The following is a 54568-nucleotide window of genomic DNA, read 5'->3' on the forward strand; positions in this document are numbered from 1 at the left end:
CCCGTGTATCGCTTGTCGGTGCTCCTGTCATAGTGCTACGTTAGCGTATGTAGCAGAGTAATACTGTTGCATACCAACGATATGGAGGGCTGTCATGGCCGATCACACGCTCAACGGCAAGAACGTCCTGATCGCGGGCGGCGCGAAGAACCTCGGCGGGCTGGTCGCTCGTCAAGCAGCCGAGGCCGGCGCGAACGTCGCGATCCACTACAACTCCGACTCCAGTCGCGCGGACGCGGAGCAGACGCTGGCCGCCGTCGAAGCGGCTGGAGGCAAGGGCGCGGTGTTTCAGGGGGACCTCACGGTTCCGGCGAACGTGGCCGAACTGTTCGCCGACGCTGAGGCGGCTCTGGGGACGATCGATGTCGCGGTGAACACGGCGGGCAAGGTGCTGCGCAAGCCGATCGTGGAGACCACCGAGGACGAGTACGACTCGATGTTCGACATCAACTCCAAGGCCGCTTACTTCTTCATCCAGGAGGCCGGCAAGAACCTCGCCGACGGCGGCAAGATCATCACCATCGTCACCGCGCTGCTGGCCGCGTTCACCGACGGCTACTCCACCTACGCCGGAGGCAAGTCGCCGGTGGAGCACTTCACTCGCGCCGCGGCCAAGGAGTTCGCCGACCGAGGCATCTCCGTCACCGCGATCGCGCCCGGTCCGATGGACACGCCGTTCTTCTACGGCCAGGAGACCCCGGAGCGGGTCGAGTTCCACAAGTCGCAGGGTATGGGCGGTCAGCTCACGAAGATCGAGGACATCGCCCCGATCGTCCGCTTCCTCGCCTCCGAGGGCTGGTGGATCACCGGCCAGACGATCTTCGCCAACGGCGGCTACACCACCCGCTGAGCTCGACCCTACGAAATAAGGAGCGCCCCATGGCAGCACCCACCATCCCCGAACCCGTGGCCTCGTTCATCACCGCGGTCAACGACCACGACGAACAAGCCTTCCTCGACGCCTTCGCTCCTGACGGGACCGTCGACGACTGGGGCCGCGACTTCACTGGGCGCGAGCAGATCAAAACCTGGAGCGACAAGGAGTTCATCGGTTCGCGCGGCACGCTTGCCGTCGAGGAGGTAGACGCTGCAGGCGAGACGGTCACCGTCGTCGGCGACTGGCGCTCCAACCACGCGAACGGCCGCTCGAAGTTCGTCTTCGACGTCGACGGCGACAAGCTCGCGAAGATGACGATCCGCGAAGGCTGAGAGCCGGCACGAGCGTCTCGAGTGGGCGTCCAGCCAGTTGGACGCCCGCTCGTCGCTGTCGTCTTCGAGGCCCCCGCACCACACATACGAGGTTCACCAACCATGACTACCGTCCCGCTCGCCCGCATCGGGCACCGTCGATCCGAGGTCGGCCCTGTCGAGCTCTTCTTCGACCTGGTCTACGTCTTCGCCATAATCCAGCTCTCGCACCTGCTCATCGAGCATCTCTCTTGGGAGGGTGCAGCCCAGACCATCGTGGTGTTCGCCGCGGTGTGGTGGGGTTGGAACTACACCGCTTGGGCGATGAACTGGCTGGATCCGAGCCGCACCGCGGTGCAGCTGCTCTCCGGGGTGCTCATGCTTGCCGCGCTGGGCATGTCGATCGCCATTCCTAGTGCCTTCGGCGACGGAGCCTGGTTGTTCGTCGGGTGCTATCTATTCATGGGCATCCTTCGTCCGGTCTTCATGATGATCGCCTACCGTGGAAACCAGCTCGCAGCCAACTACCGCATGCTGCTGCTGTGGACCCTCCTGGCCGGCATCTTCTGGGTCCTCGGTGCGGCACTGCCCCTCGAGTGGCGGCTGGGTCTCTGGTTGATCGCGGTGCTCATCGACTACGCGGCCCCGCTGGCCCACTACCGGATCCCCGGTATCGGTGCGGCACCCATGCACCAGTGGGACACCGACGCCGAGCACCTGGCCGAGCGCAACCGTCTCGTCTTCATCATCGCCCTGGGCGAGTCCATCCTGCTCATGGGCGGCAGCATCGTCTCCCACGGGCAGCTCACCCCCGGCCTCGCTCTGAGCTTGATCGTCGGCTTCGCGTCCCTGTTCGTGCTCTGGTGGAACTACTTCGCCCTCGCTGGGCCTGATACCCACGGCGGGGACTCGTCAACTGGGGCTCTCCGATCGGCCTACGCCTATGCGCATGCTTTTATGGTCTTGGGCGCGATCCTCGTCGCCGTCTCCATCGAGCTGCGGCTCTCCCACGACCACCTCACGCCCGCAATCGTTCTCGTGACGGCCGCAGGTCCGCTCGTATACCTGGCAGGGAACCTGCTGTTCCTCCGGTCCCGATTCGGACGCCTCGCACGGTCACGATTCATCGCAGCAGCCGTGCTGGTGGGGATCATGATCGCCGCGATGCTGCTGATCGATCACCTGCCGGTGATTGCGTTGAGCGTCGCTGTACTCTCCGTGACGGCTATTCTCGCCGCCCACACCGCGTACACGACATCGAAACAGTCGGCGCTCGATAACCGGCGATGACCTGGCAACCTCTATCTGAGATCCTTCTGCGCCCGATCGCGGTGCTCAGGAGCGAGCGACGCGCTTTGCTTTTCAACTGCGATCCTCGGTCATAGCTGGCCGACCGCATCGCGGTGAGAATGCTCCTTTGCGTCGCCGGTGGCTATGCGCACCTGGTCTCGGCCGTGCACTGTACGAACGGATCAGAGCAATGCTCTGACCCGCGGGATGATTAGCGCTGGCAACTTGACTACTCATCGTCAGAGGTTGGTTTGTAGCGGAACTCGGTTGAGCTCCGATTTAATGTGAGTCCGAAGCTCCAGAATGTTCGCCGAGGTAGAACGCTGCCGCGTTGTCCCAGAACACGGCCGAGATCTGCTCAGGTGTCAATGCCAATCTGACGTATTCGAAGTCCTCGTCCTGGAACGGGCGACGAGCGCGTGTGGAGGGTAAGTCGGTGCCGACCATGAGCGCAGTCGGGTCAACGTCCATGATCGCTTTTATCGCAGTCGCCGGGTCGAGTTCGATACGGCCGAAGCCAGTGACTTTGACCTTCACACCAGGCTCAACGAGGTGCAGCAAATTCGGCAGGCCGTTCTCGTGCATTCCGAGATGGTCGATGCTTACCTCCGGCAGAGTGGCGATCCGGCGGGAAAGGCTCTCATCGATAGTGCTGGCATCGATGTAGAGCTCGGCGTGCCACCCTGCCAGGGCGTGGACGCGGCGGGCGAGGCGCTCCAGGTCGTCAAGGTCCGCCGAGCCGCCACGCGCGACGTTGAACCGCACAGCGCGGACTCCGGCCTCGTGCAATTCGCGGATATGTTCATCGCTGGCCTCACTGGGGATCTGAGTGACGCCGACATAGGTTGGTCCGAGAGCCTTCAGCGCGTCGATGAGGTAGCCCTGATCGAATGCCTGGAAAGACCCAGATACGACTGCGCCCCCGATGACGCAGAGTCCTTGGATTCGTTCCTGGTAGTCGGCGACGGTGAAGGGTTCTGGCATGAACCCGTTGTTTTCCGCCAGAGGATGGGCGGGGTCGATGATGTGCAGGTGCGAGTCGAAGATTGGTTGGGCCACGTGCGGGCTCCTTCGGTCAGAGGGTTATGCAGTTGTGAAAGTCGTCGTGGTCGACGATGCCGAGTCCGCCGGATTCCGTGATCAGCTTACAGATTCAATTCTTGCCTACGTTCGCAAACTGCGGTGCTGCCATCGTTGTGGGGACAGTATTGCTTTACATGAGTTCTCATCGACGCTGTTGCACAGTACGAATCCCCAACCCCGAGTAGAGCGTTCCTCGATTCGGTAACTTGGAAGTTCATGCATAGCGCGTCGGTGGTGAGCTGAATGCGCGGGTGAAAGCCGCGGTGAACGCTGCTGGGGACGAGTATCCGAGCTGGACGGCCACTTCGGTGACCGTGGAGGACGAAAGCAGTCGCAAGCTGGCAAGCAAACGTGCTCGAGACCGCCAAGCTGCCGGGCTCGTTCCGGTCTGGGCGCGGAACTGTCGATCGAACGTGCGTGCGCTCCTGTTCGTGGCTTTCGCCCATTCCTCGTTCGACACTGCCACCTCAGGTGCGGCGAGATACTGACGGCAGAGGGAGCGAAACGGTTCGTCGTGCGGCAGTGTGATCATTAAGGGCATGGGGGTCAGTTCTCGCAGTTCGCAGAGGGTGAGGTTGATGACCGCGGCGTTGCGATCTGACGTGTTGTAATCCGCGGCGAAGCCGTTCGCCGTGCGGAGGAGCTCTCGAAGCAGGGGGCTGATCTCCGCCACAATGCATCGGGTCGGCCACCATGGCACTGCGTCCGGCTCGATGTACAGGCTCCAAGTCGTGACTTCGTCCATGAGAACCTCATGTGTGGTGCCCGGTGGGATCAGCACGGCTCGGTGTGCGGGCACGGTCCACGATCCGTCGTCGGTATCGACCTGCATGACTCCGCGCGCACCGTACAGCAGTTGAGCGCGGCGGTGAGAGTGTTGGGGGAGAACCTGGCCGGGTGGGTAATCGGTGCCGATCGGCAGCACATCGATCGGTAAGTGATCGACCTCGGACAGATGAACGTTATGCACTTGATCATCATATTGGCTGAAACGCGAAGGAACATGAGCAATAATCGATAGCGTGCCACAGCTGGATTGCGATCAGATGGAGGCATGACGTTCCTGATTCTGTTCATCGTGGGTCTTGCCGTCGGCGTGACCACCGTGCTCTTCGGCTTCGGCGGCGGCTTCGTCACCGTCCCGATCATCCTGCTCGTCGACGCGTCCCGAGGCGATGATGCCGTGCGGATCGCGGTCGCGACATCAGCTCTTGTCATGGTGGTCAATGCTGTCATCGCGACGATCTCCACGAGACAAAAGATTCTGAACCGCCTCCGCGGTCGACGTGCCTTGTTCATACTTCTCGCAATCGGCGGGGTGGCGGGCGCGGGTGCGGCTTTGTTCGTCCCGGACGCGGTGGCCCGTTGGGGATTCGTTGCCTATATCGGGGTCACCATCGTAGACCTTCTGCTCCGACCGGGATTCCTCTCGCGGCGGGCGACCGACGAGCGGTCTGACGGAATCGTTGCTCGCGCACTGCCGGACGCATTTGGGATTCCGGTTGGGGCGATCGCGTCGTTCCTTGGCGTCGGGGGAAGCGTGATGACTGTACCCATGATGCGCCGGTCCGGCATGGAGATGAGCACAGCCACGTCCCTGGCCAACCCTCTGACAATTGCGATTGCTGTGCCAGCGATGGTGGTGGCGTGCGCGTTCGGCGGGGGAGTGGCCTCGGGTGCCGGGCTGGTCGGGACGGTCGACGTGGCATCGGCCCTCGCTCTGTTGGTGGGAGCGGTGCCGGTCATCGTGGTCTTGCGCAGACAGCCCCCGCGGATCCCGGAGGCCGTGCACAGCTGGGCTTACCTGGTGTTGCTCGTCGTCGCCGCGGCCGCTGTCGGGCTGACGGGGTGAACAGCCCCAGCCGGAGAGCGAAGGGGACGATCTGCCGCGGGGTGGTCTGTTTCAACAGCGACTGATGCTTCCGGCGTAGAGGGGTTGCAGTTCGCGCGAGGTCTCGTCGTCATTCGCCCGGAGCGCGTCGGTGTCCTCGTCGAGCGAAATAGATTCCGGGGCAGGTCAGGCCGCGTCGTGCGAGAGCGTGAGGACCTCCGCACCTTCGTCGGTCACAGCTATTGTGTGCTCGCTGTGTGCGCTCCTGCCGCCTGTCGCGCTGCGCAAGGTCCAGCCGTCGGGGTCGGTAATGAGTTGCGCGGTGTCAGCCATGACCCACGGTTCGACCGCGAGCATCAGGCCGGGGCGCAACTTGTAGCCGCGTCCCGGCCGACCGGCGTTGGCGACGTGTGGGTCTTGGTGCATCGTCGTGCCAATCCCGTGGCCGCCGAACTCGAGGTTGATCGAGTAGCCGGCGTCGGCTAACACGGTGCCGATGGCATGGGAGAGGTCACCGATCCGGGCACCCGGCCGGGCGGCCGCGATGCCCGCGGCCAGCGCGCGCTCGGTAGCCTCAATCATCAGCTGGTCCTCGGGCGAGCGGGTCTGCCCGACGACGAAGCTGATGGCGGCGTCCGCGGCGATGCCTCGGAGCTTGACGGCGAGGTCCAGGGTGAGGAGGTCGCCGTCGGACAGCCGGTAGTCGTTGGGCATCCCATGGAGGACGGCGTCGTTGACGGCCGTGCAGATATGGTGTCCGAACGGGCCGCGGCCGAACGAAGGCGCGTAGTCGACGTAGCAGGATTCGGCACCGGCGTCGAGGATCATCTCCTTGGCCCACTGGTCGATGTCAAGCAGGTTGGTGCCGACCTGGGTGCGGGCCTTCACGGCGTTGAGGATGTCACCGACCAAGCGGCCGGTATCACGTGCGCGGTCCAACTGGGTGTGGCTGAGGATCTCGATCATGCCAATAACTATACCGGTCAAATCATCCCGGTATTAGAATCGTAATCATGGTCAGACTTCCGCTCACTCCCGAGGAGATCGAACGCGGGCAGCGCCTCGGTACGCTGCTGCGGCGCGCCCGCGGGGAGCGTTCGATGCTCGATGTCGCCCTCGCCGCCGGCGTATCACCGGAGACGCTGCGCAAGATCGAGACTGGCCGCGTGGCCACTCCGGCGTTCTCCACCATCGCCGCGCTAGCGCAGGTGCTGGATCTCTCCCTCGACGACGTGTGGGCGCAGGTCGCTGTGCCTGCAGAAGGCCTCTCGATCGTCACATAGGCGACCCGTACAGAGAAGAAACGTCGACGCACCTGCGCAGTCGGCTTCGGATCCGCTCGGTCCAACGACTGCGGCCAAGAACGTGGCTGGAGTGGTGGATTCGGTCGAAGGGCGAGGGCTAGATCACGAGGTGCACGGGCTGTCGATGGAGACATTCGAGTCGCGCCGCTCGCGAGCGGTCCGTATCTCAGACTGCCATACGTGTGGAGACGTGGTCGAGTTCAGGTTTATTTTGTCGTGGACGGCCAATGTCACCGGATATCCAGATCCTTGAGTTGATCGGTGATGCTGCGGGGTTTGCGCCCCAGTAGGCGTGAGAGCGTGGAGTCCGAACCTGAGAAATGTCCGCTCCTTGTAGCCTGGAACATCGACAGAGTGAAGCGCGCGGCTGCCTCCGGAACACCGCTGGCCGTCGCATCGGACACCCATGTCTCGTCGTCGACGACGACGCGATCGATCTGACGACCGGTGAGCTCGGACGCGGAGGCGGCAAAGTCCGCGAGGGTGACTGGTTCGAGCAGCGTCAGATCGACCGGGCCTTCGTATGGTTCATCGGCTGTGATGATCGCCGCGGCCGCCTCTGCAGCATCGCGTCGGTCGACCCAGGAGAAAGGGCCGTCGGCGGGCATGGCGATCACACCCGTTTCCTGCCACGCGCCGAGCAGTTGGGCGGGGTCCCCGTAGAAGCCGTTGCGCAACGAGGTCCAGGCGACTCCGGATGCTGATAGGTGCTGTTCAGTGGCGGCGTGGATCGCGAGCGGTGGGTAAGGCGTGTCGAAGGCTGTCCCGTGGGCGCTCGTGTACAAGATCCGTTGAGCCCCCGCGGCGACGGCAGCGTCAATCGCCCTGTGGTGCTGTGCGACGACGTCAGCAGTGAGGTCGCTGGAGGAGACCAGGAGCACTTGTTCAGCGTCAGTGAACGAATGACGCAGAGCCGTCGGGTCGTCGTAGCTCCCTTGCCGTACGCGGACTCCTCGATCGGCCAGGTGCGTCGCATGAGTGGGGTCACGGACGCTGACGCCGACGTGGTGTGGTGGTACCCGCTTGAGGAGGTGGTCGACCGTGGCTCCGTTGAGAATGCCTGTAGCTCCGGTGACGATGATCATCTGAAAGTCCTTTCGAAGGAGACGGCGGCCCGGCGGATGTCTTACGTGGCGGCCGGGCGTGTCACAAATTGACCAGGGTAGTCAGTTTGTCACTGGTCCCACCTTGCATTAACTTGACTGATAGAGTCAAGTAAATCGTCGATTTGGAAGGGTCTGCACCGTGTCCGACTCTCGTGGTGTCCCCACCCTGCGCTCGGATGCCCGCCGAAACGTCGATCGGATACGGCAGGCGGCAATTCAGGTGTTCCGGGAGCAGGGGTTCTCTGCGCCGCTCGAGGAGGTCGCCGCGGTTGCCAATGTGAGCAAGGCGACAATCTTCAATCGGCTCGGCGGAAGGGTCGGACTGATCGATGCCGTCATTGATGACGTGGTCGCGGCGGAGCTGCGGGCTGTCATCGAGCATGCACGATCCGTTGTCGATGTCCGAGAGCGGATCTGCTCCTACATCGGTGCACTCCGGGACCTGCAATATCGACTTCCAGCAGTCAATGACGTCCTTCTGCAGGAGTACCGCGCCTCCGAGCCTCTGCTCGCCCTGTGCCATGCCGGGGCAACTTTTCACGACAGCCTTGTCGCACAAGGGCATGCCGCAGGCGTTCTGGTTCACGAATTTACGGCTGCCGATTTCCAAGCACTCGCCCGAGACAACGCCCTGGCGCTCAAGCACGGTGGCCGGCCGCCCCGCGCTGACTACGATCGCCGAACTGCGTTCGTTGTCGACGGCATTTGTGTATCGATGTGTGCGTTGGCCTGACCTCGTGGGTACACGTAGATGGTCCTACGTGGGGGCGCGTGGTGGAGTTGAGATCTAACGTCTGATCCCGAACCTTCGACCAATCGTCAACTAAGGGTTGACGAACTGGTGTGGTCAACCTTTGGTGGACGCATTGTTCACATCAAGAAGGGCTCACGTAGCTTCACCTGGGGCATCGCGCTACTGTTTGTACCGAGTGCCCTCGGGCTCGCTTCATTGTTTGACCTCGTCCCCCATGTCTGGTGGGTTCAGCTAATCTTCGTGCTCGCCATCATCGGGTGTGTCGGGGTCGGATCGTACCTCGCCTGGTGGGGGAGGCTGCCTCGAGCGGCTCGGAATGAATGGCGTCCCTCGTCGACGCTTCCGGTGAGCGACGAGAAATGAGCCGCCTGTCTGAAGGTCTGCAGCACGTCATGGCGGACCTTGCGCCCGTCGCGGAGCCGACGACGCCGCAGGAGTTTGTGCAGATCGCGGAGGTCGCGAATGACATCGAGCACAGTGCGCGCGAAATGCTACGGGCGAGCGTGCTGGCCGCTCGCGACGCTGGAGCGACATGGGGCGAAATCGGGGCCTCTCTTGGAATCTCGAAGCAGGCTGCGCAGAAGCGGTTTACGGCGGCCAAGGAGCTTCCTGCTGTCGAGCTCGATGCGAACGAGCGTCTTCTCGGCCCCGTCGGGATGGCGGATGAGATCAATGAGCTTAATCTCGCTGGGCGATACGGTTGGCATAGCGTCGGGTTCGGGGTCGCGCACCATCACGTCGTGCACTCAGACACGCAAAGGGAGCAAGCGATCCATGAGCTGACGTGAAACGTCAGCGCGAAGGTTGGTCCTTTCACTTGGGTCGCTTCAATCTATAGAAAGCGCCCATCTTCCGATCGATCGCGTGCGGGGAACTAGATGTCTGCGCTCTTTGCGGGTGCCCCAAGAGATTCTTCAAGTCGGTGCGCGTGGACACCGAGCCGCTGTGCTTCGTGAAGCGTGTCGCGGAGAACGGCGCGGGCCTCTGCAGCATCCGGATCTGTATGTGCAGACAGGCTGACCTGGGCAATGGGGAGATGGGCAGTTGCCCAGGCCATCGCGGCGGCGGTCGGCACGGGGAACCGGAAGGGGAGTAGCGCCCGCCGGTGATGACTGAGGTCGATACCGCGAGCTCGGAGAATCGGCAGTAGTTCACGGGTAGTCAGCAGTGCTTCACGGAGTCCCCGCCGATTTCCGATCAGGCCGGCCAACCCACGATGGTGAACACCTTGTGCGTGCATGCCTGCGTCAGCGACGAAGTGCAGCAAGAGCCAACCACGCATATCCCGTTGACGTCGAATGGTGAAGCCTGCCTGTCGGAAGGCATTCTGGACGGCAGCATGGCGTTGCTTCGATTTCCCGTTGTCGGCCTCGATGATCACCGTGCGAAAGACTGCTCCGTGCAAGATTCCATCGGTTCCGAATCCGCCGCCGGCTTGCGGAAACCCGAACACGACCTGAGCGGGCGGAAGCGGTGCGACCGCTGCGAGGGGTTCCTCCCACATATTGCCCAAAATGAGCACTGTCGCGTTCCCGACGCGCGGGGCCAAGTATGCTGCCGCGGACGCGAGTTGGTGATGGGCAACACTGAGGATGACGAGGTCGAAGCCGTCTTCCTGCTCCACGGACTCACGGATCTTTACGGGGACTGTTCGGCTTATCCGTCGCCCGAGAGGCGAATGACGCGCGTCGATGAGGTCTAGCCGTACCGTTTTTCCGTACTCAGCCGCACGGCCAGGGCGGACATAGAACTCGACATCATGTCCCGCAGATTCCAGGGCCTGCCCGTAGATCGTCGCGATCACGCCGCGGCCGAACATCAATACACGCATGCTTCACCTCGATGCATTAAGTGGAGATTGTCTCCGTTTGATACGATATGGAGATCATCTCCAATTGTCAATGTGAGGGTGCGTGAAACCGAGCGGGGCGATGCGAGCGGATGCTCGTCGTAACAGGGAAGCAATTGTGGCGGCGGCTCGTGCTGCGTTCGATCGTGATGAGCAGTTACGGTTCGATGACTTTGCGGACCGCGCGGGTGTGGGTGTGGGCACTCTTTATCGGCACTTCCCGACGCGTGAGGCCCTAGCCGCCGCCGTCTATCAGGGTGAGGTGATTGCACTCTGCGAGCGGGCGCGCGCCTCAACACGGTCAGCGGGAGAGGCCCTCGAGTCATTTTTGCGAGGTTTCGTGGACTATGTTTTGGCACACGCGGCGCTGGCGCGTGTGCTCGCGGATCTCGTAACTCCCGATGTGCAGGTTACTGGGGGTAGCGAGCTGGAGCGCACGATCGCCGAATTGATGGCTCGAGCTGCCGCTGAGGGTGTGATTCGCGACGATGCGCTCCCCGGTGCGGTGATGATCGTCCTCCACGGGATCGGTTCCAGCATTGATCGTCCCCATTGGCCTAGAGAGTCGCGGGCGGCCATTGAGCTTCTCCTCGACGGGCTCGGCCCGGACCATAGAGATGGCGAGGTCGACAGCTCCAGGACGTCCGGCACGTGATCGCGAAGCCCACGCGTCCGTCGTCCACATCGCTGGCGTGCGCGGGAAGAGTCAGGGTGCGAGATTCGTTTCGATTCCCCCGAGCCATAGTGTCCCTGAGAGTGTCCCTGAGCCATCGCGATGGACGCCGGCGGTGCCCACGTGCTTGGTGCTGACCTCAGGGTCTTCTGGATTAGGTGGTCCGCGGCCATGCCAAGGCCGCGGACGGTGAAATCGGCGTCACCTCCCGCGAATACACGGCGAATGCTCGCGCCGAGACGACCGAATCCTGCCTCTGCCAGGATCCCGAGTAAATCCTGGCGCTCGGCTCACGCCCATCGTCTCGCTCACATCGTCCGGTGAATGACCAGCGCATTGACCAAACGGTCAATGACGGCGTCAAGGTCTCCCGGCCATGGGAATCCCGGCAGACTGCGCCGCAACGTGATTGTTCCGTGGAGAGCAGCCCAGAGGTCGGCCGCGACCGGGCCGGCTGCCGTGCCATCGGGCACGCACTCCGCAATGGTGCTGATCCACAGTGTGCTGGTCTGCTCGCCGGGGAGTCGGCCGTCCCACTCGGGGTGCTTCGCCCCGCGTCCGCTGAAGAGCAGCGCGTACGAACCGGGCTGAGTCTCCGCGTAGGTCACGTATGCGCTGCAGAGCGCGCGGAGTCGATTCCGGGGGCTCTCGGTGGGAGTGCCCGCGCTCTCGAGCGCATCGCGAAGGGCGGAGAATCCTCGCTCGTAGAGGGCCCAGAGAAGATCCTCGCGAGTGGCGAAATGCAGATAGCAGCTTTGCGGCGCGATACCGGCCTGTCGGGCAACACCGCGAAGGGTGACGGCGTTCTCATCACCGTGGTCGCTCAGGACGGCGTGTGCAGCGTCGAGGATTTCCTCGCGCAGTCGGTTGCCCTCTCCGCGCCTGTTTCGGGGACGTTTGCTGGTCATGCAAGCATCCTACCTAGTATAGTGACAAGCGTCACCTTACAGATGTCTAGATAATGGAGAATGTGATGCCCATCACCGTTGAGATCACGAGGATCGCCCACAGTTGTCTGCTCATCACCCTCGGTGACAATGTCTTCCTGACCGATCCGTGGTTCACCGATCGACCGCCGATCTACCAAGCAGGTGAACCGCGAGCCCTGGAGGCCGCGGATTTGCCGAATCTGGATGCTGTGCTCGTGAGCCATGCGCACGGGGATCACTGTGACCTCACGTCGCTCGCGGGAGCAGGTCGACGTGATGCGATGGTAATCGGAGATCCAACCGTGTCGAGCGCGGCAGCGGCAGCGGGGATGGCGTCATTCCACAGCCCCCGGTGGTGGGAGTCCATAGCGGTTGGAGAGACGCGAATCACGGCTGTTCCCGGTCGTCACGGCGTGCCAGAGACGACGTTTGTCCTCAGTCGCGCAGGCACGCACGTCTTCTTCGCGGGCGACAGCATGTACATTCCTGAGCTCGATCGAATCCCGGGGCGAATCGGTCGGATTTCAATTGCGTTGCTGCCCACAAACGGTCTTCGGATCCGGCCGCTTCTCGATCGCAAGGTGGTGATGGATGCTGACGATGCTGCGCGCCTGACCGCGGTGCTGGACCCTGACGTGGTCGTGCCACACCACTACGCTTTTACCAGTGGCCCTCTCGGTGATCGTCTGCTCACGCGCAAAGACCGCGACCCAGAGAACTTCCGGCGCGCGGCGGCGAAGCTCGCGCCGCGTACCGACGTGCGCATACTTCCAACAGGGGCGACTACTCGCGTGATTCCTGCGGAACTCGGATGAGAGGCAGATAGCATGACGGATGCGTACAGCGGCGATCGCGAACGTCGAGCGGGCGTTGCCTTGCGCTCGCTAGGCGTCGTTCCCCTTCCTGACCTCGAGCGAGTTACCGCTGTTGCGGTCGTACCCGTCGACACAGGCTCTGGGGGCATCGTGGGAGTGCAGCTGGAGGACCGTGGGCTCGACATTCCTGGAGGTCACCGGCAGCACGAAGATGCTGACCTTGAAGCGACGGCCCGTCGCGAGTGTTGGGAAGAAGCCAAAATCGAGATCGACGACCTTCGGCTCATTGACGTCATTGAGTCCGATTACTACGGATCAGCTCCTCAACAACTCACGTATATGGTGATCTATGGCGCGGTGATCTCACGGTTGGAGGTATTCTCGCCATCCTCCGAATCACTGGGGCGTGAATTGGCCGATCCGCTGGACTTCCTTGAGCGATACGTGGCTGGTGATCGGGAGATGATGGGGCGCTGGATCGCGACCGCAATCGAGGAATTGTTCGAGTAAACCAGTGACAAGATCCCGGTCACGATGCGCACGTATTGTTCGAGCGGAACCCAGGCGGGGCGCGACAGATTGTCGGCTAGACTGCGCGGACGTCATCGTGCGATTGCGTCGTCGGACCTGCTCCTCATTTTTCTGGTGAGGAGCGTGGCCACCTGGTGGAGTGATTGATTGTCTGAGTCAGGCGAAAACCCCGGCACGGGGAGACAGAGCGGGTCCAAAGCGCCGAGGCCTCGCTCGGGGACCAAAGTTCGGAAGGAGCGCCATTTGCGCGGCTCTCCAGCTCGGCCCACCCCAGCTGCTCGGGAAAGCAATCTGCCGACCGCCGAACCGACTCGACGACCAGCCGGAACAATCACCGTCGACAGTGAACACGCCGGCCGTCGACTGGACAAGTTTCTGCGCTCTCGTCTCAAAGGCGTGCCCGCTGGACTGCTGTTCCGACTTCTGCGACAAGGGCGATTGCGTGTCAACGGACGCAAGGCGCAACAGAGCTATCGCCTGTGCGAGGGCGACATCATTGACGTCCCTGAACTGCAGATTGATTCCGCCGACGTTCCAGCCCCTAAACTCCCGTCGAGGCTGCTCGAGCAAGTGCAGAGTGTCTCACTATACGAAGACCAGAACCTCCTGATCGTCGACAAACCTGCCGGTGTGGCCGTCCATAAAGGAACAGACGTCCCCGCCGGTGTGATTGAAGCATTCCGCCAGCTGAGACCTGATCTGCCGGACCTGGAGCTCAGCCACCGTCTCGACCGCGATACCTCCGGTGTGCTCGCCCTCGTCAAGACTCCGTCCATGCTGAGGTACCTCCACGAATTGCTGCGTGACCGTGAAGACGAGATCGAGCGGCACTACCTGGCCATCGTCGCCGGCAAATGGCCCGCGGCCTCTCGGGTGCTCGAGGCCCCACTGCTGCGCAGGGAAGACCGGGTAGCCGTTGATGCTGGTGGCCAACGGGCCGAGACCCACGTCTCTGTGAAGCAGCGCCTGGGAGAGCGCGCCACCGTCCTCGGAATCCGACTGCTGACCGGACGAAAGCATCAGATCCGCGTCCATCTGCAACATGCGGGACATCCGATTGCCGGCGATGACCGATACGGGGACCAGGCCTTCAACCGCCGCGTTGAGAGTCTTGGCGGCACAGGGCTGTATCTTCACGCCGTCAAGCTGGTCATTCCAACGCCTGACGGCAAGAAGCTTACGGTTACGGCGCCCATGCCCCAGCGATGGAAGCACCTGCTGAACGCGGACCTGTAACCGGCAGCATCCCCATCACCGATGACATGAGTCGAAAAGGGGGAAACCTGTGGGCGTAGTCTGAGCTGTGAGTCCGCCACAACGAGGGAGGCATTGACATGTCTGTCCAGAATGAGCGCTCACCCCGGGAGCCGGTGCCAGCTCCCGATGGGCCTACGGTCCCCGAACTTGAAGAGGACGAGACGATCGCGCCGCGTCCAGAAGAAGAGATCGCCGATGCGCTTCGGGCGGAGCCCGACACCTCCGATCACACCCACGGGCACGGCTGAGACCGAATCCTGAGGCAGGCGCTCGGCTTTCCCGCGACCAGAAGTTTTCGTGCGCGAGCGGTGCGCTGTGCCTATACGGACGCGACGGAGGGGGTTCGCAGACCGCTCAAGGTGTATTCGAAGCGACGTTGGTAGCCGTCTCTGGGCTGCTGATCACAGGCGCGAGCGATGATTCCACGTTCCCAGATGAGCAAGTAGAGATCATCGGGGGTGAGATCGTCCCGGATGCGGCCGGTCGCCTGTGCTTCGCCCAAAAGGCGTCCCGCGAACTCGCTGGCATGCTCGCACAGCGTGGTGAGTGGCTCAGAACCGGGGAGTGCTCGTAGCAGGACATCGTTGGATGCCGGCTCGTCGTATTGCAGGAGCCAGATTTTCCGGAGGTAGCTTTCGAACCTCTCAACCGGGTCAGTGATGGCCTCCACCGATGTCATGATTCCCGAGATGTACTCGGCCACGAGATCTGTGACCACCGCGTCAATCAATCCCTGTCTACCGCCGAATCGGTGGTAGATCGTGCCCTTGCTGACTCCAGCAGCGCGAGCGACTTCGTCCAGTGGTGTGTTGAGGCCGCCCAGACGGAACACATCGAGGGCAGCCTGCCGGATGCCCTCGACGTTGCGTTGCGCATCTGCTCGCAGACGCGAGCGCGTTTCGGTCATCGGGCTGCTCCGGCAGGAACCCCGACGGTCTCGTTCCAGCTCTGTTCCAGTGCTTGGAGGAAGGCCTCGGGGGACTGCGCGCCCGAGACCGCATACTTCCCAGCGAACACGAAGAATGGCACCCCATTGATTCCGAAATCGCGAGCTTGCTTCAGATCCGCTTCAACGGCGTCGGCGAACTCTCCGCTCGCGAGCGCGGCCAGAGCAGCGTCGCGATCAAGCCCGACTTCGGCAGCCAGGTTGCCCAATGTGCCCCGGTCCGCGATGTTGAGGCCCTCCGAGAAGTATGCCTTGAACAGGCGCTGAATCATCTCATGCTGTTTGCCGTGTGCGGCAGCGAAGTGGCTGAGCTGATGTGAGATGCGCGTGTCGACGGTGAGCGCGCGGTCGAAGTGGTACTCCAACCCCACCTCACGCCCACGGGCTGCGAACTGTTCGTTCATCGCAGAGGCCTGATCGACTGTGATGCCGCGCTTGGCGGCGAGCGTTTCATTGAGATTGATCGGCTTCTCGTCGGTCAGCTCTGGCATCAGCAGGAAGCTGTGGTAGCGCAGCTCGACGTGGGCCCGGTGGGGGAACTTCTCTAATGCCTGCGCGAACAGCGCGTCTCCCAGATAGCAGAACGGGCACATCATGTCGCTCCACACGTCGACGACGAGGCGGTCCTCGGTTCGTTCTGCAGTTTCATCGCTCATCAGGAGCACTCTCCGTTTACATCGCATACGCCGTACGCGTCATCCAGTGGGATGAACTCAAACGACGAGGGGGTTGGGTTTGTCTTGTGCTGCGGCGCCTCAGGGGGTGGCTCAGCAGCATCCTTGTTATGGATCACTTCTTTACTTGACTCCATAGTCAAGAAATATACGCTAACTTGAACCATGCGTCAAGATCGCATAGTGGGATCGCCAGCAGAACCCCGGGGCGAGGTGATTTGAGGGCAGGTGACCACACTGAGCATCTCGCAGTAAGGCCATTTACAGCCGGAAGCCGTTGCCAGCTATTGTGTGTTGAAGGCTCTGTCCGAAGGAGACACTCGACGATGACTACTCATCCGGTGACCATACGCCCGGCGGTGGTGGATGACAGCGATTTTCTCCGTCAACATGACTCGCACGTGCATCGCGATGTCCTCATCAAGCTCATCGATGAGGGGCAGATTCTTGTCGCAGTCGACGCAGAATCCGTTTGCGGCTGGCTGCGCTGGAATCTGTTCTGGGACGAAATCCCGTTTATGAACATGCTCTTCGTCGTCGAGCGCTTGAGGGGAGAGGGGCTCGGGACAGCTTTGGTCGCAAAATGGGAAAACTCGCTCAGGTCGCAGGGGTTCACTACTGCGATGACGTCGACCCAGAGCGATGAGCGAGCGCAGACCTTCTATCGCGCGCGTGGGTATCGCGATTGCGGAGTTCTGCTTCAACCGGGTGAGCCCTCGGAGATCTTCATGCGTAAGGACCTCGGATAGGCCCAGCGTCTGGGGAACGTCACTCGGAGAGCGGTGGTCTCCGGTTGCGTTTGGTCTCAGAACGCTGCCGCTTCGCGTCAAGGCGGCGTCGGCGAGAGCCGCGGGTTGGTCGTGTTGCGCGTCTCGGGATCTCAGGAGCAACCGCATCGCGGAGGAGTGCTACGAGGCGTTGCCGTGCCGCCGTGCGATTACGTCGTTGAGAACGATGCTCGGCGGCGCTGATCGTCAGCATGGTGCCGGAGAGCCTCCCGGCGAGGCGCTCGAGAACGCGAGCCCGTTGAACGTCAGAGAGCGCTGTCGTCGAACCGAGATCGAGGCTGAGCTGCACCCGTGAGTCAGCGGTGTTGACGCCCTGTCCGCCCGGGCCGGACGCGTGAGAGAACTGTTCAGTCAGCTCTCCCGCAGGAATCGTGAGTCCGCGGGGCGCACCGGGGCCGGCGGGCACGTGCAGATCGTCCATGCTCCGAGTCTGCCGCATATTGGCGAAGTTGCCGCGAACTCCGTATCTGTGCGGCCAGCTATCGCGTGGACCGAGGAGACTCGACCTGTCCGAATTTTTGTATCGACGGGGATGCTGGCGGCGCCCAGCTCGGAGTCGACGGGACTACTCGCGCAGATTTGTGCTCATCTCATGGGCGTGTGGGCGCGACGCGAGGGGGAAGCGACAAGCGAGCGAGCCAGCTCGGATCAAGGATCGAGACGATGTCGACGAGCCTGCCATCGGCAACGGTGCACGACATCAAGGCGATGGGCTTGCCGCTGGGGCCCCACGCGAGGACACCGGGTTCGCCGTTCACGCTGACGCGACGAACCTCGACCCTGCCGGGGTCGCCACGGCGCACTGCCGCGAGTACTTCATTCGCGCCGATCTTCACGGAGTGGCCGTGCGCCGTGTGACGATGCCACGTCACATCGGGATCGAGCACGCTGAGGAGAGCATCGAAATCGCCCTCGCGTGCTGCCGCGAGAAAGGCCTCAACCACCTCGCGTCTCTGCTGCCGTTCGCCCGTTGGCCGTGGTACCTCCTGCACCTTGCGCCTCGCGCGGCTGGCGAGCATCTTCGCGGCATCCGTCGATCGACCGACGATCGTCCCGACCTCGGCGAATGGCACGGCAAACATGTCGTGAAGGATGAAGGCCAAACGTTCCTCTGGCCGTAGCGATTCAAGAACGACGACCAGGGCGAGGCCAAGTGAATCTGCGGTGACTGCAGCATTCTCGGGGTCCTCAACATCCTCGGCGACGATGGGGTCGCTCTCCCATGTGCCGAGTGCGGACTCGGCGCGGGCAGTGCGGCTGCGCAGCATGTCGATGCATATCCGGCCCACGACTCGTGTGAGCCACCCGCCGAGGTTGTCTATGCCGTCGTTCTCCTGTCTGTCCAACCGGAGCCACGCCTCCTGGACAGCATCTTCAGCGTCAGCTCGTGAGCCGAGTGCCCGCGTAGCCACCGAGAGCAAGCGGGGTCGGTGCATCTCAAATGCTGCGGAAAGACTCTTTTCCTCCATTGCCGTTACCTTTCTACGAAACGATCCGTCACCACTATGACGAGCCCAAACGTGGTTTCGTAACGAAGAGAGGACGTCATTGTGGATATCGCACTGTGGATCATCGCCGGCGCGCTTGCGCTTGCCTTCGGCGCTGGCGGAGTCAGTCAGATTCTGCTCTCCAAGGAACGCTATCGTGCGTTGGCGAGCAGTCAACGTTGGGTTGACGACTTCGGTGAGGGGCATATCAAGGTGATCGGAACGATCAAACTGGTCGGTGTGGTCGGGCTGATTCTGCCCCCAGTCGTCGGGGTTGCTCCGATCCTGTCGCCGCTTGCTGCATGCGGCCTCATGCTCGTCATGGCAGGAGCAGCGACGACACGGTTTCGTCGAAGCGAGTGGGCGCTCATGGCCGGCGACACCGCCTATCTTGCGGCCTTTGCTTTCGTCGCTTGGGGCAGGTTCGCCCTCGTTCCGTTCGTAGCGTGAGGGCAGGCCGCCCCACTGTCCCCGGGCATTTCGCGAACGATAGGCTCGAGGACACGTGGAGCCAACAAGGCCACGAACACAGGTCGCACGTGCCGAGGCATCCCGTGCGGTGACGGTTCCGAGACGACCCGTGAGCCACGCGCTCGGGGCGACGTCACGACAGGAGGGGCAATGGCAGAACGACGGTGCGTCTCACGGTTGACGCGGGCGTCTCTTCTGGCCAGCGGCATCTGCACTCTGATTCTCAGCGCAGCCGAGGTAGTTAATCGTGCTCTGGCGTCTCGGGCTCTGGGTCTCGATCGTGGTGGGCGCACCGTCGTCATTGTTCTCGGGTTCGCAAACCGAAGTGACGTGATCAATCCCGTCAATCAGTGGCGCGTCCGGTCGGGGATTGCGACTGCTGAACGTTATCGGGCAGATGTGGTCGTGTTCTCGGGTGGTGACCCGGCCGGATTCTGCGAGTCCGAGGTGATGGCGGCATACGCTCAGGAGCTCGGCTATCGCGGCCGCGTCGAGATCGAAGGCGAATCACGCACGACTGAAGAGAATCTTCGAAACTCCATGCCGTTCCTGGACGACGCGGACCGGATCGCTATCGTCTCCAATCCGTTCCATGCGTACCGGGCGCGAAAACTGCTCAGGGTGCTCCGTCCTGACCGAGCCTCGATTCTTGTCAGATCCTTCGACGTTCGGTCAGGTCGATGGAGCATCCTGATTCCACTGGGCACGTTGGTTGAGTCCGCTGTGCTGCTGAAAAAGCGACTGGGCGGCCCGCGGTGAGCCTGTCGACTCGCTCGCACTCCAGGTAGGTTGTAGACCACGGTCCTGTCCGAGTTTCCGATCGGGACCGTGCGCATCAGCATCCTACGCGATTCAGCCTGATGGGCATCAGACCACGCTATCCACATCACCGTTCGCCGTCAGAGTTGGAGGTTCCTGGTGAGTGAGAATCCTGCGACGATCGTCTATCCGACCGATTGCGGCAATTCACCGCGTTTGATCATCGTCAGTGAGTTTTCTGCGGCTTGGGCCATGACAAACTCGGATGCTGTTGCAGAGCGACTTGCCGAGGGAGCGTACTGGACGCTGGTCGGCGACGACAAAGGAGGTAGAGGCAACGAGACGGCGATCCCGTGGCTGAACACTGAGCCTGAGTACGTCGAAATTCTTTCGACGGTGACGCACGGAAAGTTCGCCGCGTGCGACGGATACGTCACGCACGGTGCGTCTCGTGTCGACTTCTGTCACGTGCTTCGATTCACCGGTGCCGCGAAGACAGCGAAGATTGCTGAAATCCGGACGTATCTGGTCGAGTCGCGAACCTCGTAGCGCGCAGGCAGGGCAGTCGCGTTCGACGCGAGGTGCCGAATGCGGTCGGCTCGCCCACCAGCATCCGCTGTTCTCAGTGCACGGGAGAAGAACTGTGCTTTTCTCGTTCGGCGGAGTGACGGGACTTTTACGCAGGAGGATCCTCTTCGCGCAATCGAGGTTCGACTCGTCGCGCCGGGCGCAGGCCGGACTTATCGGCGTAGAAGGCGCGGATGCGATCCATGTCCTGAGCGACATCGCCGGTCAGCTCGAACGTGGGACCCAGCCCGGTCGTCATCGTTGTGCGATCGACGAACCCAAGCGTCACGGGCATCCCCGTCTCACGTGCGATTCGGTAGAAGCCTGACTTCCACGTGTCGTGTGCACCCCGCGTACCGTCCGGCGTGACGACAAGGCCAAAGACGTCGCCCGAGCGAACCTGCCTCACAACGTCGGACACGACACGTGCTGGATCAGCGCGGTCCACAGGGATGCCGCCGAGGCGGCGCATGATCGGACCGCGCCAGCCGCTGAAGAGGCTCTTCTTTCCCAACCAGCGCACGTCGATTCCGAGACGCCATGCGATCGCGAGCATCAGAACAAAATCCCAGTTCGACGTATGCGGAGCCCCGACAAGAACCGTGGGCCGCTCAGGCGCAGGTTCGCTCGACAACGTCCACCGGCTCAGACGCCAGAAGGCGCGCGAGAAGAGACGTCGAAGCATGGCTCAACGTTAAAGGACCGAGTATGCGTCTGGCCGCATGCTCGTCTCCTGCGGGTCTGACTCAACCTCGGTAAGGAAGTCTTCGCCGCGAGAGCCACGCATGATGGCAGCCACGCGTCCGTGATGCGTGACCACGACGTTTCCGTTCGCTCGAACCCGAAGTTCGAACGCGTGCGCGTCTCCGATATGCCTAAGCGATTGTTCCGCATTGCACTGCGCAAGAGCGTGCCTGACTCCGCTCACCTCTGAGGGGCTGTGGGAACGGGCCGGCTGTACATCGAGTGCGCACGGTTGAGAAGATCCGTCACTTCACCCTGCGACAGACCCTCGACTCCCGGGACATAGATGTACCGATGAGCCTTGTTCCAGATCGGCCCCGAAGCCGGGCACAATCGGCCCCGCAGATTCGGAGGCAGCCTCTGATTCACATTGGCAAATCCCGACGGAGACAGCGGCATCACGGCACGTAACACGTACCCGCTGTCGTGTTCCGCGGGAACCAGCGTGCTCTGTGCGGGGTTGAAATCGCGCCAGGGGATTGGGCCGACCCCGCGAAGAGTCAGCCCTTGCGGCTCCAATCGCACCACACTGTGCTCAATCTGCTTGTATCTGCCCTGGCGCCGGTACAAGGTGAACAGCAGCGCCAGCACTCCGGCGAGCATCGCGTAACAGGCGATGATGCCGAAAATCGTGGCTGGAGTGACTGAGACATCGGAAACCAGTGCGGCGATGATGCCGATCGGCCCGACGACGACAAGGACGATCAACACCAGGACGATGAGCGCGAGGAACAGCCATCGCATCGCGCCGGACCAGAGCGCAGGCTTTCCCGGCATCCTGACGCTGCCGGTGGATTGCAACATCGATACGGCCTGGGCATATGTCAACACGGGTTCCATCACCGTCACACTATGACAGTGCGCGTTCGGCGGACAGGGGGAGTGCTGCCCACCCGAAGCTCATGCTTCGGAAGGGGCCACGTGGTGTTCCGCCGAGCCGCTTGCCGTGACGATTGAGCGCTCCGCCCCCTCAGAGGTGCTCGGCAGAGGTGCTCGGCACCGTCGCCTCGAGTGAGCGGATCAGCGATGCGGCGTCGAACGGGCCGACGTGCCGAACGCCGTTGACAAAGAACGTCGGTACAGCCGAGATCTCCATGGCTTCTGCATCGAGAGCGTCATCACGAACCCGTGCGGCCACCTCGGCTGAGCTCAAATCGGCCTCGAACTGATCCAGGTCGAGGCCCAGCTCGTCTGCGCGCCGGAGTATATCGGCGGGCTGCTGGTGCTCCTGATCCGCGAAGAGGCTGCGCATGAACTCGCCGAATTGCCCTTGTCGGTGGGCGGCTTCTGACGCTTCCGCTGCGGCAATCGCGTTCGGGTGATAGCTCGCGAGGGGAGCATGGCGCCACACATAGCGCACATCATCGCCGAGCTCGCGTCGAACTTCGCCCACCGCTCCGGTTGCCTTGAGGCAGAACTCGCACTGGAAATCACCGTACTCGACGAGTGTGTATCGGGCGTTCTCCGGGCCATAGACGTGATCGCGGGTCGGATCGATGGGGCGGGCAAGCCGGTGCCCCGTCTCCGACGTCGGGGACCGCTGTTCGGAGAGCCGGAAGAACAGAGCGGAGAGAGCAAAAGCGATGAGGGATGCTGTCAGCACACCGACGCGTGCGATGTTCTGCAGTTGTGGGTCGGCGATGGCCAGGTCGACGATGAAGAGCGAGATTGTGAAGCCGATGCCCGAGAGCAGGCTGCCCCCGGCGATGCGCCGTCGGGTGAGGCCCGGACCGAGACTTCCGATGTGCAGGCGCGTCATAAGCCAGATCGACCCGAAGATTCCGATGAACTTCCCTGCCACGAGACCGACGACGATACCCCACATGACCGGTGAGCGCACCGCATCGGCGAGAATCTCTCCATTGATCCTCACTCCAGCATTCGCGAGTGCGAAGAGCGGAACGATTGCGTACGCAACGATCGGTGCGTATGCCGCTTGCAGACGCTCATTGATGGAAATTGACTCGCGCAGACTATTCGCCGCGGCGCGTGCGTACTGAGAGTTGGGCGATTGTCTGAACGTCTGCGTCAGGCTGAGCGCATGTTCCACGTCGCGCCGGCTGGGCCGGTAGACGGGAACAAGCAGGGCAATGGCGACCCCGGCGAGTGTGGGATGGACGCCGGAGGCGAGAAAGGCGAGCCAGACGATGACTGCAAGGATGCCGTATGACGCCCCTCTGCCGACGCGCAGGTACCGCGTGAAGAAGATACCGACAAGGCCCACCGCGGCGATTGCCAGAGGGAAGAGCTGGAGGTCCGCTGTATAGACGAGGGCGATGATTGCAAGAGCACCGATGTCATCGACGATGGCCATCGTGAGCAGGAAGACTCGAAGTCGGCCCGGGGCTCTGGGGCCCACAAGTGCGAGCGCTCCCACGAGGAACGCCGTGTCTGTTGAGATAACGACGCCCCAGGCGTCCCCGGCACCTGTCCCGGAAGCGACAGCGATGTAGAGGAGTGCTGGTACGGCGAGTCCGGCAAGCGCCGCCAGCACCGGAACCATGGCTCGAGACCACGTCGTCAGCTCGCCGATCGCGAATTCTCGGCGAACTTCGAGCCCGACCGTGAAGAAGAAGATCGCCATGATCGCATCGTTGACAAATGCGTGGAGTGTGAAGCTCAGCTGAAGATCCTCGACGCCGATGACCAGATGCGTGCCCCACACCTGCTCGTACGAGGCGAACGAGATGTTCGCCCAGACAATCGCGATGACTGTCGCGATCAGCAGGAGAAGCGCGCCGAGTCGGCTTTGCCCCATGGCTTGAATGCGTTCGGCGAGCGGAGCGCGTTTGGGCGGCTGGTTACCGCTCGTCCTGGGGTCGGGAGACCGCGTGATGACGGTCAAGCCGAAGTCAGGATGCTGGGTGACGGGGGAGGACGGTGGGGAAGCATTCATCGGCGGGAGCCTTCCGCTCGTTCGATTAGCGCGAGGAGTGAGTTCCGTGAGTGGTGCACCGGCTGCCGGCGGCGCAGCCGATGCCCATGAGCGCACAGAAGTGTAAAAAGATAGCGCTCGCTGTGGGCGAGTTATTCCCGATTCATCGCAGTGAGTCGTCTTCGATCGTCGACTACTGTCGAGTAATGGGCGCGGAAGAATGGCTGACGGTCTCGCCGCACGAGCGTGCTGAGGCAGCGCGCTTGGAAATTGGCGCACATGTGCTTGTGCGCTGGTGCGGCGATGTTCTGGCCGGACGTATTCACCTCGAGACGTCATCGGTCGAGGAAGACCCCGATCCACGATGGCTCGCCGGCAGGCAATGGGAGAGCTGGGGACCGCCACGAACCTGGCCCGAGCGCGGCCTGGACTACTGGCCGCGCGTGTGGGCGGCACGCACCCTGCTCTATGTCGGCGATGAGGGTGGGCAGCGGGAGATCATTCGCGGACTGTCCGATACCCAGTGGCGAGTCAGAGAAATGTGCGCCACGGTTGTGGCCCGTCACGAAATTGGAGAGGCCGGAGACGACTGTGCACGCATCGTCGAGACGGATGCACACTCGCGTGTGCGCATCGCCGCGCTGCGAGCGCTCGCCGTTGTCGGCGAATCCGAGCACGCACCAGCGGTGATCGAGACGCTCGATGATGTTGAGGTTGGTGCCCGTGCACGCGACACGCTTCGGGCCATGGAGCGACGCCTGGATCGCCCTCTGAACGCGTGACGGTGTTCTACTCCGACGCCGGATTCAGCAATTCTGCTGCGGTGCTTCGATGCTGTTCGTCACCGGTCATCAGCGCGAAAAGTCCGTAGCCGATCGGGCTGGCTGCGAATCTCTCGGAGCAATGATCAGCGAGGCGGGGCCAGACGCGACCGCCGTTTTCGACGTAGGTCCGCACGGTCAGATCAAATGCTTCTGGCGACGCGAACGCCTGCTGGAACGCGAAGTCTTTCGACGGGTCGCCGATTTCGGCAGTCGTCCAATCGAGTACAGCCGTGATGCGTTCGCCGTCGAGGAGCGTGTGCGCGGGGTAGATCTCGCCGTGGGTGAGTACCGACCAGTCCGGCCAGAACGTGTCATCGGCGAGCCAGGCGTGCCATCGTGAGTTCGTCTGCGGCGCAACCTCGAATTCTGCACTCACTGTGTCGATATCGGCGCGCCATTTCTCGCGAACATCGGAGGGGCTGAGGACGTCTATGCCGGTACCGCGCACCTCGGACGGTTCGATGGCATGCAACTCGGCGAGCAGTTCGCCGAGCGACGTTGCGTACACGCTCGATGTGGGATCGTACGACCAGACCGGAGCTCCCGAGTCGTCGAGTGTTAGCCCTGGCATACCGGGAAGAAGAGGATAGGCGATCAGCCGGTCCGAGACGATCTGCCAATCCGGAACACGCACAGACAGGAGTGGTGCGACCGCTCGGAGCAGGCGTCCTTCTACGGTGGCGCGTTCGACAACGTCCGCCCGGCGCGGCATTCGAAGCACCCACCTCGTGCCGTCGGCTGCCTGAGCGATCGCCACGCGGAAGTCCAGTCCGGCTTCGATGATGCTGATCGTCGATGCGTCGATGTCGAGCCCGTGTTCAGCCGCTCGGTCACTGATATCCGCGGCATCCGCGGGCGTCCTCGAAGACATGCGACCAGGCTCTCATACGAGCAGATCTGTTGGGGCACTTTGCGGATCGACAGCGAAACAGAGCGAGTGCGCCGGCGTGAAACTCCGCAGCACGGAAATTTCGATCCAACGACATGGGCGACACGGTGAGACCTGCCACACGCGACGACCCGCGAGTGTGTCCATTGTCAGTGGCTATCTGGGCGTGGAACGCTGTGGAAATCATCACAAGCAATGGGCCACAGCGTAGAAAGGCGCTCGGTCGAGGCGAGAATTGATGAATGGCAGGAACCTTCTTTCGAACGACCGCCGTCGTCCTGGGCATGGGGCTCATCGCTGCGCTGACCGCATGCGGTACCCCATCGGGCGATGAAGGCATTGTCGGCTCAAGCGCATCGCCGTCCGCTCCCGCGTCGACTCCTACGACAACTGAGAATGTGGAAGTCGCTGCACTCGAAACTCGCTACGACGCTCGTATCGGTGTGGTCGCCCGCAACCTCGAAACAGGGGCGCAGATCGCTCATCGTGCCGATGAGCGTTTCGCGTTCGCATCGACGAACAAGACGATGATCGTCCTCGCGATGCTTGATGCGACAGACGACGAGGATCTCGACGCGATCATCCATTACGACGAGGGTGATCTCCTTGAGTACGCTCCGGTGACATCGCAGCATGTCGACACGGGCATGTCGATTCGCGATCTGTGCAAGGCAGCCATCGACATGAGCGACAACACAGCAGCAAATCTGGTGATGGACCAGGTAGGCGGGCCCGCGGCCGTCGAAAGCTACCTGCGCTCGTTGGGAGACGAGACGATATCTGTCGACCGGACTGAGCCCACTCTGAATGACGTACGCCCCGGCGAGACCCACGACACGACGACCCCGGCAGCGATGTCTCTCAACCTCGAACGTGTTGTGCGTCATGACGGCATCGACGTTGATGATTCAGCGCAGCTCAGGGAGTGGATGCAGGGCAATACAACCGGTGACGACAAGATCAGAGCCGGAGTGCCCGACGGGTGGACCGTAGCCGATAAGACCGGGTCCTCGAGTGTCTATGACATCTCAAACGACGTCGCCATCGTAGAGAGCCCCTCCGGTGAACTGTATGTGATCACCGTCTACACCCGTCAGCTCACGGAAGACGGCGTCTCTCCCGACAATCTCATCGCCGAGGTGGCACGAGTCGTGTTCGATGAGCTGGGCTGAGGGGGCATGCCTCATGGACACTCATCGATGAGCACACGTCTCGTACGCAGCGGTCGACCCGTCGCCCCAGGTCACTAGGCTGTTTGCATGGTGGACAAGCGTCACCGGGCAGTCTCGGCGGTTGGCCTCAGCGTGCTCGGCTCGCGGTACCAGCAGAACGACCCCGCCGGAAGACGACTGGGATGAAAGACTGATGCTGCCACGCGGACGCTTCGCGCCTCCAAGCAGCACAGACAACAGGCGCCAGCTGGCGCAGAAGGAGGTTCTCATGGCCGACAAAAAAGTGGTCATCGTCGGCGGACACGGAAAAATCGCCCTGCTCGCGGTGCCAAAGCTGGTCGCAGCGGGATATCGCGTCGAATCGCTCATTAGGAACCCCGATCACGCAGCCGATATCAGGGACGCCGGTGCCGAGCCCGTCGTGCTCGATATCGAAACCGCCGACGTCGGGGCTCTCTCCGGAGCCTTCGCTGACGCAGAAGCTATCGTGTTTTCCGCCGGAGCCGGTGGAGGCAACCCGGACCGCACGCGGGCCGTCGACTTCGAGGCCGCCGTGCGGACGATCACCGCAGCCCAGGGCGTCGGTGTTTCCCGCTACGTGATGGTGTCGTATTCGCGCGCAGCCGTCGACATCGACACGCTCGACCCTGAGAACTCGTTCTACGCGTACGCCAAGGCGAAGCACGATGCTGATGTCGCGGTGCGAGAGTCTGAGCTTGATTACACGATCCTCGGGCCGGGGAGGCTCACTCTCGAGACTGCATCGGGATTGCTCACCGTTGCTGATGAGGCGGGCGAGGGCATTGACCGTGACCTGACTCCGGAACAGAAGGTCACGTCACGTGAGAACGTGGCGGAGGTTATCACGTACGTCATTGCGCAGCATGCCGCTGTGCGTGACACGGTCAACTTCTTCGACGGAGACACCCCGATCACCGACGCGCTCGCCTGAGTCGCGGCGCGGGGCGGCCACGTGCTGACCCCGCGCCCGAGGAATAAATAGCCGCACGATGTGTGTTGGCTATAGGTGGATGCACGGGGAGGACTATGTCGGAGAGAAGTACGATCGAGTCACGGGGCGGCGCAGGCGGAGAGCAGCCTGACCCCGCACGGTGGCGCATTCTTTCGGTGCTTCTCGTCGCGATCTTCATGTCGCTCATCAGCGTCAGCATTGTCAACGTGGCGCTGCCTTCGATTCAGAATGGTCTTGACGCCTCACAATCCGACATTCAGTGGGTGCTGTCTGGGTATGCACTCACCTTCGGAATCGTCCTCGTCGCCGCCGGCCGAGCAGGAGACCTCATGGGCCGCGGCGGGATCTTCATTCTCGGTGTGGCCGTCTTCACGCTGTCGTCGATCGCCGCAGGACTCGCGCCCAACGCGGAGTGGCTGAATATTGCCCGCTTTGTACAGGGCGTCGGTTCGGGGCTGCTGAACCCGCAGGGTGTCGGCATGATTCAGCACTACTTCCGTGGGGCCGAGCGTGGCAAGGCCTTCGGTTATTTCGGAAGCACCGTGGGAGTCTCGGTCGCCATCGGCCCCGTCCTGGGCGGGCTCATCATCAACCTCGGCGGCGCCGATCTTGGGTGGCGGCTCACGTTTCTCGTGAACGTCCCGGTCGGCGTCGTCGCGATCATTCTTGCCCTGATGTGGTTTCCACGACCGCTGATCAGCAGGGGAGCACGACAACCAGTCGATGGCCCGGCACCGGCTCGTCGCAGCCGTTCGATGGACCTGGTGGGGGCATTGCTGCTCGGCTTCGCCGTCCTGTCGCTGCTGTTCCCGTTCGTCGAGACCGAGGTCTCCCCATTCATCTGGCTGCTTCTTCCCGTCGGACTTCTTCTGATCGCCGCCTGGGTAGCGTGGGAGCGTCGATACGCGCGCCTGGGGAACAGCCCGATGGTTGACCTCAAGATCTTTGCGACGCGAAGCTTCGCGAACGGCACGGTCATCGTCACCCTGTACTTTCTCGGCATGACGAGCGTCTGGGTGCTCGTGGCCCTGTACATGCAGCGCGGGCTCGGTCACTCGGCCTTCGAGGCCGGCCTCGTGGGGATTCCATCGGCCATTCTCTCGGCCTTCTCCGCCCACTGGGCAGGCAGCCGGGTGATGCTCTATGGCCGCAAGATGGTCATCAGCGGCCTGCTGATTGCGCTCTTCGGCCTGGCATCAACGATCGCCGTCGTCCTCTTGACTCAGGAGGGCGTGGTCAGCGAGTGGTGGCTTCTGCTGTCACTGGCGTTCATCGGGATTGCCCAGGGCGTCGTGATCAGCCCGAACCAGACGCTCACACTCGCCGATGTTCCGTTGAACTATGCGGGAAGCTCGGGAGCAATCATGCAGACGGGCCAGCGCATTGGAACATCTGTGGGAATCGCTGTTGTCACGGCGGCAGTCTTCGCTTCCCTGTCGTTCACCGAATGGCCCGGTGCGATGGCTATCGGCTTCACGCTCATCGGACTCGTGGTGATCGTCTCACTCGTCTTCGCGCTTGCCGATCAGCGCTATCGCAGGCGGACCGCTTAACGCAACGAGGCGATCGGTGGAGGCAGAGACACACGCCGACGTTGTGGGGCGTCGCCCCATCGTCGGCGCCTGTCGGGTGCCTCCCGCGCCCTGACAACGAGAAACGCCCAGTCACGGGAAACACGGTCGGGCGCGGGGACCGTGATTGCCCTGTGCCGGCGTTGTCGCTTCCGTCTCGAGGGACACCGTGCACACGGATCATTACTCCAATCTGTGCGGATTCACGAACGCTCCGGTGACACGAGGGCGGGGCGCTCGACGGCGGCACTCACAGCTCGCAATGCGAGGGCGTGCGACGGATCGATGACGGGGATGCTGGTGGTCAGCCGCGAGACCAGCACCGAAATCTCTGTGCACGCGGCGATCACTGATGTGACGCCCTGACGCGCAAGGGCATCGAGGATCGACGCGGTGACGTCACGCACGACTCGTCCCGTGTCGCCAGCTTTCACCTGGTAGATCACCTGCATCAGCCGCGCCTGAATCTGCGGCGTTGGCACGACGGCCTCCAGCCCGCGCTCTGATAGAGCCTCTTGATAGAGCCCTGCATCGATCAACGCCTCTGTGGCGAGGAGCCCAACTTTTCCCGTTGACGACGCCTGCTGGGCCTGATCGGCTGCGACATCGATAATGCTGATGAACTGGATGTCGGTGTCGGCGACAGCATCCGGCATGTAGGCATGGACGGTGTTGCACGGCACGACGAGAATCTCGGCTCCGCTTTGCACAAGCTGTTGCACGCCGCGACGCAACCAGGGGAGCGGACTCTCACCTCGTGACGCCAGGGCCCGCGTGCGGTCAGGAGCCGTCGGGTCGGCCCAGATCACGACGCGCAGATGGTCCTGATCGCGCGAGGCCGGCGTTGCTGCGATGAGCTTCGCGTAGAAGTCGGCTGTCGCGGCGGGGCCCATCCCTCCGAGCACACCGACCATGCGCGACGTCGTGTTCGTCTCGCGTGTCATTCGGCGAGGGCCTCGGTCTGGTAGGCGTAGAGGGCGGGGGAGCCGCCCGTGTGCACGAAGAGCACATTCGCGTCTTTCGGGAACGCTCCTTCGCGCACGAGACCGATGAGCCCAGCCGCTGTCTTTCCCGTGTAGACCGGGTCGAGAAGGATGCCCTCCAAGCGAGCGAAGAGCTGAATTGCCTCGGACATCTCTGGCGTGGGGAGCGAGTATCCGGGGCCCACGAAGTCATCGCGGACCGTGACAGCATCAGGCCGGATCTCGTGGATGCCTCCTGCGAGCTTCGATGCGGCGTTTGCGAGCCCATTCAGCTTGGCCTCTTGTGGCTCCTTCGGCGCGCGGACGCTGATGCCGGTGATCGGGATGCCACTCTGAGCACCTTCGAAGCCGGCGACCAAGCCCGCATGTGTTCCCCCGGAGCCGCTCGCGCACACGACGTGGTCGAGTCGGAGTTCCTGTTCAAATGACTGCGCGAGGATCTCATCGGCGCACGCGACATACCCGAGCGCACCGAGAGGGTTCGAGCCACCGCCGGGGACGATGTATGGAGCACCGCCCTCGGCTGTGACAGCATCCGCAGCCTTCTGCATTTCGGCGGCAAGGTCTGTGCCCCCGGGAACGACGGTGATCTGCTCGGCGCCCAGGAGTCGGAAGAGGAAATTATTGCCGCTCGCGCCCGGATCGTATGACCCTTCGACGCGCTCTTCGAGCACGAGGCGGCACGCCAGCCCCTCTTTCACCGCGGCCGCAAGGGTTAGGCGGCAATGGTTCGATTGGACGGCGCCGGTCGTGATGATCGTGTCTGCACCGTGGGAGAGTGCGTCAGCCATGAGGAACTCAAGTTTGCGCGTCTTGTTTCCGCCCGATGTGAGCCCGAGAAGGTCGTCGCGTTTGACGTAAATGTTGGGACCGTCGAGATGCTCGCTGAGACGTGGCAGGTGCTCAATCGGCGTGGGCCCATCAGTGTATCGGCGGCGGGGAAATGTCGCGAGGTGCATGGTGTGTTCCTTCGTGTCGTTGGACGAGGTCAGTGGACGAATATCAGTGAGTGTGGCCAGTGGGTGAGGCGTTCGCGCTCGCTCAGGGCCCGTGCGGGGCAGACGGGGTATCAGCTGAATACCTGCGGTTCCAGCCGGTGAGGATGGAGACGAGGAGCACGACGAGCAGGCTCCACGCGTAGGGGTTGAGGAAGGCTGCGGCGATGCTGGGTGCTGGCAAATCGTGCGCGTTCGCCGCCGCGAGGACAGTGACGAACCAGACGATTACGGCGTTGTGCCACGGCAGCATGTAGAAGACGGTGTTCGCGCTGCAATCCAACAGGTTGGCGGTCCGTGACGGGGTCAGTCTGTGGCCCAGGCCGAGTGGCCGGGCGATCGTTGGACCGACGAGGAGAATGGCGGGGGCGTTCGAACCGAGCGGGATGGTGAAAAGGACGGTGACGGCGACGATCGTGAGCTCTGCACTTCGCACCCCCTTGGCCGCCCGCTTGCGCAGGCCCGCGAGCACCTTCTCCATCAGGCCGCTGTCGCTTAGCAGCTGCGCGAGCGCCAGTATGAACAAGACGAGAATGACCGCGCCCGTCACTCCCGCGATTCCGTCCTCGATGAGTCCGGTGCTCTCGCCGCGTTCGCCCGGGATCGCGAAGACGGCGGCCGGTTGCAGGAGCCCCGTCGGAAGCCCGATCACCATGGCAGCGACGGTTCCCCAGGTCAAGGACGCAATGATGTGGTGACCGCGCACGGCGAGGAAAATCACGAGAGCGAATGGGATGAGCATGAGCAGGCCCAGTGGGCTGGAATTCGCACCCAGTGGATTCTGGGTGACTTCTCCACCACCGCCGAAGATGGCAAAGGCGACGATCGAAATTCCGGCTGCTGTCAACGCCAGCGGGAGGCGCGATTTCACGACGTCACCCATCGCGGCATTTTGGGTGAAGGCCGAGCTGATTGTGGAGTCGGAGACAGGGGCGATGTTGTCGCCGAAAGCGCCGCCGGCGATGATGGCGACGGCAAGCATCGTGGGATCCGCGCCGAGAAACACGCCAGCAGGGTAGAGCACAGGAACCATGGCGACGACCGTGCCGACGCTCGTTCCGGTTCCCGCGGCGAAGATGCACGCGAGAACAAATGCGAGAACGGTGAAGGCTGCTCCGTGCAGTCCGGTGGAGAGGCCCAACCAAAGTAGGCCATCAACGAGGCCCGCGCCCGAGAGCACGGAGCCGAAGATTCCTGCGAAGACAAACGCGGCAATGATCACAGCACCTGTCTTGTCGCTGAGGCCGCGAATGATTGACTCGGCGCATCGCGCGCGCGTGGTCGAGAGAGCCAGCGCCGTTACGATCGCAGCCCAACCGCCAACCCAGAAGCCTGAGATGGTAGCTCGCTCGGTGATGGACAGAACAGCAAGAACGGTGACGAAGACGAGAGCTGGGACGAGGGCCGTCACCGGTCCACCCAGCATGGTCACGCGTTCGTGGGCGGGCGGCCCGACAGCACCCATCGTGTGTCTTGTTTCTGCAGTCATCAGCACTCCTTTATGCTTTAGATCTGATATTTGATTAAATCTAATCAGAGATTAGGCTGCAAAATAAGCTTTGTCAATGAGGGAGAGGCTCCGCCTGTCCGGAGCTGATGGCCTGTGTCAGGCGTGGCACAACGTGGGCATACTGTCGAGACCCAAGAGGGCGGATCTCGGAGAATTGTGGACGCGGGTAGGCTGCGGAACACCGGAGGTGCGAGCGCAGGGCCTGCGAGCACAGGGGGGTCTGGGCGCCTGAGTCTGTGTCAGCGTGCGGAGTTCTGCTCGGTCAGATAGTCAGCCAAAGCATGAGCAGCTTCACGTACGTGACGACGCGTCGCGGACTCGGCGTCCTCGGCCGAGCCGCGCGCAAGGGCGGCAATGATGCTGGCGTGTTCTTCGATGGCGATCTGCACACGGCCGGGGACGCGTGATGAGACGTTGTTGCCGATGCGGACCTGACCGAGCAGATTATCTGCGAGGGAGAGCAAGCGGTGGTTACCGGAGTTCTCCCAGATCGTTCGGTGGAATGTGACGTCGAGATCTCGGTACGTCGCGATGTCTCCCGCCGCGACAGCTTTTCGCTGCTGCTGCAGAAGGCTTTCGAGGCGAGCAATAATGTCGGTGCGCTCATCGAGCTGGGCGACGCGGCGCGAAGCGACGCTGTCGATCACCTCGCGAATCTCATAGATCTCGAGGATGTCCTTGCGTCCGAGTTTGGGGACGAAGTATCCGCGATGCTCGTGGATCTCGAGCAGCCCCTGTCGCTCGAGCGCGGCGAGGGCTGTTCGGATCGGCGTCGGCGAAAGCTTGAGGATCTCGGTGAGGGGCTGCACGGTCACGCGATTGCCGGGCGCGAGCTCACCCGTGAGAATCAGGTCACGGAGGTGCTCGTAGGCGATCTCGACATAGCTGTTACGCCGATCCGTCTGCGTGCTCGCGGTCATGCTGATGAGTCTCCCTCGAATGCGGTACGGGATCGTTCCTTCTGTGATTGTATGAAAAATACAATCACGCCGTCGATCATCGGCGTGTGTCGATCATGCTGCCTCGCTCTCGACGAGCGTCGCGCGCAGGCTATCGGTATCAGCGCCAGCCGCGACAAGTGCTTCGTACCCTGCACCCTCAGTGCGCAGAAGTCCCAGAAGGATGTGGCGGGATTCGATGGTCCTCTCGCCCAGGCGAATCGCTTCGCGCAGCGCGAGCTCGAGAGTCTTCTTTGCATCGTTGCGAAAAGGGATGTGCCGTTTCGATGTGCCCGCATTTCGGAATGCTCCCGCACCGAAGACGGCATCGGCCCGGGCAACAACGTCGTCGACGTCGATCCCGAGTGACAGCAACGCTTCGGAATCGAGTCCAGCCGTTCCCGCGTCGCCGCGTAAGCGGGCGAGTGATGCCTCAGCATCCGGAATTGTCGTGCGAAGGGCCCGAGCCGCCGTATCGCTGCCATCGGCAAGGGCGAGCAGCAGATGCGTCGAATCAATCTGCGGTGCTCGCACCTCTCGAGCGATCGACTGTGCTCGAATGACAACATCACGTGCACTCTGTGTGAACTTTTCAAACATGTTTGCTCTTTCCGTGTTTCTTATGGACCGCCTGCCGTGACACGTCGAGTGCGTCCGCGATCTCCTGCCAGGACATGCCGAGCTCGCGGGCCCGGGTCACGTGGAGCACCTCGAGTCGCTCGGCCAGCTCGCGGAGAGATCGCACCGCGCGTAGTCCGACGCGCGGATCGTTGTCGACGGCCGCATCCAGTGGATCTTCTGTCATGATGTCAACCATAGTTGACGGGCGATCGAACGTCAACTCCAGTTGACAACGTGTGATCCGAACAAGGTTCTGCGCTTACCCAGCTCGGCTCGATCGGCGTGCGATGTGGCACGAAGAATAAAACGGGCGCTACCCTGACAAAGTCCGAAGCGGCCAACAACGCAGTACGGAAGACAACGGGGCGTGGTCGACAGCGTCGAGCACACCGATGACTATGAGCAACGCCGATTCAACTGAAGATCTCATTCAACAACTGAAGAAGAGCGCCAGGCGGCGCAAGCTCGAGAAGGTCCGCGGAACGGACTGGGTGGTGTTCAGCATTGCTGGCGTACTTGCCGTCGCCTTCGTCGTGTGGGGATTCGTCACCCCTGACGGCCTCGGCACGGTGGCAGACGCGGCACTCAACGGGACGATCAAGAACTTCGGCTGGCTGTTCGTGATCGCCGCAACGGTTTTCACCGTGTTCGTGATCGTCGTCGCGGCTAGCCGCTTCGGTGCCATCCCCTTGGGCAAGGACGGTGAGACTCCGCAGTTCAGGACTTCATCATGGATCGCCATGATGTTCGCCACGGGTATGGGCATTGGACTCATCTTTTACGGCGTCGGCGAGCCGCTGTTCTTCTACATGTCGCCGCCTCCCGGCACTGTCGACGGGCAGATTCCCGCTGCGGTGAGCACGGCCATGGGAACGACGATGTTCCACTGGACGCTGTATCCCTGGGGCATGTACGCGATCGTCGGTCTCGGAATGGCCTACGGCACGTACCGGCTGGGGCGGAGTCAGCTGTTCTCGTCAATGTTCACCTCACTCTTCGGCCACAAGGCCGTCAACAGCTGGGGCGGCAAGATCATCAACATCCTCGCGATCATTGCCACGCTCTTCGGCTCGGCATGCTCCCTCGGTCTCGGTGCTCTGCAGATCGGAGGAGGGCTTCAGTCCACCGGCATCATGGAGAACGTGGGCACGGGGCTTCTCGTTCTCATCATCGCGATTCTGACCGCGATGTTTGTCGCCTCAGCCGTGTCCGGTATCGAGCGCGGCATCCAGTGGCTGTCCAACATCAACATGGTGCTTGCGATCCTGCTTGCTGTGATCATCTTCATCGGGGGCCCGACGCTGTTCATTCTCAATGTGATCCCCGACGCGATCGGCGCGTTCATCGGTGATCTTCCGCAGATGGCATCTCGAACGCCGTCCAATGATTCGCCGGCACTGGCTGAGTGGATGTCAACCTGGACCATCTTCTATTGGGCCTGGTGGGTGTCGTGGACGCCCTTCGTGGGCTTGTTCATCGCGCGTATTTCTCGTGGACGCACCGTCCGACAGTTCGTCACGGGTGTGCTGCTCGTTCCGTCTGCGATCTCCGTGATCTGGTTCGCGATCTTCGGCGGCGGTGCGATTGGTCTGCAAGAGCGCGCTGAAGCAGCGGGCGATACCTCGGGCATGCTCGCGAAAATCGTCGATGGAACGCCGAACATCGACTTCGATACGATTCTGTTCGATCTGCTCGCCAAGATGCCTGTGCCCGGCTGGGTCACAGTCATCCTGATGGTGATCGCGGTGATCCTCGTGGCGATTTTCTTCGTGACCGGGGCTGACTCAGCGTCCATCGTGATGGCCGGGCTCTCTGAAAACGGGGCGGAAGAACCGACGAAGAAGCTCACGCTGTTCTGGGGTGTGGCCACGGGTGCTGTTGCCGCCGTCATGCTGTTGGCCGGCGGTGATGACCCGGCCGAAGCGCTCAACGGGCTCAAGAACATCACCATTGTGTCTGCCGTGCCTTTCGTGATCGTCATGCTGTTGCTGTGCGTGGCGCTGTGGAAGGACCTGTCACGAGATCCCCTCGTCTTGCGCGGGCAGCTGGCCAGGCGTGTGCTTGTCGAGAGCGTCGCGAGCGGTGTCGAGAAGCACGAGGGTGTTTTCGGGCTCGCGACCGAGCAGCCAGAGAATGAGGGCAAGCCGAAGCGTCGGTTGTTCGGGCGGAAGCCGTCGGGGCAGGACACACAGGAACAGGATGCTGCCACGAGCACGCCCGCGGAGGCGGACGTGACTCGTGAGGAGCCGACAGATACCAGCAGCCAGGAATGATGCCCGGATATGACAGCCAGGGATGGCGGTCAGGGATAATGGCCAGAGAGGCACCGGGCGGCGCTCATAGGCAATAACGAGGGGCAGCAATGACAGCATCCGTGGTGGGAGTTCACCGCAGCGGCACCCACTCATTCAGCAAGCCGACCGTCGATGAGATCACTCTCGTCGAGGGAATCGGCGTGCAGGGTGATGCGCATGCGGGCACGACAGTGCAGCACCGCTCTCGCGTGAAGAAGAACGCGTCGACTCCGAATATGCGGCAGGTGCACCTGATCCACCGAGAGCTGTTCGATCGGCTCAAGGGTGCCGGATACACGGTGGTGCCCGGGGAGCTGGGAGAGAACATTACGACGAGCGGAGTTGATGTGTTGGCGCTCCCTGTCGGTGCGAGGCTGACGATCGGCGAGGCGGTGATCACGGTGACGGGCCTGCGCAACCCTTGCCACCAGATCAACGACGATCAGCCCGGATTGATGAAGCAGGTTCTCTATACAGGCGAGTCGGGGGACGTGGTGCGGCTGACCGGCGTCATGGGGATCGTGTCACGTGGCGGTGTCGTGCGAGCCGGTGACGAGATTGACGTGACTCTGCCGCCTGAGCCGTACTATCCGCTCACTCCCGTATAGCGGCGGGCTGCGTCGACGCTCATCCCGACCGAAGGGACGCGACGCCTGCTCATTGCCCGGCACGGTGCCTCCGCGCCACGATCACGCTGGTGCGTCTGCCGCGCGCTCTTATGGACTCCGCTTTCGCGTCCAGCATGGGGACTAGCACCCATCCCCATGGATTTGGTCTGTCCACCCGCGCTACCGTCTCAATACAGCAACCAGAGAAGGACGGTGAAAGCAATGCGTACACGCATGGCGGTCACATCAGCGATCGGAATTCTGGCACTCGTACTCACGGGATGCTCGGCGGGCCCAGAAGAGCCAGCGGATGACTCGCAGCAGACCGAAGAGACGTCAGAAGCTCCCGCAGACGAGGCGGAGACAGAAACAGACAACTCGGACGAACAGGCCGGGGACGCGACAGCACCGGGTACGGAGTTGTCGTTGGGGGACACAGCGACTGTTCTCTACCCCGACACCGATGATGGAGAGCAGATGCTTGAGATCACCGTGACCGAGGTCTCTGAGGCTCCCTTGAGCGACTTCGAAGCCGCCGGGGATGACTTCCTCAAGCAGCTGGAAGGCTACACACCGTACTACGTGAGCGTTGAGGCGACGAAGATCGAGCCGTTCGAGGTTGAACTCGACGGGAAAGATCCGATCGACGGCATGTTCGCCTTCGACAGTGACGATAACCGGGCAGCGCCGGTCAACATGATCGGAAACTTTGAGCCCTGCGACAACCAGTACATGGAAGAGGCGAACGATAAGGGTGAGCCGCTGGAGACCTGCATGATCTTCGCGGTTCCCGAGGGATCAGAGCTCGGGTCGGTGGCGTGGGCACCGAACGATACTGAATTCAGCTACCTCGACGGTGACCCGGTCACCTGGAAGCCCTAAGCTCAGATCGCACCAGGTTCTGAACCACAGCGAACTCCCCGAAAGAGCGGCCGCGCGGCCCTTTTTCGGGGAGTTCGTCGTGTCTGGGATGCCGACGAGTCCGCCCGTGGGTGCTGCCGCGTTAACGGAGCAATGGGCCTGGGCCGCTCCCGTCGGTGCAGCCGGCTCGGCCAGATGGGTCAGTAACGGTCAGTCCAACGAGACGGGTCAATAACGGTCACTCCAAACGGTCTCGGAGCGCCCGTGCGGCCCGACCCACGTTGTCAGCGTCGGTGACCGCCCGCACGACGACAATGCGGGATGCTCCAGCGCCGACGACGCGGTCCAGACGTGTTCCGCCCGTAATGCCTCCGATCGCGAACCAGGGTTTGCCGGCGAACTCGGCGGCACGCCGCACTGGGTCCAGCCCGACAGCATCCCGCCCGGGCTTAGTCGGCGTTTCCCAGACCGGTCCGACGCAGAAATAGTCGATCTCGTCGTCGTTCGCCGCCTCCGCCTGACCGATGGAGTGAGTCGATCGGCCGAGAATTACGTCTGGCCCGAGGATCGACCTCGCCTGCTCACTCGACAAGTCGCCCTGCCCCACGTGAAAGACGTCGGCTCCGACGAGTGCCGCGACATCGGCACGGTCATTCACAGCGAACAGCTTTCCGTGCCGTCGGGCAGCGGCCGCCAGCACTTCAAGTGCCTCGATTTCAGCACGCGCCTCAAGAGACTTGTCGCGCAGCTGAATGATATCGACACCATTCGCATACGCGGAGTCGAGAAACTGCGCGAGATCGCCGCGGTCACGCCGCGCATCGGTGCAGACGTAGAGGCGCGCCCGGTCGAGAGCCTCCCGCCGGGCCGTGCGGACGGCATCATCGGTCAACGTCACGGGTCGAAGTTGTGTGGGCATGTGCCTAGAGTAGAGGAAGTTCGCGGGAGCCTTTCGCAAGGCTGAGAGGGCCATGTGCCGACCGCCAGACCTGATGCGGATCATGCCGCCGGAGGGAGAATCAATGCACGCTGTCGTTGTGGGGGCCGGAATCATCGGCCTCACTACAGCATGGCGCCTGTCACAGCGGGGATGGTCGGTGACGATCGTCGACCCGCAGCCGGGCGAGGGAGCAAGCCACGCTGCGGCGGGCATGCTCGCGCCCGCCTCGGAAGTGATCTGGGGGCAGACGCTCCTGTCGCCGCTGATGACGGCGTCGGCTGAGCTGTACCCCGCTTTCGCGGAAGAGCTGGCCACAGCATCCGGATCTGATCTGGGCGTGACAGACGCCGAGACTTTCGTCTGCGCCGCGGATGCTGCCGACATGACGAGTCTGCGTGAGCTCTGCGCGCTGCAGAACGCGCTTGGGCTGCCGGTAGAACTCATTGCCGGCTCGCGGGCGCGCAGCCTCGAGCCGGCGATTGGCCCCGGCGTCAGCGCTGCCGTGCGGATTCCGGGAGACCACGCGATCGATCCTCGCCGTGTCGTTGCTGCGCTCATCAGCGTGCTCGGGGACAACATCGTGCGGTGCCGCGTCGACGCGGTGATTTCAGACGGCACTCAGACGCGCGGGATCGCGCTGGCGAACGGGCAGAACATTCAGGCCGACCAGGTCGTCGTGTGCGCGGGTGTCGGAGCATCCACCATCGAGGGACTACCGGCGCTCGGTGTGCGACCCGTGTGGGGCGACATCATGCGTCTCTCCGCCCCTGAGAGTCTTCGGCCCCTCGTCACCCGAACCATCAGGGCGCTGGTGAACGGGCGCCCGGTGTACCTGGTGCCCCGGCCGGATGGAAGCCTTGTGCTCGGCGCCACCTCGCGGGAGGACGGGCGGGGAGGCCTCAGCGCCGGGGGAGTGCACCGGCTGCTGCACGACATCGAGCGCGTCGTCCCTGGCGCCTTGGAATGCGAGATCACGGATGTGACGGCGCGCGCCCGGCCCGGATCGCCAGACGATATCCCGATCATCGGACGTATCGACGACGGCTGCGTCGTTTCGACCGGGTATTTTCGCCATGGCATCCTGTTGGCCCCTCTCGGCGCGCAGCTGACCGCAGACATCACAACGGGAGACGCGAGTGACGCCGACCTGCCGCGCACCGTCGACCCGCACCGGTTCACCACGGCGACACACGATCCTGCGCCCACGACAGCGCCTGAGTCAGCGCATGAAGGAGTACGACAATGACGCAGAAGATGACAGAGAACACGATCGACATCACCGTGAACGGTGCACACCGCCCCGTCACGGTCGAGAGCACGCTTCTCGAGCTGGTTGCCGATCTCACGGGGAAGAATCTCGTCGCAAGCGGCGACCCGGCCGACGGATCGCGGCTCGGTGTCGCTGCTGCGGTCGATGGAACGGTGATCCCTCGCGGAGGGTGGGCCGCACACGAGCTGTTGCCCGGGCAGACCGTCGATATCGTCACCGCGGTTCAGGGAGGCTGACATGACGTTCAACACCGCAGACACTGCTGCGCCCGCAGCATCCGATTCTCTCGTCATCGACGGGGATGCTCTCACCTCACGGCTCATCATGGGAACGGGCGGCGCGACGTCCCTCACCTCACTCGAAGAGGCACTGATCGCCTCGGGAACGGAGCTCACAACCGTTGCGATCCGGCGGTACGACGCCCAATCGCGCGACTCGGTCTTCGCGATGCTCGACCGCCTCGGCATCCGCGCGCTGCCCAACACCGCGGGGTGCTACACCGCACGCGACGCGGTGCTGACGGCACAGCTGGCGCGGGAGGCGCTCGGTACCTCCTGGATCAAGCTCGAGGTCATCGCCGATGAAGACACGCTTCTTCCCGATCCCGTCGAGCTGTTCACCGCGGCCGAGCAGCTCGTCCTCGACGGCTTCACCGTCTTCGCCTACACGAACGACGACCCTGCGTTGGCCAAGCGCCTCGAAGATGCAGGCGTCGCCGTCGTGATGCCCGCCGGCTCCCCGATCGGAAGCGGTCTGGGGATCCTCAACCCGCACAACATCGCGACGATCATCGAACGTGCGGGCGTGCCCATCGTTCTCGACGCGGGGATCGGCACGGCATCGGATGCTGCGCTCGCCATGGAACTCGGCTGCGATGCCGTCCTTCTGGCCAGCGCCGTCACGCGTGCGCATGACGCGGGAGCGATGGCACGCGCCATGCGCCTCGCCGTTGACGCGGGACGGATGGCACGGGCTGCAGGGCGGATCCCGAAGCGCTCACTCGCGCAGGCGTCCTCGTCATTCGACGGTATGGTGACGCGCCGCCCGTCGGAGGCCGACCTGTGATCGCGCATACGGTGAACGAGCGTTCTGTGAACGACAGCCCTGTGTTCGCGCCGTCGGCAACGCCCGCGGCTGCGGGGGCGCTGCCTCCGCTTGTCGAACCCGGGCCCTCGCTGTCACGTCGCGAGATTGATCGTTATGCACGGCACCTCGCGCTGCCCGATGTCGGCAGCCTCGGTCAGCGGAGACTGCGCCACGCCTCGGTGCTTGTGATCGGAGCGGGCGGGCTCGGAGCACCGATTCTGCACTACCTGGCGGCGGCGGGAATCGGTCACCTCACGGTGATCGATGACGACGTCGTCGAAGCGTCAAATCTGCAGCGTCAGGTGTTGCATCGCGACGAGGACATCGGCCGGCCGAAGGCGGAGTCCGCACACGACGCGCTCGTGCGACTCGACCCAACGATGAGCGTGTCCGCGCTGTGCGAGCGATTGACGCCCGAGAACGCGATTGACCTCTTCACCCGTCACGACCTCGTGCTCGACGGAACCGACAACTTCGCCACGCGCTACCTGTCGAACGATGCCGCCGAGCTGACCGGCACCCCGCTTGTGTGGGGAACGATCTTCCGCTTCGCCGGACAGGTGAGCACCTTCTGGCCCGGACGCGGACCCATGCTGCGCGATCTGTTTCCCGACATCCCCGACGCCGACTCCGTTCCGGACTGCGCTGCCGGCGGTGTGCTTGGGGTGCTGTGCGGCACGGTCGGCTCGGCGATGGCGACGGAAGCTGTCAAGCTCATCTGTGGAATCGGGTCGCCCCTGATCGGCCGGCTTCTGCGTTATGACGCTCTCACATCCGAGTCGTCGACCCTGCGCTTCGCCGAAGACCCGGGGCGGGAGCCCGTCACCAGTCTCGCCGAGGTCGCCGCGGTGTGCTCCGCGGCGAGCACGCGAGCGGATGCTGCTGACGCGCAGCCCGGAGAGATCACCGTTACCGCCCTGGCCGCGTTGTTGACGCGCGCCACCCACATCGAGGAACTGGCTGTTGTGGACGTTCGCGAGAGCTGGGAGCGCGAACTCGCAGCGATTCCCGGGTCTGTGCATGTTCCGCTGGAGCGCGTGCAGTCCGACGGCTGGTCTGCTGTGGCGCGTGCGTGCGGTCCCGTTGAGAAGGTGGTGTTGTACTGCGCGAGCGGCGTGCGGTCGGCGCGGGCGTGTGAGAGGCTCGCGGACGACGTGCCGGCCGCGGTGGCCTTGCACTCGTTGGCCGGAGGAATCGACGCCTGGAATCGAGAGGTGTAGATGCCCCGCTGCGAGAGAGCGCAGCGTCGCCGTCGCCGTGGGGGGAGAGCGCATCCCACGATGCGGCTGGCACCGAGGCTCTGAGGCTCTGAGGCTCTGAGGCACCGAGGCACCGAGGCACCGAGGCACCGAGGGGCGGGTTGCCCGGGGAAACGTGGGTCTCGACAGCATCCGGGCCGTGGCCTAGCGTGGAACACACGCGACGAGGCGCACGGGAATCGCATCGCCGAGCCGACTCGCGACAACGTGAATTGGATGTAGCCATGCCAGAAATCGCACTGTTTCACCATGTTCTCGGGCGTACGGCGGCCCTCGATCAGATCGCGGACCGTCTGCGCGCCTCGGGACACACGGTGCACCAGCCCGACCTCTTCGACGGGCGAACATTCGACTCGATCGACGAGGGAATCGCCTTTGCCCAGACGCTTGACCACGACGAGATCCTTGGGCGGGCGGAAGCCGAGGTCGAGCACCTCCCGGAAGCCATCGTCTATCTCGGGTTCTCGATGGGGTCGGCCATGGCGCAGAACCTGGTGCAGAATCGCCCGGGCGCCCTGGGCGGCATCTTCATGTATGGCTGCGCCGACCCCGCATTGTTCGGCACCTGGCCGGATGATGTGCCCGTGCACATACACGCAATGGACGCTGATCCCTTCTTCGTCGGTGACGATGCCAATGCAGCCCAGGCGTTGGACGCCGCTCACGAGAAGGTAAACCTCTTTCTCTACCGTGGCGATGGCCACCTCTTTCTAGAGGCAGGCAACCCGGACTACGACCAGGATGCTGCCGAGCTGGCTCTCAGCCGGATCGACTCGTTCCTGACTTCTCTGGACATGCACACACGCCTGGACTAGTTCCCGATGGGGGCCGGCTGGGTGATCGCGGGGGCGCGCGCTGAGGGGCGGCGAAGCCTGCACGATCTGCCGCCGCGACACCGATATCGTGGGAGGATGCACGACGCGGAGGCCGAGAGCGCGGTGGCAGCGCTGCGCACACAGGTCGCCGCGATTGCACAGCAACTCACGGATGCCGGGCCCGGCACCGAGCCGCTCGCTGACTACGTAGCACCTCATCGGGTGGCGCTTGTCTTTCGCAAGGACTCGCGGCTCATCGAAACGGCGCGTGTGTGGCGACTCGGTGTTCTGCTCGTCGACACGACCGGCACGCTCTACGCGGCCGGAGAAACAACGCGCGCGGTGGATCCCGGATGGCCCCAACACCAGGCCCAGTCGATGGAAGTCCGCCGAGAATACCGGGCGGCCGCCATGCGCAGTGGCTTCCCGAAAGGAACCACCATCAACATCAACGCGACGCCTATCGACCTGACCGTCGAAGCGCTCACGGGAGCCACCGGGCCGGTATTCCTCGATGACCGCGGTATATTCGTGCGTTGGTCGGCACATGTTGACGATGCGGCAGCGATCGCCATCGATACGTACCTCGCCGAACGCACGGAATTGCTCCTGCATCCACCGGAGGGTGCGTGACATGATGGTCGGCATGCGCGACATAACCGATGTCATAGTCCGGCCTCTTGCAATCAGCGACGAGGCAGAGGCCCACGCGGCTCACCACTCGCTCGCCGCCGATTCCTTCGAATTTCTGCAGGATCGAGTCGATGGCGAAGCGTGGGCCGACTACGTGGCGCGGGTTGCCGCGATCGAACGCGGCGAGCAGCTTGCGCCAGGGCGCGTTCCCGCAGCGTTCCGTGTTGCTGAGATCGACGGTCGCATTGCGGGGCGGGTGTCCGTGCGCTTTGAGCTGACTGACTACCTCGCCGATGTCGGCGGCCATATTGGCTACGGGGTGGTGCCGCGATTTCGTCGCCGGGGTGTCGCCTGCGCGCTCCTGCGTCACGGGCTTGACGCTCTGGCTCACCGGGGTGTGGACCATGCGCTTGTGACGTGTGATGACGACAACATCGCATCACGCGGGGTCATCGAGAAGCTCGGCGGCCACCCGGATCACGGGCGCCCGCGTGCGGTGCGGGACGGCGAAGCCAAACTGCGGTTCTGGGTTCCGACGTCTCACGAGGCCAGCGCCGCGTCATGACCGTGCGCGAAGCGGCGCGCGTCATCCTGCGCGACGAGCAGGGGCGCGTTCTGCTGCTACACGGCAGCGACCCCGAGCATCCCGAACAACCGTCGTGGTGGTTCACTCCCGGTGGCGGGCTCAAACCGCGCGAGACGCCCGAGCAGGCGGCGCGGCGTGAACTCCGTGAGGAGACGGGACTCGACCTCGAGCACGTCGATGGCCCCGTGTACGAGCACGTGCAGTCGTTCTCCTTCGCCGGCCGCGATTACGTGCAGCACGAGCAGTTCTTCACGGCCTCGGCGCACGCGTTCGACATTCAGACGAATGGGTGGACGTCGATCGAGAGACGCAGCCTCAGCGGAGCACGATGGTGGAGCGTCCAGGAGCTCCGCGACTCGCCTGAGACGGTCTACCCGGTGAATCTCGTTGACCTTATCGCGTGACCTTCGGTGAGCGGAAAATCGATCAGACCGGCTTGACGGATCCGCTCTGGACGACAAGCATAGAGCGCATGTCCCACAGCGTCGTCCAGGTCAATTTCATCGTCTCGGACCTCGCGCGCACCCGTGAGTTCTACGCGCATCTCGGCTGGGAGCTGCTCGCGATGGGAGACCGCGCAGCCCGGTTCTCAGGCGATGATCTCGTTGTCGCCTTTCATCTTCCCGAGTTCGCACAGGCGTGGGACAGCGCGTATTGCGGGGCGCGGGGCGGCAGCACCGTCATCGATGTTGACTGCGACGATGCGAGCGAAGTGGACGCGACGTTCGCGTCACTCGTCGATGCCGGGGCGCGAGCACGGCAGCATCCGAACGACACGTTCTTCGGGGCTCGCTACGCCGTTGTCGAAGACCCGGACGGCAACCTTCTCGGGCTGAAAGCGCCTCTCACGTAAGGCAGTACGCACACCGACAGGTGAGAGCGTTCGATCGCGGCGGGGCCATTCCGCCCGCGAGCCCGTTCCGCCCGCGAGGCAGCCCGTCGGTTCACACCGCTCGACCGCTGAGCATGCACCGGGTAAGGGAGGGTCAGCTCTTCTCTTTCGCCGCACGCTTCTGGTCCCGTGCGAGCGCGGCAAGATCGACGTCGACGAGGCGCTTCATGCGGCTCTTGCGCATGCGATCGTAGACGTCGTCCTGGTCGGGCACGAATCCCGGCGGTCCGACACGCTTGCGAACCTCGCGCCCGATGTCCTCCCACGCATCCGTCCGTGCGCGCTCGATGATGCCCGACATCTCGGCATCATCGTCTGCTCGCTCGCGCAGCTTCTCGGCCACCATGCGGTGCACCTGCGGGCGCCGACGATGTGCCTCGTCGTCATCAGGCCCCGGCTTGCGGAAGCCGCGCGCGCGTTCTAAGCGGGATGCTGTCTGGTCGTTCTCTGCCGCGAGTGACAGCACGCGTTGCCGTGCGGATTCGGTGAGCTTCTCGACATCGAAGTTCTCGTCATTGCGAATCGCATTCACGATGAGTGTGTTCTTCACGGCCATCCGCACCGACGAGAGCGCGATGAGGACGCCTTCGTCGACGACCCGCTCAATGGGAGCGAGCGTCGTCGACGCAGGCGGCACATACTTGCCCACATCGCGGGTGCGCCGGCGGCGACGAAGACGAGAGAAGAACGACACCCCTCTATTGTGTCGGCAATGGGGTGGCTTCGGGAACCACGATTCCTGAAATGAGCATGTCGAGCAGGTCGATGCCGTCGGGGGAGAGCACGGACTCGAGATGACCCTGTACTGATGCGATGCGCGTCCCACGCAGGGCATGGACCATGCCGCTCTCGGCATCCTGCGAGATCTCGAGTCCACGTCGAGGCGTCAGGTCGCGCCCTCCGGAGACGGCCGCGAACGTGTTGTAGAAGCCGATCCGCGCGCTCGTGCCGAAGACGTTGATCGCGCGTTGCACACCCTGTCGGGGAGCGGCGAGCGCCTCAACGTCGAGACCAACCATGAGCGACAAGATCTGGTGGCTCAGACACACGGCGAGCATGGGCAGGCCGGACGAGACACGATCACTGATCAGGCGGCGCAATCGCCCGATGCGCTGGTCTGTCGAACGGGGGTCACCGGGACCGGGGCCGAAGACCACCAGATCGTCGTCCGCCGTCGGACCCGCATGTTCCCACCCGACGACGCGCGTGTCGAAGCCGAGATACGTCAGCTGGTGCGCCAGCATCCGGGTGAAGTCATCGCCCGCGTCGACGACGAGAGCTGACAGGCCGCGTCGTGGGCGCGGCTGCTGGGGCTGACGCCAGAACGGCGCGAGATGATGATTGCGTGCGGCAAGCTGCTCGTCAAAGCGCGGGTCATCCGGAAGCGCCCGCTGAGGGGCTCGGCGCGGAAGCACGCCCAGAGCGCTGAGAACTCCAGAGGCCTTCACCCGGGTCTCTGCTACCTCGTTCTCGGGCACCGAATGGCGCACGAGCGTTGCGCCGGCCGACACCGTGACGGTGCCATCATCGTCGAGGTGCGCCGTCCTGATCAGGATGGGCGCGTCGAGATCATACCCGCCTGGCGTCGGCGTGAACCGCGCGAGAACGCCGGAGTAATAGCGTCGCCCAGTCGTCTCGTGCCGCGAGATGACACGGCAGGCGTTTTGCATGGGCGAACCCGTCACGGTCGGCGCGAACATGGTCAGGCGCAGAACGTCTCGGAGGTCGCGTGTTGTCGTGCCCTCGAGAAGAAACTCTGTGTGGGTCAGCCGCGACATCCGTTTGAGGAACGGGCCGCGCATGCGCCCACCGTCCGGGCAGACGGCGCTCATCATCTTGAGCTCCTCGTCGACGACCATGACGAGTTCTTCGCTCTCTTTCACATCCGCGAGAAAATCGAGCATTCCCTCGACGCTTGGTCCGCTTTCCGGATGCCGGTAGGTGCCGCTGATCGGATTCATGCAGACGACGTCGCCGGTGACGCTCACGTGCCGCTCCGGTGTCGCACCCACCAGGGATATCCCGGGGCCGTGCACGGCAAACGTCCAGTAGGCTCCGCGTTCGCTGACGAGCAGTTCCCGCAGCCAGCTGAGGACGGCGTGAGCCGGCTCGTCGGACGCCCGTGCGGTGATGTCGCGGCGGATGACCATGTTCGCACCCTCTCCGCGACCGATCTCGTCGTCGATGACGCGTTGGACGGTGCGGGCATAGGTCTCATCGTCGATGTCGATCGTGACGCCTGACACATCGGCAGGATGCTGCGGCAGCGCAGCGAGCGCGTCATCGACGGCGAGCGTCTCGCTGTCTCTGACGATGAGGCAGCGCAGCGGTGCGCCGTCGTCGTGCGCCGTGAAGCCCCGTTCTGCGACCTGCCGAAATGGCACGAGCGCAACAACTTCTTCGCCAGTCAGCGGAATATCGGCGAGTGACTCGACATCGATGATGGTGCCGATGAGGACGTCGATGCTCGGGGAATCTTCGCGCCGGATGATGGCGAACGGCTGATCACCGGAGGCGAGTCCGGAGAGGAGGCGTGGCTGCGATGGCATGGTGTCGCTTTCTGGTCTGGCCTTTCGCTGTGACCGCCTCGCACATGCGAAACGACCGCCTCGAAAGGCGGTCGTTGGTCGTCGAAACGATGAGGGAACCGCCGTCTAGGCGGTCCACCACTGCAATCTCGTTTCACCGTGCATATGCCGATCGTAGCGCATCAGTCGACGGTTTCCGTCACCTCGGGAACGCGGGCAGGGGTGCGCAGCAGGGCGATGATGGGGCCGAGTGCGGATCTGATCGTCATGACCTTCATCGCGAAATTGCGCAGGTGAGCGAGAACCGAGCTGCGACGGAACATCAGCCCGGCCAGCTGGCGTGAGTTCTTCTGCGCCGTCTCCACGCGCGGTCTCTGCGCGCTCTCGTAGGCCGTGAGGGCCGCTCCAACGTCGGCGCGTGTCGCGTCAGTCAGCGCGCCGCTCAGCACCCACGCCGATTCCATCGCCATGCCCGCGCCGATGCCGGCTGTCGGTAGGAACCCCGCTGCCGCGTCGCCGAGCAGCACCGTGCGCCCGTGTGCCCATTGCCGCGTACGCACGTCGTCGAGCACCCAGTAAAACGGATCCTGAGCGGCGCCGACGGCATCGAGCACGGCGTCCAAGCGTGATGTCGACGATGTCAGGCGAGACCGGATGCTGTCGACGAACGCCGCAGGCCCGACACACGTATCCTCGCGCGGACCGCCGATGAACGCTCCGATCGCCCCGGAGACGGGATAGCTGCCGACGAAGAACCCGTCTCCCCACAGCTCCTCGCCAAGATCAGTGTCTGCGTCGGCATCCGCCCACACGACCCACCCGCCCCAGTTCGTGATCGTCTCGTTCGGCGCGGTTCCGCCGGGGACGAACCTGCGGGTGTGCGAGTGGATGCCGTCGGCAATGATGACGGCATCGAACATGGCCTCAACGTCTCCCTCGGGGGAGTCGAACCGGACGTATGTCGATTCCGTGCCGTCGGTGAGCGCGGTGACGGTGGTGCCGAGGGAAACGGCAGCGCCGTCAGCCGTGAGAACGTCGAGGAGCGCACCGCGACTGAGTCCCCGGTAGTCTCCGTACACGTTCAGCAGGTCGCCGAGCGGATCTTCGCGCAGCGTCTGTCCGCGGTGGTTGAGAACCCGGTAGCGCTCGATATGAGTACTGGCTGCCACGTAGGAATCGCGCACTCCGAGCTCGTCAATGGCCGCGTCGACCATGGGCATGAGCGCAAGCATGTATCCCGCATCCTTGAGAGTTGTCATGCGGTCGATGAGCACTGGATGCAGCCCACGTGACCGCAGAAGCTGGGCCGCCGTCGTGCCGCCGATGCCCGCGCCGACGACCAGCACACGCAGTGGGTCATTCGCGCACGCCTGCAGTTGCTGTGGAAGTGGCACGGGAGTGAACATCGGATCTCCTTTGGACTGAGTAGTCCAAGTGTACGCCCTCTGGACCGATTGGTCCACAGGGCGTAGGATCGCTCTGTGGCCATCACAGAGGAGCGACGAGCGCAGCTTGTGCGAACGGCGGCGCGCGAATTCGCGGGCTCCGGTTACCAGCGAGCGTCACTTAATGCGATCATCCGTGATTGCGGGCTCAGCAAGAGCTCGTTCTACAACATCCTGGATTCCAAGCTCGCGCTCTATGACCTCGTTGTGACGGACATCTCACGGCAGCTCTCGCGTGAGCTTGACCTTCCGGCCCCCGCGACATTCGCAGACGGCGACTTTTGGCAGAAGATCGTCGATGTCATCGTCACGCTCACTCAGGTGCTCACGAACGATGACGTCTACGCCGACCTCGCCCAGATGCTCTATGACACGCAGCCGCCGGACGAACAGAACGAAGCGGCACGCGTGCTTGCGTCTGCGAGTCAGTGGATCAGCGATGTCGTGCGGGCCGGTCGTGAGGCTGGTGCCGTGCGTGATGACCTGCCCATTTCGCTCCAGGGGGAACTCGCGTTCACCATGCTGCGCACGTTTGACGAGTGGAGTGTCAACAACCTCGACACGATTCCGGCCGATCAGCTGACGGCGCTTGTCGATGCGCAGTTGGCTGCCTTGCGGCGGTTGTTCGCACCGGCCTGACGTGACATTCGGGGTTGCTGACCCCGCACCCAGAACACGAGCGGGTCACGCGCACTTAGAACAGGGAACCGTGTGAGTCGATGCCTCGAGGATGCACAATGTGCGGTTCGTCGGTTGGCGGGTGCTCTTTGAGATGCTTCATCGCCTTGTACGGCTGACCCTCGGTCGGTGTCGCGACGGGCAGCCACGACTGGAACGAGGAGAGCTCGTGTCCCGAATCAGGGGCCACTCCCGCGTCTGGGGCCACTCCCGCGTCTGGGGCCACTCCCGCGTCTGGGGTCAGACCCGAATCTGACGACAGTTCGGCATCCGACGCGTGTCCCGTCTGCTGAACCTGTCCTGTCCCGGCAATCAACCCGTCGCCGGACCGCGATGATATCTCGGGATCCTGCCGCCCGGGCAGTTCCGTGCTCAACGTGGATTCATTGTGCCGGCGAACCGGCTCCTCTGCCGTGCTCATATTTCTTACGTTACTCCGCACTCCTGTGTGCGACAAAGACATTCTCAGCACGTCACACAGTGTGCACGAGCGCAATCCGGTTTTTACGCGCGGATCAGTGTTTTTGAGGGAGACGCTTGGGGAGAATGAGGAGTGTTTCTGAGCGATGAACCCTCCGCTGAAGGGTCTGGATGCGCCCTCTCAGAGGAAGGAAGCGGACAAAGCGCGTACGGATGCTGCCACAGCGGCAGCCGCTGCCTCACCGTGCTGGGGTGTGACCTCTGCCGGGAATGTGAAGCGCACGCTTGTCTGGGCCAGCGTCGCCTCGATACCGAGGGCCGTGAGCACGTGGGATGCCTCGTCGCTTCCCGCCGCGCAGGCGGACCCCGATGATGCCGTCACCCCGCGACGTTCCAGTTCGAGAAGAACGGCTTCGCCACTGGTCTCGCGAAAGCAGAACGATGCATGGTTCGGCAGGCGGTCGCTGGTGCTTCCGGTGAGGAACGCGCCCGGGGCATCGGCGAGGACGCTGTCGAGAAACGCGTCCCGCACCGCTGTCGCGCGCGCGACAGCATCCGGTCTCTCGCCCTCGGCCAGCTCGAGCGCCGTGGCCAGGGCGACGGCGAACGCGACGTTCTCGGTTCCCGACCGGCGACCGCGCTCCTGCCCGCCACCGTGAATGATCGGCTCGACAGGTAGGCGCCCGCGGATCGCCGCGACCCCGATTCCCTTGGGCGCACCGACCTTGTGCCCGGCGAGGGTGACGGCATCGGCACCGAGATCATTGAGAGGGAGCCAGCCGGCCGCCTGAACAGCATCCGTGTGAAAGGGAACGCCGTGTTCGTGGGCGACAGCGGAAAGTGTGGGAATGTCGGCCACCGTTCCGATCTCGTTGTTCGCGTAGGCGAGACTCACGAGCGCGGTATCCGGGCGGATCGCGGCGCGGACAGCATCCGGTGTCACCGTTCCATCGGGCGCGACGTCGACGAATGTGACATCGAAGTCGTGGCGGCGCCGCAGGTAGTCGGCGGATTCGAGAACGGCCTCGTGCTCGATGGGGGACGTCACGAGGTGCCGGCCGCGCTCTGACGCCAGGCTGATACCGATGACGGCGAGATTGTCTGCCTCGGTCCCTCCGCTGGTGAATGCGACGTCGCCCGCGCGCATGCCGAGAACTCGGGCGACGCGGGAGCGCGCGTCAGAGAGTGCTGTAGCGGCGCGCTCGCCGTACTCGTGGTGGCTTGACGGGTTTCCGAAGGTGCCGGTGAGAAAGGGCCAGGCCGCTTCGAGCGCCTCCCTGCGCACCGGTGAGGTGGCCGCGGTGTCGAGGTACACGTCAGCTCCCGTCGACAACGACGTCGAGTCCCAGGTCGAGGGACCGGATGCTGTGTGTCAGCGCCCCGGACGAGATCACGTCGACCCCGGTGAGCGCGATGTCGCGCACCGTGTCGAGTCTGACGTTGCCGCTGGCCTCGACGACGGCGCGCCCCGCAACGATCTCGACGCCCGTGCGCAACTCGTCGAGGCTGAAGTTGTCGAGCATGATGATGTCGACGCCGCCCGCGAGAACCGGCTCGATCTGGTCAACGCTGTCGACCTCGACCTCGAGTGCCGTCGTGTGGCCGAGCGACTCGCGCGCTGTTCGGATCGCGTCGGCCACCGAGAGGCCGCGGGCTGCGAGTACCGCGAGGTGGTTGTCTTTCGCCATCACCGCGTCGGAGAGGCTGAACCGATGGTTGCGACCGCCTCCGCACCGCACGGCGTGGCGCTCGAGGGCACGCAGGCCGGGCGTCGTCTTGCGCGTGTCGGTGATGCGGGCCGCGGTGCCCTCAACGGCGTCGACGAGGGCACGGGTGTGTGTGGCTATCGCTGAGAGCCGTTGGCAGAAGTTGAGGCCGATGCGCTCGGCACGGAGAATGGCACGCGCGGGGCCGGTGACGGTGCCCAGCGTTGCCCCGCGATCGAAGCGCTCACCATCGGCAACGTGCAGCGTGGTGTCGGCGGTAGGGTCCGTCAGTCGGAAGGCAGCGGCGAAGACGTCACCGCCGGCGAACACGCCGGGTTCACGGGCGTTGAGCACAGCCGTCGCCGTCGCATCGACGGGGATGAACGCTTCGCTCGTGATGTCGCCCCAGGGGGCATCTTCGTCGAGGGCACGTCTCATGACGCTGTCGATGTGGGCGGTTGTCAGCATGCGAGAGCCTCCTGAGTGAGGGCGTCGACGGTCGTGGAGTGTGCTTGGGCCGGGTCGGTGTTCGGAAAGTCGAGGCGTGCGTGCGCACCGCGTGACTCGGTGCGCGCGAGTGCCTGTCTGGCGATGACTTGGGCGATCAGCAGCAGGTTTCCCGTCTCGATCCCGGTGCGCGTGAGCGGCCCTTGATCCGGGGTGGATTCCCAGGCCTCGAGGCGGTCGAGTGCTGCCGTGAGCGATTCGGCGCTGCGTTCAAGACCAAGAGAATCCCACGCGAGCTGCTGCAGATCGTGGCGATCGACGGTGGGGATCCGGATGGAGCCGATGTGTGCGCTCGAATGGGCGTCTTCTCCAGCATCCCTGCTCGTGGTTGTGTTCGCGCGTGTATCGCTGCCCGCGCCCACGATCCCGTCCGTGCCGGTGCCAGGGGCGCTCTCGGCGCCGGTGCCGCACCCGGTTCCCGTGCACGCACCTCGCGCATAGTCTGTGTCTGTGGCGGCGGTCTCGACGGCTTGAGAGGCTGAAGACGAGAAAACCGGATGCTGTCGCGCGTCGCTCTGCGACAACGCGGCAGCCGCGCGCTCGGCAAACACAGCGCCCTCCAGCAGTGAGTTCGACGCGAGCCTATTGCCGCCGTGCACGCCCGTGTGCGCCGCTTCGCCGACGACGACAAGTCCGTCGACGTTCGTGCGGCCCTCAGCGTCTGTGGCGATGCCGCCCATCCAATAGTGAGCCGCGGGTGTCACGGGGACGGGTTCACGTGTCCAGTCGAATCCGGACTGCCGGACGGCAGCCGTGATGGTGGGAAAGCGTGTCGTGAGGTTGGGTACGCCCGTCGCATCGAGGAGCACAGGGCGAGAACCCTGGGCAGCCATCGTCCGCGCAAGTGCGAGAGCGACGACGCTGCGGGGTGCCAGCTCGGCACGCGGATCGACATCGAGCATGAAGCGGCGGCCCTCACTGTCGAGCAGCACTGCTCCCGCGCCGCGAACGGCCTCCGAGATGAGAAAGCCACTGCCGGCGAGAGCGGTCGGGTGAAACTGATAGAACTCGGCGTCAGTGATGCGCGCGCCGGCGCGAAGCGCAGCGGCGACGCCATCCCCGGTGGCACCGAGCGGGTTTGTCGTTCGCGCATACAGCTGCCCGCAACCACCGGTCGCGATGATCACGGTATCCGCCCGCAACCGGGTCGGCCCGGCAGGGGAGAGGAGGTCGACTCCGACGACGGCGCCGTCTTCGATGACAAGGTCGACAAGCAGAGTGCTGTCGAGGATCGGAATGCGTCGGTCACGCACGCGCTGCGACAGCGTCTGGGCGATCGCGCGGCCCGTGGCGTCACCTCCGGCGTGAACGATGCGCGGGTATGAGTGCGCCGCTTCAAGACCCTTCGCGTAGCCGGTGTCGTCTCTGTCGAAGTCGACGCCCGCCGCGGCGAGGTCTCGGATGCGCTCCGGCCCCTCGGAGCACAGAATGCGCACAGCATCCTCATTGCAGAGTCCCGCGCCCGCTGCGATCGTGTCGGCGATGTGAGCGTCGACAGCGTCGTCATCGAACAGCACGCCGGCGATGCCACCCTGGGCGCGGGCGGTGTTGCCGTCCCCGAGGGCGTCCTTTGTGACGATGGTCACATCATGCTCGGCGTCGGCGCGCAACGCTGCCGTGAGCCCGGCGATGCCGGAGCCCAC

63 protein-coding genes and 1 riboswitch (2 of these 64 cut by a window edge) are annotated in these 54568 nt (G+C 63.6%); of the genes, 34 read left to right on the forward strand and 29 right to left on the reverse strand.

Going from position 1 to position 54568, the window contains the following annotated elements:
- Positions 1-31: the 5' end (the start) of a TetR/AcrR family transcriptional regulator gene (locus OK352_RS07005; protein ID WP_096160935.1), read on the reverse strand. It extends 659 nt beyond the left edge of the window; only the first 31 of its 690 coding nucleotides appear in the window; the start codon lies at positions 29-31; its stop codon lies off the left edge, out of view.
- 63 nt (positions 32-94) lie between these two features.
- Here OK352_RS07005 and OK352_RS07010 point away from each other — a divergent pair, with 63 nt between their 5' ends.
- The 3 genes from OK352_RS07010 to OK352_RS07020 all read left to right on the forward strand — a co-directional run bounded on the left by OK352_RS07010 (position 95) and on the right by OK352_RS07020 (position 2478).
- On the forward strand, positions 95-850 hold the full coding sequence (locus OK352_RS07010) for an SDR family oxidoreductase (RefSeq protein WP_076808296.1): 756 nt from the start codon (positions 95-97) through the stop codon (positions 848-850).
- Between the two features lie 29 nt (positions 851-879).
- Positions 880-1209 (forward strand): nuclear transport factor 2 family protein, encoded by a 330-nt coding sequence (locus OK352_RS07015; protein WP_265140725.1) that lies wholly within the window; start codon positions 880-882, stop codon positions 1207-1209.
- Between the two features lie 102 nt (positions 1210-1311).
- A complete protein-coding gene (locus tag OK352_RS07020) occupies positions 1312-2478 on the forward strand; it encodes a low temperature requirement protein A (protein ID WP_265140726.1) in 1167 nt (388 codons plus the stop codon).
- A 279-nt stretch (positions 2479-2757) separates the two neighbouring features.
- Here OK352_RS07020 and OK352_RS07025 read toward each other — a convergent pair whose 3' ends face one another.
- Together OK352_RS07025 and OK352_RS07030 are read right to left on the reverse strand one after the other, a co-directional pair.
- Complete coding sequence (locus OK352_RS07025) at positions 2758-3537, reverse strand: amidohydrolase family protein (RefSeq protein ID WP_265140727.1); 780 nt, start codon at positions 3535-3537, stop codon at positions 2758-2760.
- A gap of 238 nt (positions 3538-3775) precedes the next feature.
- Positions 3776-4531, reverse strand: a complete 756-nt coding sequence (locus OK352_RS07030; RefSeq protein WP_265140728.1) for an AraC family transcriptional regulator — start codon at positions 4529-4531, stop codon at positions 3776-3778.
- An 84-nt stretch (positions 4532-4615) separates the two neighbouring features.
- On the opposite strand from OK352_RS07030, the gene OK352_RS07035 reads away from it, so the two are divergent.
- Complete coding sequence (locus OK352_RS07035) at positions 4616-5413, forward strand: sulfite exporter TauE/SafE family protein (protein ID WP_265140729.1); 798 nt, start codon at positions 4616-4618, stop codon at positions 5411-5413.
- Positions 5414-5578: 165 nt separating this feature from the next.
- Here the strand turns inward: OK352_RS07035 and map are convergent, their stop codons facing one another.
- Positions 5579-6358 carry a type I methionyl aminopeptidase gene (map, locus tag OK352_RS07040; RefSeq protein WP_265140730.1) on the reverse strand — a complete coding sequence of 260 codons (780 nt, stop codon included), beginning with the start codon at positions 6356-6358 and terminating at the stop codon, positions 5579-5581.
- Positions 6359-6405: 47 nt separating this feature from the next.
- Here map and OK352_RS07045 point away from each other — a divergent pair, with 47 nt between their 5' ends.
- On the forward strand, positions 6406-6675 hold the full coding sequence (locus tag OK352_RS07045) for a helix-turn-helix transcriptional regulator (RefSeq protein ID WP_265140731.1): 270 nt from the start codon (positions 6406-6408) through the stop codon (positions 6673-6675).
- 251 nt (positions 6676-6926) lie between these two features.
- On the opposite strand, the gene OK352_RS07050 is transcribed toward OK352_RS07045, so the two are convergent.
- Complete coding sequence (locus OK352_RS07050) at positions 6927-7781, reverse strand: NAD(P)H-binding protein (RefSeq protein ID WP_265140732.1); 855 nt, start codon at positions 7779-7781, stop codon at positions 6927-6929.
- Positions 7782-7941: 160 nt separating this feature from the next.
- Between OK352_RS07050 and OK352_RS07055 the strand changes: the two genes are divergently transcribed.
- The 3 genes from OK352_RS07055 to OK352_RS07065 all read left to right on the forward strand — a co-directional run bounded on the left by OK352_RS07055 (position 7942) and on the right by OK352_RS07065 (position 9344).
- Entirely contained in the window at positions 7942-8535 is a 594-nt protein-coding gene (locus tag OK352_RS07055; RefSeq protein WP_265140733.1) for a TetR/AcrR family transcriptional regulator, read from the forward strand.
- A gap of 108 nt (positions 8536-8643) precedes the next feature.
- On the forward strand, positions 8644-8919 hold the full coding sequence (locus tag OK352_RS07060) for a hypothetical protein (RefSeq protein WP_265140734.1): 276 nt from the start codon (positions 8644-8646) through the stop codon (positions 8917-8919).
- The gene (locus OK352_RS07065) at positions 8916-9344 is read left to right on the forward strand and encodes a hypothetical protein (RefSeq protein WP_265140735.1); all 429 of its coding nucleotides are present in this window, start codon (positions 8916-8918) and stop codon (positions 9342-9344) included. The genes OK352_RS07060 and OK352_RS07065 overlap by 4 nt, the downstream gene beginning before the upstream one ends.
- 86 nt (positions 9345-9430) lie before the next feature.
- On the opposite strand, the gene OK352_RS07070 is transcribed toward OK352_RS07065, so the two are convergent.
- Positions 9431-10387 (reverse strand): ketopantoate reductase family protein, encoded by a 957-nt coding sequence (locus OK352_RS07070; protein WP_265140736.1) that lies wholly within the window; start codon positions 10385-10387, stop codon positions 9431-9433.
- An 82-nt stretch (positions 10388-10469) separates the two neighbouring features.
- Here OK352_RS07070 and OK352_RS07075 point away from each other — a divergent pair, with 82 nt between their 5' ends.
- Positions 10470-11060, forward strand: coding sequence for a TetR/AcrR family transcriptional regulator (locus OK352_RS07075; RefSeq protein WP_265140737.1), 591 nt, complete (start codon positions 10470-10472; stop codon positions 11058-11060).
- 326 nt (positions 11061-11386) lie between these two features.
- On the opposite strand, the gene OK352_RS07080 is transcribed toward OK352_RS07075, so the two are convergent.
- A complete protein-coding gene (locus OK352_RS07080; protein WP_265140738.1) occupies positions 11387-11986 on the reverse strand; it encodes a TetR/AcrR family transcriptional regulator in 600 nt (199 codons plus the stop codon).
- A 65-nt stretch (positions 11987-12051) separates the two neighbouring features.
- Between OK352_RS07080 and OK352_RS07085 the strand changes: the two genes are divergently transcribed.
- The 4 genes from OK352_RS07085 to OK352_RS07100 all read left to right on the forward strand — a co-directional run bounded on the left by OK352_RS07085 (position 12052) and on the right by OK352_RS07100 (position 14858).
- Positions 12052-12822, forward strand: coding sequence for an MBL fold metallo-hydrolase (locus tag OK352_RS07085; RefSeq protein WP_265140739.1), 771 nt, complete (start codon positions 12052-12054; stop codon positions 12820-12822).
- Between the two features lie 12 nt (positions 12823-12834).
- Positions 12835-13332: an NUDIX domain-containing protein gene (locus tag OK352_RS07090; RefSeq protein ID WP_265140740.1), complete on the forward strand. Its 498-nt coding sequence runs from the start codon at positions 12835-12837 to the stop codon at positions 13330-13332.
- 351 nt (positions 13333-13683) lie between these two features.
- Positions 13684-14589: an RluA family pseudouridine synthase gene (locus tag OK352_RS07095; RefSeq protein WP_265140847.1), complete on the forward strand. Its 906-nt coding sequence runs from the start codon at positions 13684-13686 to the stop codon at positions 14587-14589.
- A 98-nt stretch (positions 14590-14687) separates the two neighbouring features.
- Positions 14688-14858, forward strand: coding sequence for a hypothetical protein (locus OK352_RS07100; protein WP_265140741.1), 171 nt, complete (start codon positions 14688-14690; stop codon positions 14856-14858).
- 71 nt (positions 14859-14929) lie between these two features.
- Here OK352_RS07100 and OK352_RS07105 read toward each other — a convergent pair whose 3' ends face one another.
- Both OK352_RS07105 and OK352_RS07110 read right to left on the reverse strand, forming a co-directional pair.
- Positions 14930-15517 (reverse strand): TetR/AcrR family transcriptional regulator, encoded by a 588-nt coding sequence (locus OK352_RS07105; RefSeq protein ID WP_265140742.1) that lies wholly within the window; start codon positions 15515-15517, stop codon positions 14930-14932.
- Positions 15514-16212, reverse strand: a complete 699-nt coding sequence (locus OK352_RS07110) for a DsbA family oxidoreductase (protein ID WP_265140743.1) — start codon at positions 16210-16212, stop codon at positions 15514-15516. The genes OK352_RS07105 and OK352_RS07110 overlap by 4 nt, the downstream gene beginning before the upstream one ends.
- A 344-nt stretch (positions 16213-16556) precedes the next feature.
- Between OK352_RS07110 and OK352_RS07115 the strand changes: the two genes are divergently transcribed.
- Entirely contained in the window at positions 16557-16979 is a 423-nt protein-coding gene (locus tag OK352_RS07115) for a GNAT family N-acetyltransferase (protein WP_265140744.1), read from the forward strand.
- Between the two features lie 19 nt (positions 16980-16998).
- Here OK352_RS07115 and arfB read toward each other — a convergent pair whose 3' ends face one another.
- Complete coding sequence (gene arfB, locus OK352_RS07120) at positions 16999-17439, reverse strand: alternative ribosome rescue aminoacyl-tRNA hydrolase ArfB (RefSeq protein ID WP_265140745.1); 441 nt, start codon at positions 17437-17439, stop codon at positions 16999-17001.
- A gap of 169 nt (positions 17440-17608) precedes the next feature.
- On the reverse strand, positions 17609-18487 hold the full coding sequence (locus OK352_RS07125) for a sigma-70 family RNA polymerase sigma factor (protein ID WP_265140746.1): 879 nt from the start codon (positions 18485-18487) through the stop codon (positions 17609-17611).
- Positions 18488-18568: 81 nt separating this feature from the next.
- On the opposite strand from OK352_RS07125, the gene OK352_RS07130 reads away from it, so the two are divergent.
- The 3 genes from OK352_RS07130 to OK352_RS07140 all read left to right on the forward strand — a co-directional run bounded on the left by OK352_RS07130 (position 18569) and on the right by OK352_RS07140 (position 20284).
- On the forward strand, positions 18569-18955 hold the full coding sequence (locus tag OK352_RS07130; protein WP_265140747.1) for a DoxX family protein: 387 nt from the start codon (positions 18569-18571) through the stop codon (positions 18953-18955).
- A 171-nt stretch (positions 18956-19126) separates the two neighbouring features.
- Positions 19127-19735, forward strand: a complete 609-nt coding sequence (locus tag OK352_RS07135; RefSeq protein ID WP_265140748.1) for a YdcF family protein — start codon at positions 19127-19129, stop codon at positions 19733-19735.
- A gap of 159 nt (positions 19736-19894) precedes the next feature.
- A complete protein-coding gene (locus tag OK352_RS07140) occupies positions 19895-20284 on the forward strand; it encodes a nuclear transport factor 2-like protein (RefSeq protein WP_265140749.1) in 390 nt (129 codons plus the stop codon).
- 127 nt (positions 20285-20411) lie between these two features.
- Here OK352_RS07140 and OK352_RS07145 read toward each other — a convergent pair whose 3' ends face one another.
- The 3 genes from OK352_RS07145 to nhaA form a co-directional block, all read right to left on the reverse strand.
- A complete protein-coding gene (locus tag OK352_RS07145) occupies positions 20412-20987 on the reverse strand; it encodes a 1-acyl-sn-glycerol-3-phosphate acyltransferase (RefSeq protein WP_265140750.1) in 576 nt (191 codons plus the stop codon).
- Positions 20988-21226: 239 nt separating this feature from the next.
- Positions 21227-21886 carry a hypothetical protein gene (locus OK352_RS07150; protein WP_265140751.1) on the reverse strand — a complete coding sequence of 220 codons (660 nt, stop codon included), beginning with the start codon at positions 21884-21886 and terminating at the stop codon, positions 21227-21229.
- Positions 21887-22016: 130 nt separating this feature from the next.
- Positions 22017-23942, reverse strand: coding sequence for a Na+/H+ antiporter NhaA (gene nhaA, locus OK352_RS07155; protein ID WP_265140752.1), 1926 nt, complete (start codon positions 23940-23942; stop codon positions 22017-22019).
- Positions 23943-24127: 185 nt separating this feature from the next.
- Here nhaA and OK352_RS07160 point away from each other — a divergent pair, with 185 nt between their 5' ends.
- Entirely contained in the window at positions 24128-24703 is a 576-nt protein-coding gene (locus OK352_RS07160) for a HEAT repeat domain-containing protein (protein WP_265140753.1), read from the forward strand.
- A gap of 7 nt (positions 24704-24710) precedes the next feature.
- On the opposite strand, the gene OK352_RS07165 is transcribed toward OK352_RS07160, so the two are convergent.
- Positions 24711-25616 carry a macrolide 2'-phosphotransferase gene (locus OK352_RS07165; protein ID WP_265140754.1) on the reverse strand — a complete coding sequence of 302 codons (906 nt, stop codon included), beginning with the start codon at positions 25614-25616 and terminating at the stop codon, positions 24711-24713.
- Between the two features lie 260 nt (positions 25617-25876).
- Between OK352_RS07165 and bla the strand changes: the two genes are divergently transcribed.
- The 3 genes from bla to OK352_RS07180 all read left to right on the forward strand — a co-directional run bounded on the left by bla (position 25877) and on the right by OK352_RS07180 (position 29332).
- Entirely contained in the window at positions 25877-26806 is a 930-nt protein-coding gene (bla, locus tag OK352_RS07170; RefSeq protein WP_265140755.1) for a class A beta-lactamase, read from the forward strand.
- Positions 26807-27074: 268 nt separating this feature from the next.
- On the forward strand, positions 27075-27758 hold the full coding sequence (locus OK352_RS07175; protein WP_265140756.1) for an NAD(P)H-binding protein: 684 nt from the start codon (positions 27075-27077) through the stop codon (positions 27756-27758).
- A gap of 95 nt (positions 27759-27853) precedes the next feature.
- Positions 27854-29332 (forward strand): MFS transporter, encoded by a 1479-nt coding sequence (locus OK352_RS07180; protein ID WP_265140757.1) that lies wholly within the window; start codon positions 27854-27856, stop codon positions 29330-29332.
- 221 nt (positions 29333-29553) lie between these two features.
- Here the strand turns inward: OK352_RS07180 and OK352_RS07185 are convergent, their stop codons facing one another.
- The 6 genes from OK352_RS07185 to OK352_RS07210 all read right to left on the reverse strand — a co-directional run bounded on the left by OK352_RS07185 (position 29554) and on the right by OK352_RS07210 (position 34581).
- Complete coding sequence (locus OK352_RS07185) at positions 29554-30294, reverse strand: cysteate racemase (protein WP_265140758.1); 741 nt, start codon at positions 30292-30294, stop codon at positions 29554-29556.
- Positions 30291-31292, reverse strand: a complete 1002-nt coding sequence (locus OK352_RS07190; RefSeq protein WP_265140759.1) for a D-cysteate sulfo-lyase — start codon at positions 31290-31292, stop codon at positions 30291-30293. The genes OK352_RS07185 and OK352_RS07190 overlap by 4 nt, the downstream gene beginning before the upstream one ends.
- 82 nt (positions 31293-31374) lie before the next feature.
- Entirely contained in the window at positions 31375-32817 is a 1443-nt protein-coding gene (locus tag OK352_RS07195) for a Na+/H+ antiporter NhaC family protein (protein WP_265140760.1), read from the reverse strand.
- Positions 32818-33077: 260 nt separating this feature from the next.
- Positions 33078-33758, reverse strand: coding sequence for a GntR family transcriptional regulator (locus OK352_RS07200; protein ID WP_265140761.1), 681 nt, complete (start codon positions 33756-33758; stop codon positions 33078-33080).
- Between the two features lie 93 nt (positions 33759-33851).
- Positions 33852-34376 carry a Clp protease N-terminal domain-containing protein gene (locus OK352_RS07205; RefSeq protein ID WP_265140762.1) on the reverse strand — a complete coding sequence of 175 codons (525 nt, stop codon included), beginning with the start codon at positions 34374-34376 and terminating at the stop codon, positions 33852-33854.
- Positions 34369-34581, reverse strand: coding sequence for a helix-turn-helix domain-containing protein (locus tag OK352_RS07210; RefSeq protein WP_265140763.1), 213 nt, complete (start codon positions 34579-34581; stop codon positions 34369-34371). Before OK352_RS07210 ends, OK352_RS07205 begins: the two co-directional genes overlap by 8 nt.
- A 214-nt stretch (positions 34582-34795) precedes the next feature.
- On the opposite strand from OK352_RS07210, the gene OK352_RS07215 reads away from it, so the two are divergent.
- The 3 genes from OK352_RS07215 (at position 34796) to OK352_RS07225 (ending at position 38181) form a co-directional block, all read left to right on the forward strand.
- Positions 34796-36670 carry a BCCT family transporter gene (locus OK352_RS07215; RefSeq protein WP_265140848.1) on the forward strand — a complete coding sequence of 625 codons (1875 nt, stop codon included), beginning with the start codon at positions 34796-34798 and terminating at the stop codon, positions 36668-36670.
- An 89-nt stretch (positions 36671-36759) separates the two neighbouring features.
- A complete protein-coding gene (locus OK352_RS07220; RefSeq protein ID WP_265140764.1) occupies positions 36760-37299 on the forward strand; it encodes an MOSC domain-containing protein in 540 nt (179 codons plus the stop codon).
- A gap of 222 nt (positions 37300-37521) precedes the next feature.
- Positions 37522-38181 (forward strand): hypothetical protein, encoded by a 660-nt coding sequence (locus OK352_RS07225; RefSeq protein ID WP_265140765.1) that lies wholly within the window; start codon positions 37522-37524, stop codon positions 38179-38181.
- Positions 38182-38398: 217 nt separating this feature from the next.
- On the opposite strand, the gene thiE is transcribed toward OK352_RS07225, so the two are convergent.
- Complete coding sequence (gene thiE / locus OK352_RS07230; RefSeq protein WP_265140766.1) at positions 38399-39079, reverse strand: thiamine phosphate synthase; 681 nt, start codon at positions 39077-39079, stop codon at positions 38399-38401.
- A 12-nt stretch (positions 39080-39091) separates the two neighbouring features.
- A riboswitch (TPP riboswitch) is annotated at positions 39092-39193 on the forward strand.
- Between thiE and thiO the strand changes: the two genes are divergently transcribed.
- The 9 genes from thiO to OK352_RS07275 all read left to right on the forward strand — a co-directional run bounded on the left by thiO (position 39183) and on the right by OK352_RS07275 (position 45602).
- A complete protein-coding gene (gene thiO / locus OK352_RS07235; RefSeq protein WP_265140767.1) occupies positions 39183-40346 on the forward strand; it encodes a glycine oxidase ThiO in 1164 nt (387 codons plus the stop codon). Its footprint overlaps the riboswitch before it by 11 nt.
- On the forward strand, positions 40343-40606 hold the full coding sequence (gene thiS / locus OK352_RS07240) for a sulfur carrier protein ThiS (RefSeq protein WP_265140768.1): 264 nt from the start codon (positions 40343-40345) through the stop codon (positions 40604-40606). The genes thiO and thiS overlap by 4 nt, the downstream gene beginning before the upstream one ends.
- A gap of 1 nt (position 40607) precedes the next feature.
- A complete protein-coding gene (locus OK352_RS07245; protein WP_265140769.1) occupies positions 40608-41435 on the forward strand; it encodes a thiazole synthase in 828 nt (275 codons plus the stop codon).
- Between the two features lie 26 nt (positions 41436-41461).
- Complete coding sequence (locus tag OK352_RS07250) at positions 41462-42676, forward strand: ThiF family adenylyltransferase (RefSeq protein ID WP_265140770.1); 1215 nt, start codon at positions 41462-41464, stop codon at positions 42674-42676.
- Positions 42677-42939: 263 nt separating this feature from the next.
- Complete coding sequence (locus tag OK352_RS07255) at positions 42940-43530, forward strand: dienelactone hydrolase family protein (RefSeq protein ID WP_265140771.1); 591 nt, start codon at positions 42940-42942, stop codon at positions 43528-43530.
- 96 nt (positions 43531-43626) lie between these two features.
- On the forward strand, positions 43627-44163 hold the full coding sequence (locus OK352_RS07260) for a hypothetical protein (RefSeq protein ID WP_265140772.1): 537 nt from the start codon (positions 43627-43629) through the stop codon (positions 44161-44163).
- A gap of 13 nt (positions 44164-44176) precedes the next feature.
- On the forward strand, positions 44177-44728 hold the full coding sequence (locus OK352_RS07265) for a GNAT family N-acetyltransferase (RefSeq protein WP_265140773.1): 552 nt from the start codon (positions 44177-44179) through the stop codon (positions 44726-44728).
- Positions 44725-45153, forward strand: coding sequence for an NUDIX hydrolase (locus tag OK352_RS07270; RefSeq protein WP_265140774.1), 429 nt, complete (start codon positions 44725-44727; stop codon positions 45151-45153). Before OK352_RS07265 ends, OK352_RS07270 begins: the two co-directional genes overlap by 4 nt.
- A 68-nt stretch (positions 45154-45221) precedes the next feature.
- Positions 45222-45602, forward strand: coding sequence for a VOC family protein (locus tag OK352_RS07275; protein ID WP_265140775.1), 381 nt, complete (start codon positions 45222-45224; stop codon positions 45600-45602).
- A 133-nt stretch (positions 45603-45735) separates the two neighbouring features.
- On the opposite strand, the gene OK352_RS07280 is transcribed toward OK352_RS07275, so the two are convergent.
- The 3 genes from OK352_RS07280 to OK352_RS07290 form a co-directional block, all read right to left on the reverse strand.
- Positions 45736-46335: a hypothetical protein gene (locus OK352_RS07280; protein ID WP_265140776.1), complete on the reverse strand. Its 600-nt coding sequence runs from the start codon at positions 46333-46335 to the stop codon at positions 45736-45738.
- 4 nt (positions 46336-46339) lie between these two features.
- Positions 46340-48190, reverse strand: coding sequence for a chorismate-binding protein (locus OK352_RS07285; protein ID WP_265140777.1), 1851 nt, complete (start codon positions 48188-48190; stop codon positions 46340-46342).
- 161 nt (positions 48191-48351) lie between these two features.
- Positions 48352-49575 (reverse strand): FAD-dependent oxidoreductase, encoded by a 1224-nt coding sequence (locus OK352_RS07290; protein ID WP_265140778.1) that lies wholly within the window; start codon positions 49573-49575, stop codon positions 48352-48354.
- Between the two features lie 75 nt (positions 49576-49650).
- Between OK352_RS07290 and OK352_RS07295 the strand changes: the two genes are divergently transcribed.
- Positions 49651-50253: a TetR/AcrR family transcriptional regulator gene (locus OK352_RS07295; RefSeq protein WP_265140779.1), complete on the forward strand. Its 603-nt coding sequence runs from the start codon at positions 49651-49653 to the stop codon at positions 50251-50253.
- A 55-nt stretch (positions 50254-50308) separates the two neighbouring features.
- Here the strand turns inward: OK352_RS07295 and OK352_RS07300 are convergent, their stop codons facing one another.
- From OK352_RS07300 to nadB, 4 genes are all read right to left on the reverse strand, one after another.
- On the reverse strand, positions 50309-50713 hold the full coding sequence (locus OK352_RS07300; RefSeq protein ID WP_265140780.1) for a hypothetical protein: 405 nt from the start codon (positions 50711-50713) through the stop codon (positions 50309-50311).
- 180 nt (positions 50714-50893) lie between these two features.
- On the reverse strand, positions 50894-52027 hold the full coding sequence (locus OK352_RS07305) for a cysteine desulfurase family protein (protein WP_265140781.1): 1134 nt from the start codon (positions 52025-52027) through the stop codon (positions 50894-50896).
- 1 nt (position 52028) lies between these two features.
- On the reverse strand, positions 52029-52886 hold the full coding sequence (gene nadC / locus OK352_RS07310) for a carboxylating nicotinate-nucleotide diphosphorylase (RefSeq protein ID WP_265140782.1): 858 nt from the start codon (positions 52884-52886) through the stop codon (positions 52029-52031).
- Positions 52880-54568 carry the 3' portion of an L-aspartate oxidase gene (nadB, locus tag OK352_RS07315; protein WP_265140783.1) on the reverse strand. 18 nt of this gene lie beyond the right edge of the window, so the window shows 1689 of its 1707 coding nt (coding positions 19-1707); the start codon falls outside the window, past its right edge — the gene reads right to left on this strand; it ends in the stop codon at positions 52880-52882. Before nadB ends, nadC begins: the two co-directional genes overlap by 7 nt.

The organism is Microbacterium sp. MPKO10 (assembly GCF_026107415.2).
Taxonomy (GTDB): Bacteria; Actinomycetota; Actinomycetes; order Actinomycetales; family Microbacteriaceae; genus Paramicrobacterium.

Excerpts from the sequence above, each read along its gene's own strand:
- OK352_RS07010 (WP_076808296.1), top strand. The coding sequence starts at position 95 with ATGGCCGATCACACGCTCAACGGCAAGAACGTCCTGATCGCGGGCGGC.
- OK352_RS07015 (WP_265140725.1), top strand. The coding sequence starts at position 880 with ATGGCAGCACCCACCATCCCCGAACCCGTGGCCTCGTTCATCACCGCG.
- OK352_RS07020 (WP_265140726.1), top strand. The coding sequence starts at position 1,312 with ATGACTACCGTCCCGCTCGCCCGCATCGGGCACCGTCGATCCGAGGTC.
- OK352_RS07035 (WP_265140729.1), top strand. The coding sequence starts at position 4,616 with ATGACGTTCCTGATTCTGTTCATCGTGGGTCTTGCCGTCGGCGTGACC.
- map (WP_265140730.1), bottom strand. The coding sequence starts at position 6,358 with ATGATCGAGATCCTCAGCCACACCCAGTTGGACCGCGCACGTGATACC.
- OK352_RS07045 (WP_265140731.1), top strand. The coding sequence starts at position 6,406 with ATGGTCAGACTTCCGCTCACTCCCGAGGAGATCGAACGCGGGCAGCGC.
- OK352_RS07050 (WP_265140732.1), bottom strand. The coding sequence starts at position 7,781 with ATGATCATCGTCACCGGAGCTACAGGCATTCTCAACGGAGCCACGGTC.
- OK352_RS07065 (WP_265140735.1), top strand. The coding sequence starts at position 8,916 with ATGAGCCGCCTGTCTGAAGGTCTGCAGCACGTCATGGCGGACCTTGCG.
- OK352_RS07070 (WP_265140736.1), bottom strand. The coding sequence starts at position 10,387 with ATGCGTGTATTGATGTTCGGCCGCGGCGTGATCGCGACGATCTACGGG.
- OK352_RS07080 (WP_265140738.1), bottom strand. The coding sequence starts at position 11,986 with ATGACCAGCAAACGTCCCCGAAACAGGCGCGGAGAGGGCAACCGACTG.
- OK352_RS07085 (WP_265140739.1), top strand. The coding sequence starts at position 12,052 with ATGCCCATCACCGTTGAGATCACGAGGATCGCCCACAGTTGTCTGCTC.
- OK352_RS07090 (WP_265140740.1), top strand. The coding sequence starts at position 12,835 with ATGACGGATGCGTACAGCGGCGATCGCGAACGTCGAGCGGGCGTTGCC.
- OK352_RS07100 (WP_265140741.1), top strand. The coding sequence starts at position 14,688 with ATGTCTGTCCAGAATGAGCGCTCACCCCGGGAGCCGGTGCCAGCTCCC.
- OK352_RS07105 (WP_265140742.1), bottom strand. The coding sequence starts at position 15,517 with ATGACCGAAACGCGCTCGCGTCTGCGAGCAGATGCGCAACGCAACGTC.
- OK352_RS07110 (WP_265140743.1), bottom strand. The coding sequence starts at position 16,212 with ATGAGCGATGAAACTGCAGAACGAACCGAGGACCGCCTCGTCGTCGAC.
- OK352_RS07115 (WP_265140744.1), top strand. The coding sequence starts at position 16,557 with ATGACTACTCATCCGGTGACCATACGCCCGGCGGTGGTGGATGACAGC.
- arfB (WP_265140745.1), bottom strand. The coding sequence starts at position 17,439 with ATGGACGATCTGCACGTGCCCGCCGGCCCCGGTGCGCCCCGCGGACTC.
- OK352_RS07125 (WP_265140746.1), bottom strand. The coding sequence starts at position 18,487 with ATGGAGGAAAAGAGTCTTTCCGCAGCATTTGAGATGCACCGACCCCGC.
- OK352_RS07135 (WP_265140748.1), top strand. The coding sequence starts at position 19,127 with ATGGCAGAACGACGGTGCGTCTCACGGTTGACGCGGGCGTCTCTTCTG.
- OK352_RS07145 (WP_265140750.1), bottom strand. The coding sequence starts at position 20,987 with ATGCTTCGACGTCTCTTCTCGCGCGCCTTCTGGCGTCTGAGCCGGTGG.
- OK352_RS07150 (WP_265140751.1), bottom strand. The coding sequence starts at position 21,886 with ATGGAACCCGTGTTGACATATGCCCAGGCCGTATCGATGTTGCAATCC.
- nhaA (WP_265140752.1), bottom strand. The coding sequence starts at position 23,942 with ATGAATGCTTCCCCACCGTCCTCCCCCGTCACCCAGCATCCTGACTTC.
- OK352_RS07160 (WP_265140753.1), top strand. The coding sequence starts at position 24,128 with ATGGGCGCGGAAGAATGGCTGACGGTCTCGCCGCACGAGCGTGCTGAG.
- OK352_RS07165 (WP_265140754.1), bottom strand. The coding sequence starts at position 25,616 with ATGTCTTCGAGGACGCCCGCGGATGCCGCGGATATCAGTGACCGAGCG.
- bla (WP_265140755.1), top strand. The coding sequence starts at position 25,877 with ATGGCAGGAACCTTCTTTCGAACGACCGCCGTCGTCCTGGGCATGGGG.
- OK352_RS07175 (WP_265140756.1), top strand. The coding sequence starts at position 27,075 with ATGGCCGACAAAAAAGTGGTCATCGTCGGCGGACACGGAAAAATCGCC.
- OK352_RS07180 (WP_265140757.1), top strand. The coding sequence starts at position 27,854 with ATGTCGGAGAGAAGTACGATCGAGTCACGGGGCGGCGCAGGCGGAGAG.
- OK352_RS07185 (WP_265140758.1), bottom strand. The coding sequence starts at position 30,294 with ATGACACGCGAGACGAACACGACGTCGCGCATGGTCGGTGTGCTCGGA.
- OK352_RS07190 (WP_265140759.1), bottom strand. The coding sequence starts at position 31,292 with ATGCACCTCGCGACATTTCCCCGCCGCCGATACACTGATGGGCCCACG.
- OK352_RS07195 (WP_265140760.1), bottom strand. The coding sequence starts at position 32,817 with ATGACTGCAGAAACAAGACACACGATGGGTGCTGTCGGGCCGCCCGCC.
- OK352_RS07200 (WP_265140761.1), bottom strand. The coding sequence starts at position 33,758 with ATGACCGCGAGCACGCAGACGGATCGGCGTAACAGCTATGTCGAGATC.
- OK352_RS07205 (WP_265140762.1), bottom strand. The coding sequence starts at position 34,376 with ATGTTTGAAAAGTTCACACAGAGTGCACGTGATGTTGTCATTCGAGCA.
- OK352_RS07210 (WP_265140763.1), bottom strand. The coding sequence starts at position 34,581 with ATGACAGAAGATCCACTGGATGCGGCCGTCGACAACGATCCGCGCGTC.
- OK352_RS07215 (WP_265140848.1), top strand. The coding sequence starts at position 34,796 with ATGAGCAACGCCGATTCAACTGAAGATCTCATTCAACAACTGAAGAAG.
- OK352_RS07220 (WP_265140764.1), top strand. The coding sequence starts at position 36,760 with ATGACAGCATCCGTGGTGGGAGTTCACCGCAGCGGCACCCACTCATTC.
- OK352_RS07225 (WP_265140765.1), top strand. The coding sequence starts at position 37,522 with ATGCGTACACGCATGGCGGTCACATCAGCGATCGGAATTCTGGCACTC.
- thiE (WP_265140766.1), bottom strand. The coding sequence starts at position 39,079 with ATGCCCACACAACTTCGACCCGTGACGTTGACCGATGATGCCGTCCGC.
- thiO (WP_265140767.1), top strand. The coding sequence starts at position 39,183 with ATGCACGCTGTCGTTGTGGGGGCCGGAATCATCGGCCTCACTACAGCA.
- thiS (WP_265140768.1), top strand. The coding sequence starts at position 40,343 with ATGACGCAGAAGATGACAGAGAACACGATCGACATCACCGTGAACGGT.
- OK352_RS07245 (WP_265140769.1), top strand. The coding sequence starts at position 40,608 with ATGACGTTCAACACCGCAGACACTGCTGCGCCCGCAGCATCCGATTCT.
- OK352_RS07255 (WP_265140771.1), top strand. The coding sequence starts at position 42,940 with ATGCCAGAAATCGCACTGTTTCACCATGTTCTCGGGCGTACGGCGGCC.
- OK352_RS07260 (WP_265140772.1), top strand. The coding sequence starts at position 43,627 with ATGCACGACGCGGAGGCCGAGAGCGCGGTGGCAGCGCTGCGCACACAG.
- OK352_RS07265 (WP_265140773.1), top strand. The coding sequence starts at position 44,177 with ATGCGCGACATAACCGATGTCATAGTCCGGCCTCTTGCAATCAGCGAC.
- OK352_RS07270 (WP_265140774.1), top strand. The coding sequence starts at position 44,725 with ATGACCGTGCGCGAAGCGGCGCGCGTCATCCTGCGCGACGAGCAGGGG.
- OK352_RS07275 (WP_265140775.1), top strand. The coding sequence starts at position 45,222 with ATGTCCCACAGCGTCGTCCAGGTCAATTTCATCGTCTCGGACCTCGCG.
- OK352_RS07285 (WP_265140777.1), bottom strand. The coding sequence starts at position 48,190 with ATGCCATCGCAGCCACGCCTCCTCTCCGGACTCGCCTCCGGTGATCAG.
- OK352_RS07290 (WP_265140778.1), bottom strand. The coding sequence starts at position 49,575 with ATGTTCACTCCCGTGCCACTTCCACAGCAACTGCAGGCGTGCGCGAAT.
- OK352_RS07300 (WP_265140780.1), bottom strand. The coding sequence starts at position 50,713 with ATGAGCACGGCAGAGGAGCCGGTTCGCCGGCACAATGAATCCACGTTG.
- nadC (WP_265140782.1), bottom strand. The coding sequence starts at position 52,886 with ATGCTGACAACCGCCCACATCGACAGCGTCATGAGACGTGCCCTCGAC.